This window comes from Vibrio sp. Isolate25, assembly GCF_022398025.1.
Classification (GTDB): Bacteria; Pseudomonadota; Gammaproteobacteria; order Enterobacterales; family Vibrionaceae; genus Vibrio; species Vibrio coralliilyticus_A.
In genome coordinates this window covers 172,546-230,216 of sequence record NZ_JAKEUT010000005.1, presented here as the reverse complement: position 1 = coordinate 230,216, position 57,671 = coordinate 172,546, and the positions used below count along the sequence as shown (strand labels likewise).

The 57,671-nt window shown below is 45.5% G+C and carries 54 protein-coding genes and 1 riboswitch (2 of these 55 only partly in view); of the genes, 33 read left to right on the top strand and 21 right to left on the bottom strand.

The features are described from left to right. The 4 genes from L1D15_RS13385 to L1D15_RS13370 all read left to right on the top strand — a co-directional run. On the top strand, positions 1-951 hold the 3' portion of the coding sequence (locus L1D15_RS13385) for a LacI family DNA-binding transcriptional regulator (RefSeq protein ID WP_239876092.1). 39 nt of this gene lie to the left of the window's left edge; only the last 951 of its 990 coding nucleotides appear in the window; its start codon lies off the left edge, out of view; the stop codon is at positions 949-951. A gap of 306 nt (positions 952-1,257) precedes the next feature. After that, positions 1,258-2,637, top strand: coding sequence for a carbohydrate porin (locus L1D15_RS13380; protein WP_239876105.1), 1,380 nt, complete (start codon positions 1,258-1,260; stop codon positions 2,635-2,637). Positions 2,638-2,864: 227 nt separating this feature from the next. Continuing rightward, positions 2,865-4,484: a glycoside hydrolase family 32 protein gene (locus tag L1D15_RS13375; RefSeq protein WP_239876091.1), complete on the top strand. Its 1,620-nt coding sequence runs from the start codon at positions 2,865-2,867 to the stop codon at positions 4,482-4,484. A 396-nt stretch (positions 4,485-4,880) separates the two neighbouring features. Then, on the top strand, positions 4,881-5,579 hold the full coding sequence (locus tag L1D15_RS13370) for a cytidine deaminase (RefSeq protein ID WP_239876090.1): 699 nt from the start codon (positions 4,881-4,883) through the stop codon (positions 5,577-5,579). A gap of 173 nt (positions 5,580-5,752) precedes the next feature. Here the strand turns inward: L1D15_RS13370 and L1D15_RS13365 are convergent, their stop codons facing one another. Next, on the bottom strand, positions 5,753-6,682 hold the full coding sequence (locus L1D15_RS13365) for an aminoimidazole riboside kinase (protein ID WP_239876089.1): 930 nt from the start codon (positions 6,680-6,682) through the stop codon (positions 5,753-5,755). A 194-nt stretch (positions 6,683-6,876) separates the two neighbouring features. Here L1D15_RS13365 and L1D15_RS13360 point away from each other — a divergent pair, with 194 nt between their 5' ends. Both L1D15_RS13360 and L1D15_RS13355 read left to right on the top strand, forming a co-directional pair. Next, positions 6,877-7,899 (top strand): LacI family DNA-binding transcriptional regulator, encoded by a 1,023-nt coding sequence (locus tag L1D15_RS13360; RefSeq protein WP_239876088.1) that lies wholly within the window; start codon positions 6,877-6,879, stop codon positions 7,897-7,899. A gap of 88 nt (positions 7,900-7,987) precedes the next feature. Beyond that, a complete protein-coding gene (locus tag L1D15_RS13355; RefSeq protein ID WP_239876087.1) occupies positions 7,988-8,809 on the top strand; it encodes a hypothetical protein in 822 nt (273 codons plus the stop codon). Here L1D15_RS13355 and L1D15_RS13350 read toward each other — a convergent pair. Then, entirely contained in the window at positions 8,801-9,271 is a 471-nt protein-coding gene (locus L1D15_RS13350) for a hypothetical protein (RefSeq protein WP_239876086.1), read from the bottom strand. The two genes, L1D15_RS13355 and L1D15_RS13350, sit on opposite strands and share 9 nt — an antisense overlap. Before the next feature lie 36 nt (positions 9,272-9,307). Continuing rightward, positions 9,308-10,648: an MATE family efflux transporter gene (locus L1D15_RS13345; RefSeq protein ID WP_239876085.1), complete on the bottom strand. Its 1,341-nt coding sequence runs from the start codon at positions 10,646-10,648 to the stop codon at positions 9,308-9,310. A gap of 104 nt (positions 10,649-10,752) precedes the next feature. Between L1D15_RS13345 and L1D15_RS13340 the strand changes: the two genes are divergently transcribed. Further along, the gene (locus L1D15_RS13340; RefSeq protein ID WP_239876084.1) at positions 10,753-11,709 is read left to right on the top strand and encodes a LysR family transcriptional regulator; all 957 of its coding nucleotides are present in this window, start codon (positions 10,753-10,755) and stop codon (positions 11,707-11,709) included. 88 nt (positions 11,710-11,797) lie between these two features. Here the strand turns inward: L1D15_RS13340 and dld are convergent, their stop codons facing one another. Both dld and L1D15_RS13330 read right to left on the bottom strand, forming a co-directional pair. Then, complete coding sequence (gene dld, locus L1D15_RS13335; protein ID WP_043008502.1) at positions 11,798-13,507, bottom strand: D-lactate dehydrogenase; 1,710 nt, start codon at positions 13,505-13,507, stop codon at positions 11,798-11,800. 368 nt (positions 13,508-13,875) lie between these two features. Further along, on the bottom strand, positions 13,876-14,076 hold the full coding sequence (locus tag L1D15_RS13330) for a hypothetical protein (RefSeq protein WP_239876083.1): 201 nt from the start codon (positions 14,074-14,076) through the stop codon (positions 13,876-13,878). Between the two features lie 113 nt (positions 14,077-14,189). Between L1D15_RS13330 and L1D15_RS13325 the strand changes: the two genes are divergently transcribed. Both L1D15_RS13325 and L1D15_RS13320 read left to right on the top strand, forming a co-directional pair. Continuing rightward, positions 14,190-14,729 carry a TetR/AcrR family transcriptional regulator gene (locus L1D15_RS13325; RefSeq protein ID WP_239876082.1) on the top strand — a complete coding sequence of 180 codons (540 nt, stop codon included), beginning with the start codon at positions 14,190-14,192 and terminating at the stop codon, positions 14,727-14,729. A 115-nt stretch (positions 14,730-14,844) separates the two neighbouring features. Beyond that, positions 14,845-15,387, top strand: a complete 543-nt coding sequence (locus tag L1D15_RS13320) for an outer membrane beta-barrel protein (protein WP_239865954.1) — start codon at positions 14,845-14,847, stop codon at positions 15,385-15,387. Positions 15,388-15,455: 68 nt separating this feature from the next. On the opposite strand, the gene L1D15_RS13315 is transcribed toward L1D15_RS13320, so the two are convergent. Further along, on the bottom strand, positions 15,456-17,816 hold the full coding sequence (locus L1D15_RS13315) for an ATP-binding protein (RefSeq protein WP_239876081.1): 2,361 nt from the start codon (positions 17,814-17,816) through the stop codon (positions 15,456-15,458). Then, on the bottom strand, positions 17,809-18,870 hold the full coding sequence (locus L1D15_RS13310; protein ID WP_239876080.1) for a cytochrome c peroxidase: 1,062 nt from the start codon (positions 18,868-18,870) through the stop codon (positions 17,809-17,811). Before L1D15_RS13310 ends, L1D15_RS13315 begins: the two co-directional genes overlap by 8 nt. A gap of 183 nt (positions 18,871-19,053) precedes the next feature. Between L1D15_RS13310 and L1D15_RS13305 the strand changes: the two genes are divergently transcribed. The 10 genes from L1D15_RS13305 (at position 19,054) to L1D15_RS13260 (ending at position 26,699) form a co-directional block, all read left to right on the top strand. Continuing rightward, a complete protein-coding gene (locus L1D15_RS13305) occupies positions 19,054-19,920 on the top strand; it encodes a TolC family protein (RefSeq protein ID WP_239876079.1) in 867 nt (288 codons plus the stop codon). Further along, positions 19,917-20,432: a DUF1629 domain-containing protein gene (locus tag L1D15_RS13300; RefSeq protein ID WP_239876078.1), complete on the top strand. Its 516-nt coding sequence runs from the start codon at positions 19,917-19,919 to the stop codon at positions 20,430-20,432. The genes L1D15_RS13305 and L1D15_RS13300 overlap by 4 nt, the downstream gene beginning before the upstream one ends. A gap of 154 nt (positions 20,433-20,586) precedes the next feature. Next, entirely contained in the window at positions 20,587-21,195 is a 609-nt protein-coding gene (locus L1D15_RS13295; protein ID WP_239876077.1) for a DUF1629 domain-containing protein, read from the top strand. Positions 21,196-21,354: 159 nt separating this feature from the next. After that, the gene (locus tag L1D15_RS22120; protein ID WP_345779263.1) at positions 21,355-21,933 is read left to right on the top strand and encodes a DUF1629 domain-containing protein; all 579 of its coding nucleotides are present in this window, start codon (positions 21,355-21,357) and stop codon (positions 21,931-21,933) included. Positions 21,934-22,052: 119 nt separating this feature from the next. Further along, a complete protein-coding gene (locus L1D15_RS13285) occupies positions 22,053-24,461 on the top strand; it encodes a hypothetical protein (protein WP_239876075.1) in 2,409 nt (802 codons plus the stop codon). A 15-nt stretch (positions 24,462-24,476) separates the two neighbouring features. Beyond that, a complete protein-coding gene (locus L1D15_RS13280) occupies positions 24,477-25,196 on the top strand; it encodes a hypothetical protein (RefSeq protein WP_239876074.1) in 720 nt (239 codons plus the stop codon). Then, positions 25,183-25,428, top strand: a complete 246-nt coding sequence (locus L1D15_RS13275; RefSeq protein ID WP_239876073.1) for a hypothetical protein — start codon at positions 25,183-25,185, stop codon at positions 25,426-25,428. The genes L1D15_RS13280 and L1D15_RS13275 overlap by 14 nt, the downstream gene beginning before the upstream one ends. A gap of 323 nt (positions 25,429-25,751) precedes the next feature. After that, positions 25,752-25,964, top strand: coding sequence for a cold-shock protein (locus L1D15_RS13270; protein ID WP_239837186.1), 213 nt, complete (start codon positions 25,752-25,754; stop codon positions 25,962-25,964). A 380-nt stretch (positions 25,965-26,344) separates the two neighbouring features. After that, positions 26,345-26,491 carry a hypothetical protein gene (locus L1D15_RS13265; protein ID WP_239837185.1) on the top strand — a complete coding sequence of 49 codons (147 nt, stop codon included), beginning with the start codon at positions 26,345-26,347 and terminating at the stop codon, positions 26,489-26,491. Positions 26,492-26,498: 7 nt separating this feature from the next. Then, positions 26,499-26,699 (top strand): hypothetical protein, encoded by a 201-nt coding sequence (locus L1D15_RS13260; protein WP_239837376.1) that lies wholly within the window; start codon positions 26,499-26,501, stop codon positions 26,697-26,699. Positions 26,700-26,828: 129 nt separating this feature from the next. Here the strand turns inward: L1D15_RS13260 and L1D15_RS13255 are convergent, their stop codons facing one another. From L1D15_RS13255 to L1D15_RS13215, 9 genes are all read right to left on the bottom strand, one after another. Then, positions 26,829-27,839, bottom strand: coding sequence for a LacI family DNA-binding transcriptional regulator (locus tag L1D15_RS13255; protein WP_239876072.1), 1,011 nt, complete (start codon positions 27,837-27,839; stop codon positions 26,829-26,831). Between the two features lie 139 nt (positions 27,840-27,978). Further along, the gene (locus L1D15_RS13250; protein WP_239876071.1) at positions 27,979-29,718 is read right to left on the bottom strand and encodes a sodium/solute symporter; all 1,740 of its coding nucleotides are present in this window, start codon (positions 29,716-29,718) and stop codon (positions 27,979-27,981) included. After that, the gene (locus L1D15_RS13245) at positions 29,711-30,706 is read right to left on the bottom strand and encodes an ester cyclase (protein ID WP_239876070.1); all 996 of its coding nucleotides are present in this window, start codon (positions 30,704-30,706) and stop codon (positions 29,711-29,713) included. Before L1D15_RS13245 ends, L1D15_RS13250 begins: the two co-directional genes overlap by 8 nt. A 39-nt stretch (positions 30,707-30,745) precedes the next feature. After that, on the bottom strand, positions 30,746-31,720 hold the full coding sequence (locus L1D15_RS13240; RefSeq protein ID WP_239876069.1) for an ester cyclase: 975 nt from the start codon (positions 31,718-31,720) through the stop codon (positions 30,746-30,748). 438 nt (positions 31,721-32,158) lie between these two features. After that, positions 32,159-33,439 carry a TRAP transporter large permease gene (locus L1D15_RS13235; RefSeq protein WP_239865989.1) on the bottom strand — a complete coding sequence of 427 codons (1,281 nt, stop codon included), beginning with the start codon at positions 33,437-33,439 and terminating at the stop codon, positions 32,159-32,161. After that, positions 33,436-33,999, bottom strand: coding sequence for a TRAP transporter small permease (locus L1D15_RS13230; RefSeq protein ID WP_239876068.1), 564 nt, complete (start codon positions 33,997-33,999; stop codon positions 33,436-33,438). The genes L1D15_RS13235 and L1D15_RS13230 overlap by 4 nt, the downstream gene beginning before the upstream one ends. Before the next feature lie 63 nt (positions 34,000-34,062). Next, on the bottom strand, positions 34,063-35,058 hold the full coding sequence (locus L1D15_RS13225) for a TRAP transporter substrate-binding protein (RefSeq protein WP_239876067.1): 996 nt from the start codon (positions 35,056-35,058) through the stop codon (positions 34,063-34,065). Positions 35,059-35,310: 252 nt separating this feature from the next. Continuing rightward, positions 35,311-36,270 carry a substrate-binding domain-containing protein gene (locus L1D15_RS13220; RefSeq protein ID WP_239876066.1) on the bottom strand — a complete coding sequence of 320 codons (960 nt, stop codon included), beginning with the start codon at positions 36,268-36,270 and terminating at the stop codon, positions 35,311-35,313. 149 nt (positions 36,271-36,419) lie between these two features. Beyond that, positions 36,420-37,169, bottom strand: a complete 750-nt coding sequence (locus L1D15_RS13215; protein WP_239876065.1) for an aldolase/citrate lyase family protein — start codon at positions 37,167-37,169, stop codon at positions 36,420-36,422. A gap of 289 nt (positions 37,170-37,458) precedes the next feature. On the opposite strand from L1D15_RS13215, the gene hisD reads away from it, so the two are divergent. Genes hisD through L1D15_RS13195 form a run of 4 tightly spaced genes read left to right on the top strand, consistent with a single transcriptional unit; the run spans position 37,459 to position 41,264 of the window. Further along, positions 37,459-38,751: a histidinol dehydrogenase gene (gene hisD, locus L1D15_RS13210; RefSeq protein WP_019277691.1), complete on the top strand. Its 1,293-nt coding sequence runs from the start codon at positions 37,459-37,461 to the stop codon at positions 38,749-38,751. A 2-nt stretch (positions 38,752-38,753) separates the two neighbouring features. Further along, positions 38,754-39,488: an SDR family oxidoreductase gene (locus L1D15_RS13205; RefSeq protein WP_239876064.1), complete on the top strand. Its 735-nt coding sequence runs from the start codon at positions 38,754-38,756 to the stop codon at positions 39,486-39,488. Between the two features lie 47 nt (positions 39,489-39,535). Beyond that, positions 39,536-40,531, top strand: coding sequence for a cupin domain-containing protein (locus L1D15_RS13200; RefSeq protein ID WP_239876063.1), 996 nt, complete (start codon positions 39,536-39,538; stop codon positions 40,529-40,531). 10 nt (positions 40,532-40,541) lie between these two features. Continuing rightward, positions 40,542-41,264, top strand: a complete 723-nt coding sequence (locus L1D15_RS13195) for an alpha/beta fold hydrolase (RefSeq protein WP_239876062.1) — start codon at positions 40,542-40,544, stop codon at positions 41,262-41,264. Between the two features lie 47 nt (positions 41,265-41,311). Here the strand turns inward: L1D15_RS13195 and L1D15_RS13190 are convergent, their stop codons facing one another. Next, complete coding sequence (locus L1D15_RS13190) at positions 41,312-42,208, bottom strand: LysR family transcriptional regulator (protein WP_239876061.1); 897 nt, start codon at positions 42,206-42,208, stop codon at positions 41,312-41,314. Between the two features lie 155 nt (positions 42,209-42,363). On the opposite strand from L1D15_RS13190, the gene L1D15_RS13185 reads away from it, so the two are divergent. The 7 genes from L1D15_RS13185 (at position 42,364) to L1D15_RS13155 (ending at position 50,407) form a co-directional block, all read left to right on the top strand. Then, a complete protein-coding gene (locus L1D15_RS13185; protein WP_239876060.1) occupies positions 42,364-42,753 on the top strand; it encodes a RidA family protein in 390 nt (129 codons plus the stop codon). Positions 42,754-42,826: 73 nt separating this feature from the next. After that, positions 42,827-44,287 (top strand): aldehyde dehydrogenase family protein, encoded by a 1,461-nt coding sequence (locus L1D15_RS13180; RefSeq protein WP_239876059.1) that lies wholly within the window; start codon positions 42,827-42,829, stop codon positions 44,285-44,287. A 66-nt stretch (positions 44,288-44,353) separates the two neighbouring features. After that, entirely contained in the window at positions 44,354-45,343 is a 990-nt protein-coding gene (locus L1D15_RS13175) for a membrane dipeptidase (RefSeq protein ID WP_239876058.1), read from the top strand. A 114-nt stretch (positions 45,344-45,457) separates the two neighbouring features. Further along, positions 45,458-47,059, top strand: coding sequence for a BCCT family transporter (locus tag L1D15_RS13170; protein ID WP_239876057.1), 1,602 nt, complete (start codon positions 45,458-45,460; stop codon positions 47,057-47,059). Positions 47,060-47,152: 93 nt separating this feature from the next. Beyond that, the gene (locus tag L1D15_RS13165) at positions 47,153-48,889 is read left to right on the top strand and encodes a hypothetical protein (RefSeq protein ID WP_239876056.1); all 1,737 of its coding nucleotides are present in this window, start codon (positions 47,153-47,155) and stop codon (positions 48,887-48,889) included. Beyond that, positions 48,886-49,617, top strand: coding sequence for a DUF3726 domain-containing protein (locus L1D15_RS13160; RefSeq protein ID WP_095572653.1), 732 nt, complete (start codon positions 48,886-48,888; stop codon positions 49,615-49,617). The genes L1D15_RS13165 and L1D15_RS13160 overlap by 4 nt, the downstream gene beginning before the upstream one ends. Before the next feature lie 199 nt (positions 49,618-49,816). Then, on the top strand, positions 49,817-50,407 hold the full coding sequence (locus L1D15_RS13155) for a thiamine phosphate synthase (protein ID WP_239876055.1): 591 nt from the start codon (positions 49,817-49,819) through the stop codon (positions 50,405-50,407). On the opposite strand, the gene L1D15_RS13150 is transcribed toward L1D15_RS13155, so the two are convergent. Further along, positions 50,404-51,888: a carboxypeptidase M32 gene (locus L1D15_RS13150; protein WP_239876054.1), complete on the bottom strand. Its 1,485-nt coding sequence runs from the start codon at positions 51,886-51,888 to the stop codon at positions 50,404-50,406. The genes L1D15_RS13155 and L1D15_RS13150 overlap by 4 nt on opposite strands. A 266-nt stretch (positions 51,889-52,154) precedes the next feature. Here L1D15_RS13150 and L1D15_RS13145 point away from each other — a divergent pair, with 266 nt between their 5' ends. Further along, positions 52,155-52,769 (top strand): LysE family translocator, encoded by a 615-nt coding sequence (locus L1D15_RS13145; protein ID WP_196769807.1) that lies wholly within the window; start codon positions 52,155-52,157, stop codon positions 52,767-52,769. Positions 52,770-52,805: 36 nt separating this feature from the next. On the opposite strand, the gene L1D15_RS13140 is transcribed toward L1D15_RS13145, so the two are convergent. Both L1D15_RS13140 and L1D15_RS13135 read right to left on the bottom strand, forming a co-directional pair. Next, positions 52,806-54,179 carry a sodium:alanine symporter family protein gene (locus L1D15_RS13140; RefSeq protein WP_239876053.1) on the bottom strand — a complete coding sequence of 458 codons (1,374 nt, stop codon included), beginning with the start codon at positions 54,177-54,179 and terminating at the stop codon, positions 52,806-52,808. Positions 54,180-54,288: 109 nt separating this feature from the next. Further along, positions 54,289-54,393, bottom strand: a riboswitch (glycine riboswitch). Between the two features lie 293 nt (positions 54,394-54,686). After that, entirely contained in the window at positions 54,687-56,237 is a 1,551-nt protein-coding gene (locus tag L1D15_RS13135; RefSeq protein ID WP_239876052.1) for a hypothetical protein, read from the bottom strand. 449 nt (positions 56,238-56,686) lie between these two features. Here L1D15_RS13135 and L1D15_RS13130 point away from each other — a divergent pair, with 449 nt between their 5' ends. Beyond that, positions 56,687-56,929: a hypothetical protein gene (locus L1D15_RS13130; protein WP_239837173.1), complete on the top strand. Its 243-nt coding sequence runs from the start codon at positions 56,687-56,689 to the stop codon at positions 56,927-56,929. A gap of 45 nt (positions 56,930-56,974) precedes the next feature. Here the strand turns inward: L1D15_RS13130 and L1D15_RS13125 are convergent, their stop codons facing one another. After that, positions 56,975-57,313 carry a 50S ribosome-binding protein YggL gene (locus L1D15_RS13125; RefSeq protein WP_239876051.1) on the bottom strand — a complete coding sequence of 113 codons (339 nt, stop codon included), beginning with the start codon at positions 57,311-57,313 and terminating at the stop codon, positions 56,975-56,977. A 282-nt stretch (positions 57,314-57,595) separates the two neighbouring features. On the opposite strand from L1D15_RS13125, the gene L1D15_RS13120 reads away from it, so the two are divergent. Next, positions 57,596-57,671, top strand: the beginning of a protein-coding gene (locus L1D15_RS13120) for a hypothetical protein (RefSeq protein WP_171360678.1). The gene runs 83 nt beyond the window's last position; the window shows 76 of its 159 coding nt (coding positions 1-76); it begins with the start codon at positions 57,596-57,598; the stop codon falls past the right edge of the window.

Here is a 57,671-nt window from a genome sequence, read left to right as displayed (position 1 = left end):
TCTAAATCCACAGTCTCTCGTGTGATCAACAACGAGTATGGTGTAAAAGAAGCGACCAAGTTGAAAGTCATGAAAGCTGTCGACGAAGTGGGCTATGTGGTCAATCAAGTGGCGAAAGATCTCAAATCACAGAAAACCAATTTGGTGGGTGTCATTGTGCCGCGAGTCTCATCTAATGCCACGTCTCAAGGTGTTGATGGCCTAAGCCGCATATTTGAAAAGGCAGGAAAGCATGTTTTGCTGGCTAGCACTCAGCAATCTGATTCGAAAGAGATCGAGTTCATTCGTTTATTCAATCAAAAGCGAGTGGAGGGTATTGTTCTGTATGCGACACACATTGGCACTCAGTTGGTTGAAGCCATTTCTCAGTCAAGAGCTCCGATTGTTCTAATTGGCCAGGATGGTTCATTGTTTAATATCCCGAGTATTGTCCATGATGATCTGCGTGTAGGGTACGAAGCAGGAAAGCGCTTGCTCAATGCTGGATGCGAAAATATCGGATTTATTGGAGTAGCGGATTCAGACCTCGCCGTAGATAAACAGCGTTCTGATGGATTGAAGCAAGCGCTTACGATGCACAGTGAACAAGAGTTATTGTTCCATTGTCACGGAGAGTTCAGCATTGAATCTGGTTACGCCAATATGCGGCGTCTCATTAAAGAATATCCTCAGGTTGATGGTGTTTTTTGTGCAACTGACCGAATTGCCATTGGTGCAATTAAAGCACTGCAGGAAGAAAACATAGTGGTTGGTGAGCAAGTTAAAATACTGGGAGTAGGTAATGATGAGCTTGGCTTTGTTGTGTCTCCAAGTTTATCGACGTTTAGTTATCCATTTGATAAAGCAGGAGAAAGTGGTGCGGATGTGCTGCTTGAATTGATTGAGGGTAAACCTCAGGTGATGAGTAAAGTTGTACTGACTTTTCAGAATATACAGCGCGAAACCTGCTAGCCTTTCCACGCCTGAACTTCGTTTCAGGCGTTTTTATTCCTACATATGAAAATCCTCTCATTATATAAGATCACACTTCTATAGATATTCGTGATGAGTATTCTGTTTTTATAATTATTTTCGGGAACGTTACCGAAAATGTATTTATAGTCCACTCACTATCACTGAGGTGAAGTAAATAAATCGAGAACGAGTATTGAGGTTTATAGACCTAAAATTCGACGGTTCGCATTGGTTGTGAATTAACTGGGAACGTTTGCTGCTGAATCCAAGTTATTTTCTCAATGGAGAATTAGAATGAACAATATGAAGTCTTTACTTGCGTGTGCTGTCACTCTGGCAATCACACCTAATGCCTTTTCTCAAGACGATATGGCTTCTCTTGAAGCAAGGATCTCGGAACTAGAAAGCCGCCTAGCTCAAACAGAGCAAGTAGCAAAAGAAGCTGAAAAATCTGCCGGAAGCTTTGAGTTCCACGGTTATGCGCGAGCAGGATTGTTGATTAATGATAGCCTGAATGGTGCGACAGGAAGTGGCCCATACATGACGGCGGCAGGAACCTTAGGTGCTCCGGTTGGACGTCTTGGCCTTGAAGATGATAACTATCTGGAAGCCAACCTTGTTCATAATCGCGTGGCTGAAGATGGTTCAAAAGCGTATTACAAAATCATGCTGGCAGACAGTGTCGAGACTAACAATGAATGGACGGCAAGCGATAGTCAGCTAAACGTTCGACAGGTGTACACAGAGTTCTCTGATTTAACCTGGTTTAGCGGTGCGTTTGAAGATGCGAAAATCTGGGCGGGTAAGAGATTTGATAGAGACAATTTCGATATCCATTTCTTTGATTCTGACATCGTATTTCTCTCTGGTACGGGCGCCGGTCTGTATGACGTGAAACTAGGTGAGGACTGGAAAGCAAACTTCTCTCTTTATGGCCGCGATTTTGGCGAAATCGATAGTTCAAGTACTGATGTGGAGAACTATGTTGCGACTATGAACAACTACTTTGGCTCATGGCAGCTAATGCTCAACGCGATGAAATCAAACGATAATGCAGACCGCTCGACCAGCTCATCATCACCCACAGAGCGAGCAGAAGACGGCCTACATGCAATGTTAGCCTACCATGGCAATGACTTTTTCGGTGTCAGCGATGGCTTCTCGAAGTCTGGTGTATTGATTGGCCAGGGCCTTGGTGCATCACTCAAAGGTATTGGCTCTGATGGTGATCTGAATGATGATGCTCAGGCAGTTCGAATCTTTAGCTATGGCGTCACTAAATTCTCCGATAACTGGCGCATCGCACCCGCATTTATGGCTGAGATGAGCAAAGATCGTGTTAAAGATAACGATGAATTCCTATGGGCATCTGTTAACGTTCGATTGGCTCAAGAGCTAAATTCGAACTTTGAGATGGTTTATGAAGGCTCCTACCAGTACATGGATCTAGATAACAGCGTGGAAAAAGCAGACGGTAGCTTCTACAAGTTAACGGTGGCTCCGACTGTGAAGCTGGCGACGTCAGCTGGATTCTTTGACCGCCCTGAAATTCGCTTTGCTGTAAGTTACGTTGACTGGAGTGAAGATCTGGACAACTACTCAGTAAGCTTGGATTCAGGTGCCAGCACAATGGGACAAGGTGGTGAAACCTTGTTTGCCCTACAAATGGAAACTTGGTTCTAGCCCTGAGTTTTCAAAGAATCATTGCTCGATAAAAAGGCTTCCGGTCAGGTGTTAGCTTAGTGCCGGAAGCCATTTTCAATTTCTGAATCTCACCGGATTCAGCGTATTTATTTTCGTTTCTATACACTCTGTCACCACCTGAATAGTGAAGGTGAGTATCTACTGATCTTGTTCAAATAGAACAAATAGTGTATTTTGCAAACGTTCCCAACTTTTAGGTTTTAAAGATGTCGGTTGAAAGCCTGATCACCCAGTGTGGTGGTGAGACAAACATAACAAGAGTTCTGATGCCGCAAGGTCGATTGATATTTGCAATCAGAGATTGTTCGCGAGTGGCGAGCACTGTGTCAGGTTCTCAAATCAAAATTGTACTAGATGAATATCAAGTAGAGTTCCCAATTCCAGACTCATTAAGTCCCGCAGATCTGCTGTCTATAGGAAAGCGTATCGGCGAAAAACAAAGGTTGGAGCTTGAACACGCGCTCGACGCGGTTAACTGTCCGTTTCGACCCGATTGGCACATTTCTCCGCCACAGGGGTTACTCAACGATCCTAATGGTTTTGTTTACCATGACGGGCAGTATCACTTGTTTTATCAATGGTATCCCCATGGCTGTACCCACAAAGACAAATACTGGGCACATTTAATCAGCAAAAACTTGATTGAATGGCAGTGGCAACCAGTTGCGCTCACACCGTCTGATTGGTTTGATAGCCATGGTGCCTTCTCCGGGCACGCACTCAGTCATGGCTCTGAGTTGATGCTGTTCTATACGGGTAATGTTCGTATTGGCGAGAATCGCGAACGTCACACAACTCAGTGTCTTGCCACATCCAAAGATGGTGTGAATTTCGATAAACATGGGCCGGTTATCAGTGAGTTACCCGATGGAGTTACCGCACACATTCGCGACCCTAAAATCGTCCGACATCAAAACCAATGGTTTATGTTGTTAGGTGCACAAAATACGGACCTAAAAGGACGCCTGGCTGTTTACACCTCAACAGATCTTAGGGCCTGGAAGTTTGATACGCTTTATGGTGAAGAGCTGGGGGACTTTGGCTACATGTGGGAGTGTCCTGACATGTTTGAACTCGATGGGCAGATGCTTGTCGTCATCGGGCCACAAGGGATTGAATCTTTCTCTAAGCACAACACCATTCCTCATCACAACGGGATTGCTAAAGCTTGTTTGGAAAATGGTTTATCTTTGTCGCAGTTTGAACATCTGGATTATGGTTTCGATTTTTACGCCCCTCAGACACTTGAAACACCGGATGGCCGGCGGGTGATGTGTGGCTGGATGGGGTTACCAGATGAAGTTGACCAACCAAGCAGCGAAAATGGTTGGGTGCATCAGCTCACTTGTATGCGTGAGCTCAGTTACCAAAACGGACGGCTGTACCAATGGCCTGTTAAGGAACTCGAAGAACTCGTTCATAGCCAACGCCACATTGAGTTAACCGATGAGCCGTATCGCTTGGAGCGTAACTCGTTCGATCTTGAAGTTGAGCTGGAGTGGGGGCAGAGCCTGAATTTGTTTGAAAGTAGCCAGCACAAAGTTGTCTTGTACGCAGATGAAGATCGCCAAACACTTATACTGGACCGCAGCCAGACACTGAATCGAGCGGTAGATGCTCAAAGAGAACTCAAGCTCGATACTGATAAGATTCAACTGCGCATTCTTGCCGATACTTCCTCAATAGAAGTTTTTGTAAACCATGGCCAGGCAGTGATGACATCACGAGTTTTCGTTGAGCAGGCAGCGACAGGTATTTCACTGTTGCATGGCTGTCAGACCGCCAGATTAAAAACACTCAAAGCAGCACGACCGCCATTTGCTTGATTAGGTAACTGACTGCGGCGGTGAGTTGGCGTAACCGGTGTTAAATTTTGAACGTCTGACGGCTTATGATGAGTATCGTAGTGAATCTTCCCAAGACGAAGCGTGTAGGAAGGCAATTAAGTTTGTCGAAGAGACAGAGTGTGCCTTCAGCTGCTAAAGGAGTTTCTCCCAACCTGTGTTTGAGTAAAATGTATTACTTTATTGTTTCTCACGACGCTCTGTAACCGCATTTGTTTGGAATGCGCAACTTCGCTTACACAATAACCTTTATCATTTTTTTGTATCTAATACACATCCCAAAATATCGATCTTGGTCACAATTGTGTGTTTTAACAATTGCTTCAATATGTCTTGGTTATTAGTTTGCGCTCTCTTAACAATCAAGAGAATAACTCAATGAGACTTGTAAAGCTGATCAGTTGTATGTTTGGTGTACTTTTTCTTTCTGGATGTGTATCTCAGAAAGCAATGGACATACCAGTAAACTTTTGGGAAACAGGGGGAGAGAAAAATATCGCAATCGCATTTGTTCAGCCTCCAGAAATGAATGCGCATCGTATGGGCGGGCAAGGTTTACTTGATATGGCAATCAATGAGATCGTCACTGGTGGTGTTCAATCGCATATTCATACTTTATCCCATGACAAATTTGAGCTAAGTAAGTCGGCTATAGCGCAACAAATCGAACGGCGAGGCGGTAGCAGTGAAGTACTTCCAGAATATTACAAAGCCTCCGATGCCACTAAACTCCCAAAGGCTCAGCAAAAAGATGGTTTTTTTGGGTATGACTTGACTGAGCTACAAGAGCAATACTCTGCAAGCCATTTGCTTGTCATTCAGGTTTTAGCATCCGGTACCATTCGTGACTATTATGGTTTCATACCGCTGAGTCAACCTAGAGGCTATGTCTATGCTCAGGTAAAGCTGGTGGACTTATCGGACAACAAGATTGTTATGGATCACCAAATTAATGAACAGGTTGCTTTACCTGAAAATGTTGACTGGGATGATCCTGATAATGGGTATCCTGAAATCACAAAAGTTGTACACCTTGCTTTAGAACAAGCCGGAAAAAGACTAACTGAATACCTATAGTAAAAGGAAGCTAAGTGAGCTCATTTACATAGATGCAGTTTTAGTTTTCTAGAAGCTAACAAAGCAGAACACTCTATTTTCAGACTAACTTACTTTGTCAATTTTAGTGGTTATGGCTGATAAACTAAAAAGGCAGAACTCTCTGCCTTTTTTTATCCAGAATTTCCTTCCAATCACCTCTGAATATATTCCTCTAGAGCCTGATAGGAAGGTAGAGCAGTCATAGCGCCTTTCTGCGTAGTAGCAAGTGCGCCACAGCCATTAGCCCATTTTACCGCAGAATGAATGACCTCAAGCTGCTGCCAGTCATTATATTGAGACAACTTAGCGAGCAAGCCTCCGACAAAAGCATCGCCTGCACCTGTAGTATCAACGGGTGATACTGCTTGGCTGGCAATAAGCTGTTGTGTTTTTCCAAACAGGACTAACGCACCTTTCGCTCCCTGAGTGATTAAGACTAGTGTATTTTTAAACGGTTTTAGTGCTTTCACACCTTGTTCAAGGGTATCGCTGCCTGTCAAAAACAGCAGCTCATCATCCGAAAACTTGACGACATCAGCCAGCGCAATTGCTTCACGTACGATAGGTTTGAGCTCTTCTGGATTTGCCCACACCTCTTCTCTTAAGTTAGGGTCAAAACTTACATATCCACCTGCGGCTTTAATCTGACGCATCGCTTCCAGTGTGCTGCTGCGACTTGGCTCGTTCGCTAGTGCAATTGAGCATACGTGCAGCCACTGACCCTGGGTGAAGGTCGGTAGGTCACTGGTTTCAAGGAATTGGTCTGCACTAGGCTTTACCATAAAGGTAAAGCTTCGCTCGCCAGAATCATCAAGGTCAACAATAACGGTTGACGTGCGCTGTGCTTCGTCGAGTATCATCATCTGCGTATCGACTTGCTCTTGCTTGAGTGTCTGTTGCATAAAACGGCCGAGGGGATCTTGCCCGACACGACCAATAAAAGCAGCATCACCGCCCAATCTGGCGATGGCGACTGCCACATTAGCAGGCGCGCCACCTGGGCATTTCAAATAGCTGGACTCGCTATCTGGAATCAGGTCTACAACTGCATCTCCTGTTACCCAAACTCTGTTCTTCATCATTGCATCTCTTACTTAACTAAATTAAGCTGATTGTATAGCTAAAACGGTTTAGCGATCTAGGTTTGCAGAGATCATTTATCACGATAAAGATCAAATTGTGATCATTGTCAGAGTCTAAACATGAGAGCGCAGTGGCGTTGATTGAGCTAGCAGCAAGGCAGGCTGATAAAGACACCGAGTAGGAAAAGAGAATAATGGCAGGTAAAAAACTAAAGTTGGCAGACATCGCTGCATTGGCGGGTGTTTCCAAGTCAACAGTGAGTTTTGTGCTCAATGGACACGCAAAAAAGCACCGTATTCATGAAGACACGGTGGAGAAAGTACAGGCTATTGCTGAACAGTATCATTATAAGCCGAGTATCTACGCCAGAGCGCTCAAGTCTAAGCAGACCTATACCGTAGGCTTAGTCATTCCGGATCTTGCGAACATGGGTTTTGCGAACATTGCTAAACGGTTGGAAATACTGTTTCGGAGTAATGGTTATCAGCTACTTATCGCCTCGTCCGACGATGATCATGAGCAGGAACAACAGGCAGTAAAGAGCTTGATTGAACGGCAGGTGGATGTCCTGCTAGTGGCAACTTGCATGATGGATGACACCTTTTATCAACCTATCAGCCCAAGCACTCCAGTAATTTTCTTTGACCGTATATTAGAAGATAGCGATTTCATCAATATCAAAACCAATGCTGAAAAAGCGACAAAGGAAGTGGTGGCTCAATTAGCCTTAAGTGGTGAAGAGTGCGTGTATATCGGTGGTCAGCTTAACTTGTCTACGAGCCGAGATCGTTTTAAGGGCTATCAGCTCGGGCTTAAGGATGCAGGTGTGCGTTTTGATGATCGCTACGTGTATACCAAGGATTACCAACCTGAGTCAGGCTACGAGCTCATGGCACTGGCTGTAGAAGATCTAGGGCGTCTACCTAAAGCCGTGTATACCGCCTCGTATTCATTGTTGGAAGGGGTGTTGCGTTTTTTGACCGAAAAGAACTTGCTGGGTGAAGATATTCGCTTGGCGACCTTCGATAACTACGACATTCTGGATTGCTTACCTGTGAAAATTGACTCGGTTGAGCAGGACTGTGAGCTGATTGCTCAGACACTATTTGATTACGGACAAGCCATTCTAAAGCAGCCGGAGATGAAAACAGGAATTACGGTATTGCCCGCCAGAATTCATTATCGTCGAAATATTAGGCATAATATTTATATATAATAAATGTTACTTATCACTGTTTTTTATCAAGAAATCAGACATGAGAATTTTATTATTTATTTTTATTTGTTAATTGACATTTATAAAAATGTTTTATAAAAACCTGATTCATTTTCAGTACATTCAACATTTACAAGTTGTTCAAATAATGATTAATACATATAAAAAATATACATTTTTAGGTTGTCTAGGCTTATCGCTGTTTGGCTGTGGTGGCTCCGGTGGAGGGGGGAGTTCGGATACAAACACTGCAATTGAAGAAGCCGAGTATACCAATGATTTTGATGTAACATCGGTGACAAGCTGGTTTGAGGTTCAGGTATATATGAATAACAGCTGGCTGGATAGTATTGGTAAATCAACTTTAATTGCTACCTTCGATATTAACAACAGTGGATCATATGATGATGGTGATATTCGATTTTTAATAGGAAATGGGTCTGGTATAGGCAGTTATGGATCTTGGACATCTAGTGCTGATTTTTTCGTCGAATATACCAAATCAGGTACTACATATCGTGTTCGAGAAGACGATGGAATAATTATCGGTGGTGGTGCGACTAACATTTTTTCAAACGATTTAGGTGGGGTTCGAACTTATACCTTGACTAAGGATAATGTTGTTACTGAAAGAACACTAGGTTTTAGGCTTAACAAAGATTTAAGTGTAGCAAGTAACAGTAGTGAGTGGGCTGAGATGAAGCAACAAATTCAAGCAATCACCCCATCAACTCCCGTAAATGTAACGATAGATGATGCTGAAACATCGCCAAGTGTAGATTATGCTCCTGGCAACGGCATATTTAGTCAACAAACAAGTGGGAGTCTAGCCGATTCAGTAGATGACTATTCTGGAACACAAAATTGGGTAGATATTACGCAAGTTCAATTTTCTCACGGCTCAAGCTAATCGCAATTTAGTGTGATGTTCAAAGCAGATATCTAGAGCTTCAAATCTTGTATTTAAGTCTTTCGTTTTACTGTCATACCAACAAGCTGGCATTGCTTTCTGCAAGCCAGCTTTTTTAAGCGCTATGAGCTCGTGTTGGGAGATAGTTGCATAGTGAAGCAAACTATCGAGGATGCGCTTCAGGGAATGGGGTGTTAGCTTGCCATCACGCCAGTAACGTTTGATTTCTCCGGTGATCACTTCGTGCGGAACCAGCGGCTCAAGCTCAGCGTGCTTAATAATAGTGAGAGAGCGGGAACGAGGGCACTGCTGGCGGGCGAGTTCCCAATCTGGCTTGCCTTTTTTGGTGAGGTAATTTTCCCGGAAGCAAAAGTAGCTGAAATAGAATCGTTCGATGCTGTGCCAGCGTTCGGCTTTTACTTCCAGAAAAATATGTTCAAATTCAATATCGAGGTCTGTCATCGCTTCTCTCACTCATGGTCGAAGCGATACTACCGACTAACCTATGGCTACGGCAAGAGAATCTGTATGGCGTTGTTTCTTAATCGCTAGCAGAAGCTGAACAAGTAACAGCACACCTGTGACACCTAGACCAATACCAATACCGCCCCAGATGCCGCCTAAACCAAAGTCTGGCAGTAGCAGCCATGCAGCAGGCAGACCAAACAGCCAGTAGCCGACAGCCGTCACTACAGTCGGGCCAACAACGATCTTCATGCCGCGAAGCAGGTTAATCGCCAGTAGTTGCCATGCATCAACAATGAAAGAGAGCGCGACTACCCATAGAACGGCGACGAGCAGTGTTGAAAGCTCAGCGTCCAGATTGAAAATGGAGCCGATCAGCTCAGGCCATAACGTGAACACACCTGCTAGTACTACGCTGATCACTGTCGTCAGGCCAAAGCTACGCAGGGCTGTGCGCTTAATACCATCATAGTCTTCCGCACCGTAGTCCTGACCGACCAAAATTGCTGCGGCTTGCGAGAAACCAAAGTTGATGTTCCAGGTGAAGCTCAGGCATTGCAGCAAAATTTGGTGCAATGCGAGCGCGGCGATACTGATGGTGCCTGCCATCAAAGTGCCACCGTAAATCAGGCCGTGTTCAAGCAGCGCAGCCAGTGCAATAGGCAAGCCCATCGCCAGTAAAGGTTTAAGCAATGAAAGCGAGTATTCTTCTGTATTTTTCCATGGTGCGAACGGCATGTATTCAGGGCGTTTAAACACCCAGTAGCCGTAGCCCAGCATCACAATGAATGCTGCTAAAGCGGTACCCGCCCCAAGTCCAGCTAGACCTAGTTCTAGCTGGAAAGCTAGCAAATAGCTGATAGGTACGTTGAGCGCAACGGTCAGTAATGACATCACCATGATCGAGCGAACATTACCAAGCGCACTGGTTAAGCCGCGTAGTACTAGTAACATCAGAGACGGTAGCATGGCCCATTTTAATGCGCCTAGGTATTCCATAGCTGGGCCAGCGAGCTCTTGAGGCTGCTTCGCCAGTGCCAGTAGTTGCGGTGCATATGCAAAACACAAGGTTAAGATCGCAGACAGGATCACCGTCAGTAGTACAGCCCCTTTTACTGCTAAGCGGATTTGCTGATTGCCGTATTCCGGCCTCGCAATACGTTGACCATAAGCAATCGCAATTAAATTCGCCACACAACCCACGGTGCTGCTCGCCACAATAAAGACGAAACTGTAGATGGACGCACCCAATCCTCCAGCTGCTAGCGCAGACACACTGAGTCGCGACATCATCCAGACATCAGTCAGAACCAGTGCCATTGCGATGAGCTGCGAAATTATCAGTGGAAATGCCAGAGAGAGAATTTTTTTCATTGTTTGCCTCGTGATCGTTATCACAATAAGGTACGAGTTTACTGGCTGGCCTTCAAATGACATTTATGCCACTCTTACATGAGTTCAGATCATGCGAGTGAATTATGTCCCCTTATAACCGTCTCCCTTATTCACACAACGGATTGAAAGTCTTTGAATCTGTGGCGCGCCTTATGAGCTTTACCAAAGCGGCTGATGAGCTTAATGTTACCCAAAGTGCAGTCAGCCGTCAGATAAAACAACTTGAAGATGAGCTAAAAGCATCTCTAGTGATCCGAAAACATCGAGCGATTGAGTTAACAACGCAAGGGAAAGATCTCTATGAAGTGCTGCGCAAAAACTACGTTGCGCTAGACAGCTTGATTGCTCAGTGGGCGGTGCCGAATAAGAAGCGTATTGTGATCAAAAGTGCGCTCAGTTACGCCACGCGTATTCTGATGCCTAAGGTTGCGATGCTCAACGAGCGATACCCTGAGCACGAGATTGTTATCATCCCATCGATTGAAGAAGATCCACCTCTCGATTCTGAAGACTGCGACCTGCTGATCGTGAACACGAGAAAGCGTGAGCGATACCAGAATCGCTCAGATGTGACCTTTCTTCGTGATGAGTTTATGGCGCCGGTTTACGCTGAATCCCTCTCTAAGCAGCATATTCAGTTAAGTGACGTTCTGATGTTGCCACATCTGCATGCCACCCTTGATCATCAGGATTGGAAAAACTGGTTAAGCAACGCTGATCTGAAAGGGGCGAAAAAGGGCAGGGATACTGTGTTCTTCAGCTTGGATTTAGCGCTAAGTGCCTGCCTATCCGGCCAGGGAGTGACAGTGACGGATCTGCTGTTGGTATTACCTGAACTCAAGCGTGAGTTTCTCAAATGCCCTGAACAGCTTTCACTTCAACATAGCGATTGGCAGTACTACTGTTATCAACGTAATCATTCTCCCATGATCAGTGAAATCCTGAACTGGTTGGTCGAACAGACTCAAAATGAGCTGAACCAACTTAAAGTGCTGTGCGACAAATTTGGTTGGAGCCAGAATAATGTAGCTTTGGGGTAATGTAGCAGAGTGAGCGTGAGAAGGCCTCTGAGCTCTTTGAGTTAAGAACTGAAAAAGCTCAGAGTGGGTCTGATTTTAAATAAGCCTGTTAACCGCCACAGCAGCTGCAGTTACGTTTGTACTTGCTCATTTTACCGATACCCGGGTTAAAGGTATTAGTAGGATCCAATGAGTGGTAGAACTCCTGAAGCTGCTTTTCGGCTTCATAGAGGTGGCCTACGTTATGCTCTGCTGGGTATTTGGCGCCTTTCTGAGTTAAAAGCTCAAGCATTTTCTGTTTGATCTTCTTCGTATCCGCGCCTTTTCTGAAGATGTAATCCTGATGGAAAACATGACACATAAAGTGACCGTAGTAGAGACCCATAACCAAGTCTTTGGTGATCTCTTCTGGTAGCTGTTCTACCCAGTCAATGTCGTTTCGGCGCAGAGCAATATCCAACGCCAGAATGTCTTCGACTTCATTGGAGTGAATGGTTTCATAGCGAATCGCAGCACCCGCAGCCGCAAAGCGATGAAGCAGAGCTTTCTTGCCTTCATCAGCATCACAAACAAAGTACTCACACCCGTCCTGCTTAGACCAGACGTTCTCCAGATACTCTTTCGCTTCATCGATACCACCATCACTCATTTTTAGGATCAGATGGTGCTCGTACTTATCTCTGAATTCCAGCATGCGCTTAGGAAGGTGCTGTGGGAACAGCTTGGTGAGCCAGTAAAGCGTAATATCGGGCAAATCTTTTGACACAAACGGAATGCGTTTCAGGATCGACTCAACTTTTGCTTTTAGCGCAAAGAACTTAGGCAATTTGTCAGTGCCTAGGTGATGAATCGACAGGAAGACATCTTTACCGTAAGTTTCCGCCAGATTGAAAATGTCACGATGCATGTATTCGCCCATTTCTGGCAAATGTTTAAAGCCACTGAGCATGTCACGGCGTAGCATCGTCATCTTTGCTGGATCGCTACAGCCGATATAGAAAAGCTGCTCTTTTTCAGCTACAGGGTTAGTATCGACACGGACTGCAAACACTGCCAGCTTACCTGCACAGCCGCTGGCTTCAAACAGGCGTCTGGAATCAGCATTAAAACGGGAAGGGGTTTCTGCATCGACGTCACGGACGCGAGCCTCGTACTCTTTGTCTGATGCCATCGCGTCACTGTGGATAATCTTAGAAGGGTCAAAGTTACCTTGTTCAACATTGGTCAGAATCTCTTCTGGTGTTTCACCAAGTCCTTCGATGCCTAAATGATTCACCAACTCCAGTTTGCCTTCTTTGGTGACCTGGCCAAACAGCGCTAATTCCGTATACGCAGGGCCGCGTTTGACTAAAGCACCACCGGAGTTGTTGGCAATACCACCAACAACTGTTGCGCCAATTGAAGAAGAACCAATCACGGAATGAGGCGCACGGTTAACGGACTTAAGCTTCTTCTCAAGTTGGTGAAGACTCACACCCGGTAAACTGATGATCTGTTTGCCGTTTTCAATCAAATGCAGCGAGTTAATACGCATGATGTTGATCACCACAACTTCACGGTCGTAATCGTCACCACTTGGTGCAGACCCTTCAGTCAGACCGGTTTTGGCGGCCTGCATGATCACAATGCAGTTCGCTTCTACCGCGGCCTGAAGCAGGCGCCACTGTTCAACTAATGAACCGGGAAACAAAACGGCCAGTGCTTTGCCTTTACCCGAGCGGAAGCCTGAGCGGTAATATTCGGTTTTTTTGTTATCGGTTAATACATGGTCTTGGCCGACAATGTCGATGAATGTCTGAATTAGCGCTTGATTACTCATGGCGTCCCTTTGCTTCCTTTGTGACGTGCTTGTTATTTTCTGGTTTTGCATATTTTAAATTCGAAACTCAATTCGAACCAGAAGCAGAAATTCACACTTGTGTGTTTTCTTGGTCAATAAAACACGCTTTGGAAGCTGAATCACCAAATATCAATCACTTAAGTTAGGGTTATTCTTCGATTCTTGGAAGAAGTATCATTGTCTTTTTCCAAAAATGACATAATAAGTGAGGAGCTAGAGGCGTTGAATTGTAAAAAATAAGTGATCAAACCCTCACTTGGCCCAATGATTTGACGTTGGTAGGTATAAAGAAGAAATAAGCGGCAGTGAACCATCAATGCCACTTTTTATAGCAAATCGAGGACCCACTAGGGTAAAGACGACAATAGCATTTTTTTCATTGTTTTTCTTACCTCTGAACCTCCAATGATAGCAAGAAACAAAAGGCCGCCTGGTATCAATATTGCCATCAGTATCGGCCTTAATATGTAAGAGAAACAAAATAAGCTTGGGATAAATACTGTCCATCTGCATAGCAGAGTCATGACTTCTTTGAGGGATTCTTTCATTACGATTTCCAAAAAATAATTGAGCACGCTCAATTATCAAGTGAGCGCGCTCAATTTGTCAACTCGTTTGGGTATAGGTATGATCTCACAGCGATATTTGGGATGAAAAAAGCATGGGTAAGAGAGAAAAAACAAAAGAGCGGATTCTTAGCGCTGCATGGGAATTGTTTGAAACGCAGGGGTATCAGGAAACATCTACTCGCCAGATAGCAAGGCAAGCAGGCGTTGCTGATGGTACAGTCTTTAGTCATTTTGAAAACAAGTTAGCGATCTTACGTGAAGGGATGCTCAATCAGCTTACTCTACTTGCTGAACAAGGGCAGTCCAGGCCAGTTAATGGCATGTTGGAAGCGGGGATGCAGTTTGCGGCAACCTATTATGGTTATTATTTTTCCAATATAAACCTAAGTCGAGCTCTGCTTAAAGAGGTGATTTGGGATATGGACTATTACCAGTCTTACAATGATGCAGTGTTCGCATACTCAAACTTATCTGCCAATCCAGCAGAGAAAATACCCCTATTTTTAGACTGCTATTTTATGACTTTGATTACTCACCTGAGTAAACCAGAGCCAAGTATAGAAGCTGCCTTGAAAGAGCTAGAGTGTAAATATCGCTCTATATTAAATAACACAGCGTCAGAGGACATGTAGGCTGCTGCGAACCGAAGACAATATAATGACAAAGTCATACAAAAAGAATATACAACATGTTGAGTTTTTGTGTTATTTTCCGCTCCTGTTTCGTGTCTATGATTAATAATCAGTTATGAAAAAAGCGCTTTTATTATTGCCATTATTACTGTCTTCAACGGCATTTGCAGGGAATCACCAAATTGGATTTGGGATTGGAGGAGGTGGTACGGACGGTCCTAACGATTGGAGTGACTCAGGTTTTGCGGGCAAGATTGATTACGCGTATCAATTCCACCCGAACTTTGCTGCGGAGTTTGGTTACGCTGCGGTTGAGGGAATGACCAGTAACATCGTTACTACCGTGTTGGGGACAACCAAGCAAGAAGTGACATACTCCACGGGGTTTGCAGGTTTGAAAGCGGGTGTGTCTCCTATCTCTTTCCTTAACCTCTATGCGGTTGGAGGCGTGAATTATTCCGATGTTGAGAAAACTTATACGCCTTCCGGCGGGACGGAAAGAACGGATTCTCACACCGGATTGCACCCATACTATGGAGTGGGTACTGAGCTGATATTTTTTAGTACCCTTGGTCTAAACCTAGAGTATAGGAAGTTTGTGTTGGCTGATGATTTTGAGTCCGATGTCGTCTTTGCTGGTATGAATATTAAGTTCTGATTTTAGTGCAAGTTTATAGAGATAATGAACGGCAGTAGCATGAAAATGCAACTCCCGTTTTTGGTCACCTAGCCAGTCTTGTTATGTGGACGTAACCTAGCAATCAATCGACTGGCTTCATGGCGGTTTACCATGAGTCGGTTGACGAGTTTTTGCAACAGTTCGAGCTCTGGTATTTCTCCTTGCCTCGCCATATCTTCTGCCTGTTTTGTCAGGACTAATACCTCACCCATAGAGAATTCAAGTGCGATACCTTTAATGGCATGAAGAATGGCATGAAGTTCTGTTGGTGTGGCATTGGAGTGAGTATCGATGAGTGAATCTGTTTTGGTATCCAGTTCAAATATCAAGGATTCAAGTAGCTCGATTTTTTCTATATCTTGCAGTTCAAGCTGGTTGAATAAAGGGCTTTGAGAGACTTCTTCTTCCGTAAGTGGCAGTTTGTCAACTGAGGTACGAACCAGCGTCGACACTTTATGGCTGGTATCTTGTGGAAGATGCTTCAGGGCGTCCGCCACTTCACGATGCGAGATAAAGTCTTGCAAAAATTGATGGATAGCGTTTTGCAAGCTGCTTTTTTGCAATGGTTTCGTCAGGACAAAGTTTGCCCCACGACGAATAAACTCGTCGTGGGCTTCCTTAAATACATCGGCGGTACAGGCAAAAATGACGGTGTTGAGTTTGAGTTTGGTGCGTATATGTTCAATCGCATCAAGGCCGTTCATATTTGGCATGTGGTTGTCCATGATGATCAAATCATAGTGGGAGTGTTTAAGGCGGCTAATCGCTTCTAACCCATCATTGGCATGATCGACGAGTAACCCCATAGATTCACAGAATTTTTTCGCTACCATTGCATTCACTCGGTTATCTTCAACCAGCAGGATGGTGAAGTTGTCTAACCGGATATCGTTACTGGGAGCGGGCGCTTCTTCCTCGTTGATTTCAAGCTCTTTGACCTCAAAAGGGATAACTAAGCTGAACTGAGTACCTACGTTGACTTGACTGGAGACCGAGACTTCTCCTCCCATCATTTCCACCAACCGCTTCACAATTGAAAGGCCTAAACCTGTGCCACCAAACTGGCGTGTTGTTGAAAGCTCAGCTTGCTCGAACGGAGTGAAAATGGCGTCGAGTTTATCATCTTCAATACCAATGCCGCTGTCTGTAACTCGAATACAAACATTGGCAGGCGTCTCGTTATCGAGTGAGAATTCGATTTCAACTTTACCAGTATGAGTGAACTTTATTGCGTTGCCGACCAAGTTAAAGAGTATTTGCCGAGTTCGAGAGAGGTCGCCGTGAAGTTCGATATTAGGTGGAATCTGATTACGAATGACAAACTGCAAACCTTTATTTATTGCTTGAGAACCTAAGGTTTTCTCAAGGCTAAGAATCAGCTCGCCAATAGAGAATGGATGGATTTCCAACTCAAGTTTGCCTTGCTCAACTTTTGAGAAGTCCAAAATATCATTAAGAATAGTCAGCAGGTGCTGCCCCGAGTCGATGAGTATTTGAGCCTGCTTCTTTGTCTCAAGTTCTTGAGATTCGTCTTTGATGATCTGAGCAATACCTAAAACCCCGTTCATTGGCGTACGCAATTCATGGCTCATCGTCGCAAGAAAAATCGATTTGGCTTCATTGGCTTTTTCGGCATTCTCGGTGGCCACTTGATAAGCGAGGTTATTACGGTTGAGTTCAGCAATACGTGCGATAAACCCAAGAGTAGCTAGTGCTGAAAACAGTAAGGCAATACCGATTAAAACTTGTGATATCGTGTTTCTAAGCTGCGTTGAAGTGGTTGTTAACCCAAACTCTGTCTGTTCAAGAAATTTGATACTGTCGTGTGACAAGAGTTTTGAGAGTAAGTTTTCTCTTTGGGTGTTGAGTTGGATAAAGGTTCGGGTAAAACGTGCGACCTCTTCATCGGCAGCGATGACGTTTTCATCCAATAAATAGGTGAGAAGCTGATCTAGTGGTTGGTTGTTGGTATCGAACTCACCTTCATTAGCTAACTTATTTTTTAACGAATGTAATACAAACTCCCTAGCCACAATTAAACCTATGGTTTGATCGAGCATTTTTATCAGGCTGGTGGCTGAAGTGTGGAAATCATTGAGAAGAGCTTCCGTCGGTAAGTGTTTAAACCAAGTAGAATGTAGAGCGGTGGCTTGGTGTTGTTGATGAAATTGCTGCAGTTCTCGTTCTAGGTTAACCAGTTGGTTTGTGACTTGGTAGGGCTCAGAGATACCTTGGATGGAGGCACTGATGATTTCATCTCTCAACTCGATGACTTCATGGCCCATAATTCGTACTCGTTTATCATATTGAGCCAGCTTATTGAGTTCGACATAGGCCAGATAAACATATGTGCACGACCCAATAAAGATAAGGGTTGCAAACGCAAAAAGGAGTTTGATTTTATTCATTTTCAAACTCCTGCAAAATACTTGGCCTGTCGCCAGTTAAGGCATGGAGAAAATCTTCTATGTGGTGAACAGTCTGGTCATCGAATGTTTTACCCAATTGACTTTTACCCATAATTTTTATCGCTTCTGATAAGTGCTGTGTTTTACCATCGTGAAAATAGGGTGGAGTCAGAGCGACATTTCTCAGGCTGGCCACACGGAAGAGATAGAGGTCATTTGAGTCTTTAGTGCTATTGAAACGCCCTTTGTCTGCAATACGGCCTTTGCCGATGGTGTCTTGTCCAAAATAGCCAAAGCGCATGACCATGCCGCCACCTACATTTTGCCCTTGGTGACAACGTATGCAACCTTCAGTTTGAAAGGCTTCCCAGCCGAGTTTCGCGTCTGCGCTTAGTGCACTCTCATTGCCTTTCAAGTACTGGTCAAAGGCGGAATTTGGTGTGTTCAAAGCTCGTATGAATTCAACCAGAACCGTCTTGATACTGTGTTCGTTGATTTCCAAATCCGCTTTTGTGAAATATTGTTGGTAAACCGGAGATTGTCTGACATATGCGATAATATCAGGCCAGTTTGAATCCATTTCAACGACATCATGTATAGGGCCATCAAGCTGATCATGCAAGCTGTTGACTCGTCCATCCCAGAAAAATCGATAGTTAAACCTGGAGTTGAATACAGTTAAAGAGTTGCGGGTACCTTGCCCGTTCACGCCTGTCGAAACTGCTGTCAGTTCTGCGCCATTGGTTCGCAAATTGTGACAGGACTCGCAGCTGACTTTCTTGTTGGAAGAGAGATTGGCATCGCGAAACAGCACCCAGCCAATTTTGGCTTTCTCCCGATTGAATTCGACATCTTGGGGGATTGGAGTAATCAAACCATAGTCTACCGCCTCTTCTTTAGGTTCATCAGCATCATGGCTGTCTGGCTGAGAAGAGTGAGTATGAGCTTCACCGAGATCAGAGTGAGTTGAGTAGGAACGCACATTTCCCAGCAGTAGTAAACCGATTGCTGCTGAGACAAATAAGCCTAACCATAGTAATGTCCGTTTTTTCATTTTATGTTCCGCTGTACTAGATCTAAGCTTCGTCCTGTAAGCCTTACTCAAAGTCTAGTTGCATACTATTTTTGAAGTAATATCAAGCCAGTAAAAAGTATAGATTACTACTTTAGTAGTGGTGGCCCTATCTTAACCCCTTCGTTTGTTACCTTGCTTGTAGATTTGCGGGAGATAACAACGATGACATTGCGATATTCTATTCTTGCACTGACGCTAGTAGGCGCTATGGGTTGTGTGTCGGGAACTAGTGCAGACTTTGTCAGACAGGCTGAGCTGAATAGAGCCCAGTCTGTAGAACAATTGCTGGGGCAGGTGGTAGCCGAGCGACAACTTTCACTGGAAGCTGACGAAATTAGCCCTCCGACTCAACTGACGGATTTGATCTCTATCCCTGAGCTTGATCAATACTTGCAAGCCGCGTTTGCTCATAGTCCCAGTCTGCAACAAAGCGTGATTGCACTGAAAATTGCTTATGCCCAGCAAGGAATCACGGTGGCAGACCAGCTACCTACGGCGAATGCCAGCTTTACAGGTCAATCCCAAGAAGATACCGACGACAGCTATACCGGTGAGGTGACCGTGAGCTGGGAGCTGGATCTATGGCAAAAACTGGCAGATAGCAGCGAGGCAGCACGAAAAGATGTTGCGGCCTCTCAGGCGAGCTTGCAATCAGCAAAAGATTTGTTGGCGGCCAATATCATGCGTAATTGGTTGGAAATCAGCGTCAATCAGCAACTACTTGATATTGAGCTGAGAAGACTGGATGTGTTGGAAAACAACGAGGTGTTGGTATTAGAGCGCTATCAAGTGGGACTAGGCAGTCTGGAAGACTTAGATAACGCGAAACACACCAACTTTAACCGCAAAAACAAGCCTTATGTTGGATGTGGCGAAGCTGAAAAGGTAGGTCAAGTTAACGCTCATGAAAAACACTGCCAAAGCAATGGTAACCATTCTGGCGAAGTTGATACTCGCCCAGGTAGAAGCAGTAATCTAGATGAACCAATTAACTTCAAGCAAAGCTGGGCTCTTGAGAGAAAAATATGAATAACTACAACGATGTTTATTACCTTTTAAAAGGCGTACCTTTTCAAGAAAAGTTCTTGGAGTTAAAGGCTTCTAAAAATACCGGAAGGCGTAATCATACATTTGAGAAACTTGATTATGGGGATGGCCCGGCATTTTTTGATAATGCCTACAAAGGCGAAGTTCCATTTCATCTATCTGACGCTCAGCTAGATGGAATCTATCCTGTTGTTTCAGAGAAAATTGCGTCAGTTATTAAGCACTTCAATATTGATGGTTTTCAACTATTTCCAGCAGTGATTGTAGATGACGACGGTGAATGGCATGAAGAGTTCTACTTTTTTAATTTCTATCGTTCTCTAGATTGTGTTGATTTTCAAAACAGTGTTGTAAGGAATTACTCACCAGCTAAAAGGAACAATACGGTTCTACAATACCAATTGGATGAAAATGTGCTAGACGCGATCCCTGAAGAAAATAGGCTAATGATAAAGCTAGCTGGTGTGACAGGGGGGGGCATTACTGTTCCATGAGAAGGTTGTCAAAGATCTAGCTAAGTTCGATATTGAAGCTTTTCAGTTCTTTAAGCTGAGCGATTACCGTAAAGGGATGGAGTTTGAATAGGTTGCACATGCAACGGAGTTATGCCGAGTACCCTAATATCTGTTGTAATAAAAGCAGGAGTTGATGAGTAATTACGAACAACAATACTACAAAGTGTTTGAAGTACCATTTCGAGAGACTTACCTTCATTTGAAGGCATCACAGGATACAGGTCGCCGTCGCTATAGCTTCACTAAATTAGATTTTGGCGATGGCCCCATATTCTTTACGAATGCAGATAAAGGCGAAATGCCATTCATAGTCAGTGATTTTTTGCTCCATGGTTTTTTCCCTGTAGTTTCTAAGAAAATTGCCGAAATGATAACGCCTTATGACATTAATGGTTTTCAGTTGTTTCCTGCAGTATTGATTGGTGATGATGAGAAGTGGCATGAAGATTTTTTCTTCTTTAATGCCTATGGCAACCTCGACTGTATAGACTTTGATAGCAGTGAAATACTCGATTATTCACCTGAAGACAGTAGGCATGAAGTCATCCGATATAAATTTAAAAATGAAGTGTTAGATGCGATTCCATTAGAAAATCGTTTGATTGTACGCCCAAGTAAAGTTGCTGGCGGTGGCTTACTCATTCACGAAAGCATTGTGACCAAGCTTAGTAAGTATGTCGACCCCAAAGCGTTTAAGTTCTTCAGACTGAGTGAATACAAATTAGGGGACAAATATAGTTAAAATTGCATTTTGGCAAGTTGGAGTCAGTTTGTTGAAACCATAGCTTTATAGGCGGCTTTTGAAGAAACCTAATCCGCTTGCTCAAATGTGATAATCACACTTCCAAAGTTAATAATTGTCTAAAAGGTTTTTATGAAACAGCACGAATAATAGTATTACATCTTAAAGCGTGTTGAGTTTCGAGAGATATTTTTATCTCTTAGAGCAACAGAGAACACTGGAGCACGCAATCATACTTATGAAAAACTTGACAACGGAGATGGGCCTGTTTTCTTTGAGAATGCGTATAAAGGTGAGATTCCTTTCCATCTCACTAATGCTCAAATGGATAGTATATATCCAGTAGTCTCAGAGGATGTTACTTCAGTAGTGAACCAATATGACACACATGGTCTTCAGTTGTTTCCGGCAGTCATTATAGGTGATGATGGAAAGTGGTATGAGGGGTTTTATTTCTTCAACTTTTATCGAGATATAGATTGTGTTGATTTTCAAAACAGTGTTGTAAGGAATTACTCACCAGCTAAAAGGAACAATACGGTTTTACAATACCAACTTGATGAAAATGTGCTAGACGCGATCCCTGAAGAAAATAGGCTAATGATAAAGCTAGCTGGTGTGACAGGGGGGGCATTACTGTTCCATGAGAAGGTTGTCAAAGCTCTAGCTAAGTTCGATATTGAAGCTTTTCAGTTCTTTAAGCTGAGCGATTACCGTAAAGGGATGGAGTTTGAATAACGTTCCTTTATAAACAAGGGATAGATTGCCTAACCTGTTAGAGAAAGTTACCGTTACCTGAACATATCACGTTCGCCGCATGAACGAACATAAACCGCTAATGTATGACGAGCTTTTCAATGAAAGATGTCACTATTACCTCCCCGATGCAACAGATACCAGAGGCGGTGAAAACCGTTCTGAAACAGTTTAACAGCTACGACGAACCATGTTTGGTGTTACTGTATTGCGATGCCGAACAAGAGGTGGTCAATGCCGCCTCTCAACAAGTGTTAGAACAAAACCGTTGTGAAGCTTCCAACTGGATTGGTCTTGAGAAGCGTCTTCGCTTTTGTCACCTGTTCTGCAATTACCAAAACGCCAATTTTTTTGCTTTTGATTTGACTGATATTCTGACTCAGCAAGGCTATCAAGCCAAAGTGTCGCTGTTTCGACATCATTGTCTCTGTGAGCCCGAAGACACTTACCGATGGAACGTTACTCAACTGCTGGCACTGTTGGAAACAGACGATCTCGTTGCGATTAATGATTTTTGCGATACTCGCCATTGGCAAGGTATCAGTCAGTACATCTACGCAGACCGAGAAGCTCGCCTAATTGGAGAAGAAGGGGAAGCTAAGGAGGGTGTTCTTTCTCCTGCTTCTCACGGTGAGTCAATAGTGGCTCCTTTGCAACAGCTATCACCTTTCATCCTTCACCTCCCTCAGGGAGAAGCGCTATGGCACTACGTGTTAACCGGAGAGTTTGATGCATCAATTCCATTAGAAGAGTGCCTACTTGAGCTGGATTCGGTCTTAGTGATCATACATGCTAAAAAACATAGTCCTAGCTTTTACCGCCACCTCCTACGCACCTGTGATTATGATAGTGTGCCACCACAGCATGAGATCTTGGGGTGTTTGACTGATATATTAAGACCGCTGTACCAAGTGTTGTTAGCTGCACCGCACGACCAGCATCATCAAGACTGCTTTTTACGTGTATTGGATATTTTCTTCCACCTATTCGACCAGCAAGACTTGCCAAATGCTTGGCGGCAGATCCTGACGAAAGACGAAGAAACGGCGTGTCTCAGTGTTTTAGAATTTGAGCGTAGATACACGCAACCAAGTGACGCTTTAGATAATGCGATCTGCCCGAGGACCAAAAGGAATATTGATCGCATCATTGATTCACTGGATCATTTCTATACGTGTGATCACGACGAATATCAAGAGATAGAGCGCGTATTTGGCTCAAATCGTCATGCATTTGACCACCAGCAGTGGCAGCGCGACGAGGAAGAACAGCAAACGAGATGTCGTTTAATCGGCGCGATTTTACTCAATTTGAATCACGATGTAGGGCTGGTTGATGGTGATACCGATGCGCTACTTAAATGGGTCAGTGATGGCCTGCATCAGGATGTTTATAGTGAGATTAAGCGTCATTGTGGTCGCCAACCGGAGCATTTGCAAGCGTGGCTAATCAACGAAAGCAATAATGGGTTTACTGCGCTTGTTGAGGAGCTGAGCTCAATACTTAAGCACGAGATGGACAGAGATGCTCAATCTGAACTCGGCGTTATCCAGCCGAAATATGATCTTTTCTCGTCAATCGGTCCATTCCGCCTAATGCTAGCGACCTGTTACTGGCTCTATAAGGCCAATCAGGATTCGTTTGCCAAACGCGTCATTCTACTGAGTATGGAGTTAGCGCCACAGGCGACTATCGAGAGCATGTCTCGCCTTTATCGAAACGGTTTCCAAGGGTTTGCCTTACCCGAACTACGGTGTACTTTCTTTACGACTTTACATGAGGTGGGGGTACCTGATGCTGACCTTAGTGCGTTTCACATCAGTATCGCCGTCCAATATGATGAAAGCGAGTTGGAGGCCTTGGCCCACCAGTATGTGGAATGCGACCACAGTGAAAGAAACAGATGGAACTTGGCGATCAATAAGCTTGGCTCTTATGAGCGTGATTACTTCTATCTTAACGTCCATCGCTTACACTCGGAGATTAGCACGCCATTACGTGATTTTCGCCCAACGGTTGTCCGTGAGCTTATGTCTGTTGTGGTCAAAGACGGACATGATGTTGATGTCCACACCCTTGCTGATGCCGCGCTTCGCTTCTTAGATGGTGAATTGAGCTTTCGTTGCTACCAGCGCCTCACTTATGAGTACGTGGATGTTGAACAGTTTGATCTTCCACCGTACTGCTACAGAAAAAACGCGCCTAAGATTTTGCCGCAGATCCTTGTAGACCCCGATCTCACCAGCCAGCTACGTTGGATACAATTGTTCTGCTGTCAGTCCACGGCCCTAAAATTCATTGGGTTGACCTTTTTCCGTCGTCACTCAACACACAACAACCCGTTGCAAACCCAACTGCTAGAACAGGTGTTCTTTGAGCAGCTTTTGCATGAAGATGCCTTATCATTTTCCGATCGCCAAACGATCGAACTTGACGATTTGACGCCAGAATGGCTCGAATATTGGCATCAATATCAGCGACAAATGGCCCGCAAAATCAAACACCTATAATCCGTACAGGAGGAAATGACCATGATAGATATGCAGGGCATTTTGAGTGAGTATCTGCCACTTCAACTGATCCATGTTGGTGATGTGTATGCCGACAAAGACGGTGACCCCCATGCGTGGTTAAATGAGTATGACTTCATCTGGCAGCCGATTAGCGACAACTGCTCACATCCACATCTCTTTCTTGGTGAAGAAGTGGTGTGTTTTGAGCCTGAAAGTGACCAAGATAAAGCTGAAAATCTAAACCGACGCACAGGTGGTCAGCCCCTTCGGATGCCCAAAATTTCAACCTGTTCTGGTCTATACACGTTATTGTTGGACAATGAACTCGCCGCCGAGCTCGAGTTTTCTGACAAACTAGGCATTACGTTTTCAGCAGCCGAGGTGCGTGATGCAGCGGGCCACTTGCACACTGATTTCACGGTGCTGTCATTCCATAAGGTATTGTTTCACCATCGTTTTGAAACTCGTTTTCGCCACATACCAAGCGCACAGCGCTTATTGGTGTGTATTGAGCTCAATCAATCGTCATCGACGTTTTTTATCCACCAATCCTTACTTGAGCGTTGGCAACAAAAAGGCGTCGAAGAAGTGAACTATGATATTGCTCCTGAACATCAAAGCCTGAAAAAGCTGATGGAGCAAGACCACTATTGGGGCTATTGCACGCGCTGGTTTGCCAATCTAGACGATTTCCAACAAAATCGTCATGGACATATTGATGGTCGAACTTAGGAGAAACCCCAATATAGAGAGGAGAAAAATTCAACAATACTGTTTGAGTGATGAAAAATTAGAAGCTATACCAGAAGAAGAACGCTTGGTTTTTATGCCTAAATTCAGCAGTACCCCTCATATTATGATGCATGAGAAAGTAGTGAAAGTGTTTAAGAAGCACAACGTCGATACGCTTAACTTTATAAAAGTATCGGATTGGATCATGGGAAAGCAGTTTGTAGAGTCTTAATAAGTGTGCATCTCGGCCGCCATGCAATAGTGGTCGAGATGCAGACCTGAGTCGATAGAAGTTATCATCATTTTAAGTAGATTGTGATTATTTTTAACTTGTTGATTTTTAAAGATATTAAAAATAATCAAATAAATAGGTATCTATTGTGCTCATACAGTGTATAGTGGCTACCAGCTCAAAACAGTGAGCTATTGATAACTTATTTAGTTCAAGATCTTCTCAGTTTTTTTCGATTTGACTCGTCATATCTATCCTGCGATACCTTTTTCTTCATTCCTTATTTAGTAGCTCTATTTTCAACTCAATCTATCGAGATATACATGTCAAATAAAACAACTGGCGCAGTAAAATGGTTTAACGAAACAAAAGGCTTCGGATTTATCACACCTGATAATGGAAGTGCTGATCTATTTGTTCACTTTAGATCTATTGCTAGTGATGGCTTTAAAACTTTAGCTGAAGGCCAAAAAGTATCTTTTAACGTAGAGCAGGGCGGCAAAGGCCCACAAGCAGCTAACGTTACAGTACTGTAAGAATTTTGGTGAGATCTTGCTAGCTTCCTAGTTATGGCGAGATCTCTCCCTTTAATCACTTATTAAGGAGTGAAATGAATAGAAGAAGTAATCGAAAAACATATTGGTATTACGTATTGCGTGAGCAGAGAATACCTAAAGAGAAAAGCTAATTGTACCAAATTAAATATTACCTTAATCACAATAAAGACTCTTGGTCATCGACCATAAACCAACTCAATAGCGACGTTTTAAGGCGTCATATCCTCCCGAGAGTACATACTCACTGCCTTGACTTGAATTTCACATTCTGTGAATTCGAAAATACTGGGGAAATAAAAAGTTCACAAGGTATGGTCTTGGGACACTTTTATCTTTCATCAGGCAAAGGAGATTAGGCTTTGAAAAAAGCAAGTGGTCGTAAATCGAAAACAGAAAATTTAGAAAGCGATGCCAATGGTGATCGTAAAGAAAATATTCACACAGTTAGAAAAAAGATTGAGAATATTTTATTAGAACGAGAACAAAAAAAGCTATGGGAACTGTGAGATGAAAATGAAAAAACCTTTAAAAAAATCAAGTAAGAAACTTCGCAAAAGTAACTTCGAAGAGCGATTTTCTCTCATGGTAGCCGAATATAATAAAGCGAAAGAAGTGCTTGATTCTATGGCCGAAGGCAGCCCTGAGCATATTAAACAGAAAAAAAAGTGTGAGACTTTGTTCGCAAGTGCTGAACGTTTCATCAACGCAAATTAGAAGCTTCTTAATCGCTTAATATCCCTCATATTGTAGGTATCTTATTTGGTAAAGGTACCACTTCAGTTACCCAACCTCAGCTTTACCCATTAGCATTCAGAATCATTCTAGAAAAGCATGAGCCGCGACTTACTCACGGCTGGTCGTGCGTCGTTCAATCCGTTTAACTGGCACCATCATTTTGACCATGCTGGTGTTTTGCTCGTTGATTTGATCTACCACAATTTTGACGCTTTCTCTGGCTAGGCGCTTGAAGTCCTGCCTGAATGTTGTGAGTTGGTAGCTCAGCCACTCGGTTTGAGGGATATTATCAAAACCGATCACCTGTAAATCTTCAGGAATACGTAAGCTAAATTCATAGCGAGCGACATCCATTAACGCCATCGCCAGATTGTCCGTCGCGCAGAACACTGCATCAGGGCGCTCTGTCCTTTTTAGCAGCTGACGAATATCGTCAAGCGCGGCGGTATAGTCGTAGTTTGCTTCAACAACTTGAGGGAGCGTACTTGTCAAATCTTCAAACTCACTACAGAAGCCTTTTTGGCGTTCATCATTGGTGAAAGTTGGTACTTCGCCTGTTAGATAGATGGGATGTTTCGCGCCGCACTCAACTAATAATTGTGCGGCTTGTTGGCCTGCTTCATAGTTATCGCTGATCACGTAACTACTTTTGGTTCCCTCGACGACACGCGCGTATTGAACAATGGGGATATTGAACTCTTCACACTCTTCATAGAGGCTTTTGTTGAACGTGGCCGAAGCGGCAATCACACCATCCACGCGGTACTGGAATATATTAGGAATAGAATGATTTTCTTTGTCATCAACCTGCCACGGAATCAAAACTGCTGAGTAACCCAGTTTTTGTAGTTCTGACGAAATAAGCTGAAGGGTTTTCATATGAATCGGATAATCGGCATCAGGAAAAACCAAACCGATAAGTTTGGACTCGTTGGTTGTTAGACTACGAGCAAACGCATTGGGACGGTAATTCAACGCTTTAGCAGCTTCATAAACTTTTTGTTTTGTTTTCTCTGACACTGAGCTGCCAGGAACGAAAACACGAGAAACGGTTGATTGAGAAACACCGGCGAGTTTTGCGACATCTTTTGACGTGACTGTCTGCTTAGTGGAGTTCATGGGCTATCGTTCATCTAGTGACAAAAACACAGCAAGCCTAACATAAATAGGTACGTAGTCATAAAGAGAAAAAAGCCTTACTTAAGTTAAAATAAGGCTTTTGGTTTATTAAACTACTTTGATTGGGTACAACCCAGATCTATTCAGCCGTTTCAACCTGCTCCGGTTTGGCCGCTTTAGAGCCTCGTAGTGAATAGACAGCGTAAGCGACAACACTGATTGCTACCACGATTGAACAGCCACGAACAAAGTTGATAAGCATTGGTGCGTTATCGGTGAAGGTGTTGATTCCCCACAGTAGAACTAGTGAGAAGACGAACATGATCAACAAGCCATAGCATGGCGCGTCTATTTTTCCAGGGATAACGTACCAGCCATCTTCTTTAACTGGTTTGTTCAGACGAGCGTATTCCGCCTGTTGCCCTTTGATGGTGTATAGGTGCATCTCTTGCTGCTTTCCTGTCAGAAGCAAGCTTGCAACATAAGCAACAACAGCGTTGACGACGACACCAATCACGCAGTACCAAGGCCACGCGATATCGGTCGCCACCGCGACATACCAGATGGCAATAAAGCTTGCGACGACGCCAATAAGCAAGCCCTTTTCAGTGATGTGTTTTGAGTAGAAACCCAATACAAACATACAAAAGCTCGCACCCACGAAGTAAGAGCCGGCTTTACTCAACACTTCTAGCACTGAGCCTGTGCTGGTTGCGAACATCAGAGCGGGAATGATGACCAGAATCGCCCATGCAACCGTGAAGACGCGAGATGCTTTCAGGTAGTGCTCTTCTGACTCGTTTTTCTTATAAAAGCGCTTGTAAAAATCGGCGACAGACACCGTTGCCATCGAGTTAAATGCCGAGTCAAGGCTCGACATGCTTGCTGCCAGAATCGCTGCTGCAATGATACCCATCAGTCCCGGCATTCCGTACTCAGTGGCGTAATGAAGAATGATAGTATTGCCATTCTCGAATTCTTTACCGTCGTAATACGCGTTAAACAAAACGCCAAGCAAAATGAACACGAAGTAGATAAAGAAGGCGACGTAACCCATCATTAGCATGGCTTTCTTCGCATCACCCATGCTTTTGGCTGCCATACAGCGCTGAACCATCATCTGGCTACCACCGTAGACTGTTGTGTGGAACATCGTCATAGCGATTACCCCAGCCCAGATAGTCGTCACTTGGCTCAAATCCATACTGGTTTGCAGAGCGTCTGTCATGCCTTTCGCTTTTAATCCAGCCATGACTTCGGTCATCGGCTGTGGCATGCCGTTCCAGACGGCTTCGATAATGATGAAGGCGCCGATGAACAGAATCACAGCTTGAATTACATCGGTCCAGATAACGGCGGCGATGCCACCCATGACGGTATAAATCAGCGCAATGGCAGTCACGATCATGATGCAGTACACCACGTCTATACCTGTGATGAACTCCAGTATCATCGCTGTTGCGTACAATACCGCAGCGGAGCTTAACGCCTGCTTAATCAGGAAAATAAACGATAAAGTCACACGTGATGCTTTGCCGAAACGTCTTTCCTGATACTCGTAGATAGAAGTCAGCCCGTTGTTGTAAAAAAATGGCATAAATACAGCAACGATAAAGAAGATCACCAATGGGTAGTTAAGGTGAATCGCGATAACCGACAAGCCTTCTTTGTATGACCATGCAGGACCACCCAAGAATGACATCGCACTGACATAGGTACAGACAACAGAAATACCTATTGCCCACCATGGGATATTTTTATCACCGAGCGCGAACTGATTCGCCGAAGTCACTTTCTTGCCGACCACAGCGCCCAGTACTAAGGTTAGGGCGATGTAACCGCCAAGAATGGTCCAGTTCAGTACACCAAACTCATGCATAATTAGGTCCTTCTAATTGTTCTTTCATTTGGCCGAAGACGTCATAACCAAGTTGAAGCAGAATATGGATGATATCAATCGCTACCCAGTTTTCTTTCAGCAAGTTACCTTCTCGTCGCCAGATATCCATGACGCGAAGTTCGATATTTTTTCCTGTTGGAGCAAGGCCTAACCAGCCACTGTGACCCGTATGAGTACCATGCATGTGAGGCCAGCCTCCAGTGGATACGTAGTCATTTTTGGCCAAAAAATTGAGCTCTATATCAACACTTCGATCGGGGAAGGCGAAGACAAAAGGAGCTTGGTGGTGGTTGCGGAAGCCTTTGATGCCGCGTGTGGTTCCGATACCTGCTGGGCCATACCACATAAAGTCTTTATGCCAGTAGTTTTCCAGATCCATAGAGTAGAGATCTTTGCCGTCAAAACGACCAAGACATGCCAGCATATCATTGACTAGTTGACCACTTTTGGCACTGGCCTCGTCACACACTTCGGAGCTTTGTATGCCGTCAGCAGTAGCGGGAGAAGGAATCAATCCATCGTGACCTAGACTTTTACGCAGAGGATTAACATTAGACTGGTTCATGACATCGATAAAATCTGGGATCATGTAAGATTCAGTGATCTGGTTATTTTCGATACACACCATTTCCGTATATCTGAGATACAGGGTTTTTCCTGTTGCCGGAATACCGAACAGTGGTTGTTCAAAAGTACCGACAAAGTAACCGGTTGAGTTGTACCAAGTACGACCTTCAAACTCACCGTTCATCACGATCATTGGGCGTCGCTCAACATCAGGCATTGCCGTGACCAAAGGTGATAGAAACGAAGTGTGTGCAGCATCTGGGCCGTTCAGGTCATTGACTGGGTGAGCGACACACCATTTTACATCAGGGTTCAGCGCTTGCTGAGCGACGATTGCTTGCTCGCTAGGGCTGGCTTTGAAGTATCGTTGATAAAAGTGTTCAATGATATTGAGTGACATTTTGCTTCCTTACTGAATGTGGGTTTATGACTGGGCGGCTTAGCCTTGCTGAATCAGAATCTGCTTCCAGATCGCGGTTTCGTCGATCAGCGTAAACTCACGACGCAGTCCCCATGGGCCAAATTCAGCATGGCTGATGCCCATGATGTAAACGTCTTTACCTGTTGGTTTACCAAATGCGCCATAACCTTCGTGCTTACCATGCAGAGACCAGCGAATGGCGGCGCGTGGAGACATCATTGGATCTTCTCGACCAATGCGATGGTGAACTTTGAACTCGGCATTTGGGAATGAAGAACGTAGTGAAATCCAGAAATGATCAATTTCGCTGTGTGATAGAGCGGTACGGCCGCCGCTGTACTCACCGATACAAGCTCGGTCGTATTCACGTGGGATGGCGGAAAACTCAGCATTCATGATGCTGTTAAGAATGGCTTCGTATTGCTGACCATATTGATTGTCATTGCCAACGCCAGTGTATGGGCCCTGCATATCGACATCTGGAGTAAAAGGGAAGGAGGCTTTTTCTACGCCACCTTCAAAATCAATTTGTTTTCGGGCGAACTCTTCTGACGTCATGCCGAGCTGTTTTGCGATGTCTGCTTGGTCGCGTACTAGCCACTCATCATTAATCTGATTGTTGATGGCATGGCAGTCAGCGATGATGCGAAAACGCAACTTGCTGTTCGTTGCTTTGCCATAGAAACCATCGCTGCTGTGTGTGGCAGTCGAAATGATACGGTGAGAGGACAACATGCCTTGCTCTGGCGAGCCAGACCAGATGACATCTTCTCCGTAAAGCGTACGGTCAGGGAACTCGGCCAGTGTGGCCATGGTCGCGCTAATAACATCATCGTTACCTTGCACAATAGACAAAGGTGTACGCACAACAATATCGGGTGAGTAATAGTGCTCAAGGGTATTTAGGCCGCGATCCTCCCAAATCTCTTTTGTAATCCCCAAAATATAATCGGGAAAATCACGCCATTTTTCATCAAAGCCAACCATGGCCATACCTCACCTCCTAAACTGGTTGTTTGTTTTGGTTACGTATCCAAAGTGAATGTTTGGGGCGTTGTTGTCAACGAGTTGTTAATGTAATGTTTCAATATCGTGCTAAAGATCGGGTTTTTAACATTTGTTCGAAGTTTGTTCAGGTTAATTACTCTAATACGCACCAATGTATCGAGTCGCGGTAGAGGTAATAACTGACTTTAAATGATATATAAGGATGATAATCAGAGAGTTACTGTTTATCATGTTGATGGCTAAGGAAACTAAAAATGGGTATTGGAGGATTTGTGTTCAGAAGAAAAAGTGGATGCTAGAGCTCCATAGGGTGGCAATAATCGTACATGTTTCTAACCTAACTCAACAAGATTTGCATTGCATACGAATTCTTTGTAGCACCACCTAGTGATTTGCACTAGGTGGTGAAATCTGTTCGGAGAGTTACGAGAGCATTTCCGGCAAGGACAGAGAAATAGCCGGTATGAAAGTGATCAGCATGAGTGCAACAATCATGGCACCTATCCAGCCTATGATGGCTTTAGATAGTGACTCAATTGGTACCTTGCCAACTTGACTTGCCATAAATAGATTGGCTCCAAGTGGTGGGGTAACAAAACCAATCGCTAGGTTCACAATCATTACAATACCAAAATGAACAGGGTCCATGCCCAACGCAGAGGTGATCGGCAGGAGAATAGGAGTCAGAATTACGATTGCAGCTAAGGTCTCCATGAACGTTCCAACAAGTAGTAACAAGATATTGATACACAGTAAGATCAACAGTTTGTTCTCAGTAATGGTTAGAATGAATTGAGCGATTTCAGTCGGTAGGCGTTCTAGGGTCAAAATTCGACCAAAGGTGACGGAAGCGCCGACAATAACCAAAACGGCACCGACCAAAAGTGAGGACTCTAAGATGATCTTGACAACTTGCTTGGCGTTCAGTTCTTTGTAGACAAACATGCCGAAGAACAAGCCATAGAGAACGCCAATGGCGGCTGATTCAGTTGGAGTAAAAATGCCTGAGTAGATCCCCCCTAAAATGATTACTGGCAGTAACATGGCCCAACTTGCGTCTTTGAGCGCAGACAGACGTTCGCCCCAACTGGCTTTGTGATCATTTCCAGCATAGCCACGAATTTTGGAAACTATCAAACAGTAGCCGATCAATACCAGACCAACCACCAGACCTGGGATGATTCCCGCCATGAACATCTTAGTGACAGAAACTTCCGCGGTAATCGCGTAAACAATCATGACTACAGAAGGAGGGATAATCACACCGATACCACCTGATGAAGCAATCAGAGCACCAGCGAAGCTGCGGTCATAGCCTTTTTTTACCATCGATGGGATCATCGTCAGGCCGATGGCGGCAACGGTAGCGGAACCGGTACCTGAAATCGATGCGAAGAACATACAGGCAACAATGGCAACAATACCCAGCCCGCCAGTGAAGTGACCGAAAAAGACTTCGGCGACATGAAGAAGACGTTTGGATATACCGCCCTGACTCATCAGGTTACCCGCCAGAGTGAACAGAACCACTGCCAGTAGGGGGAAAGAGTCTAGGCCAGTAACCAATCCTTGAACTAAGAACTCAACGTTCAGGAAAGGCAGGCTCATGATCGCAATCATACTGGCGGTTGCCAGTGCAATGCCGACCGGTACGCCGATTAAGAGTAGCAGTCCGAAGCTGCCGAATAAGAGTGCAGATGTCATGCGTTAAGCTCCTGCATTCGATTAGATGCTTTGTATTTCGCTTTTAACTGGCGATACCTATCACTGCAAAAGCGCGTTGGCTGAGAGGGTGCCGACAGCCCGCAGAGGCGCTGATAAATACTGACGATTAAACGCAGGATACTCAGAATCGCACACACCAGCACTGAGGCATACAAGCAGGCCACGGGGATCTCCATTGCTGGCGCAATCTGCCCGAGTTGAAGGCTGCGGTTAATGACCTTAAAACCAAACCAGGCCACGACACTGCTGAATACTAGATAGATGACGTCTGAAATGATCAGGCTGATTTTGGGCAAAACCCCGGGTAATTTATCGACGAATACGCGAATTCGGATATGTCGGTCATGTTTGATGCAGTAGCTGATGCTGAGGTACATCGCCCACACAAATAGGTATCGTGACAGCTCTTCAGCCCAAGCAATGGTGGCGTCAAACAGGCGCAAAGCGATTTGCAAGCAGAGAAGAGCCGTCATGGTCGTAATGGCAATGACAATCAGGCTAGGTTCAAAATATTTATCCAGTAAGCGAAACCACTTCATGTTCACCTCCCAAAGCAGTTCGTTTCCGAAGAGCCTCGGCTCCCCGGAAACACAGAGTGAGAATTACAGGCGGTCAATTTCAGCGATAACGCTGTCAAACAACTGTTCACCTGTCTTGCTGCGCAAGTCTTGGTAAACCGCTGCGTTCATTTTGTTCTTCATCTGCTCGCGCACGGTTTCCGGCACTTCATTCACTGTCATGCCTTTTGCTTTCAGGTCTTCAATCACATCCTGATTCTGCTGCGCCGCTAAAACACGTTGTTTAGCGATGGTTTCTTTGGTGATGTCATTGATAAGTGCTTGCTGGTCTGCAGGTAGTGAATCCCAGAAGGACTTATTCATAAACAACACATAGTTGCTGTAGATGTGGTTGGTTAGCGACAAGTAGTTTTGCGCTTCATAAAAACGCTCGGCATAAATGGAGTAAATAGAGCTTTCCTGAGCATTGATCAGACCCTGCTGTAGCGAGGTGAAAATCTCACCCCAAGACAGTGGCGTTGGCGCTGAACCGATGGATTTCCAAGCGTTGATTTGACTTGGATTAGGTGCTGAACGAATTTTCAGGCCCTGAAGATCGTCGAGTGTGTTGATTGGGGCTTTGTTGTTGGTGACATTACGGAAGCCTAGCTCCATAAAGCCTAAACCGTGAAAACCTTTTGACTCCATTGCTTTCAGCAGAGGCTGGCCGATTTTATCGCTGTCTAGCGCTCGGTGTGCCTGCTCTTCACTGTCAAACAGATAGAAGGTATCAAGAACGTTGAATTCTGGTACATAGGGCGCGAGGAGAACTGAGGCTCCAAACGTCATTTGCAGGTTACCTTGCTGAACCAATTCTGTTGTTTCGCGTACATCACCAAGTTGGCGCGCAGGGTAAATCTCTACTTCCAGTTCACCGTTTGAACGAGACTCCAACTCTTGTTCGAAGTAGAGCATTGCTTGGTGAACAGGTGATGTTTCCTGGCTGTCATGGCCGAGACGGATGACATTGCTTGCAAACGTATTCATGCTGCTAATGGTTAGGCCAAAAGCGGTTAATGATGTGATGATTGCTTTTTTCATTGTTCTTCCTTGTATCTGGTATGACCTTTGAGCATTCATTTTTGAGATCATACAGGCTTGTTTGTTTTATTAACGTGTTGAGCAATTCATATCCTTTTGCATACGAATCCAAAAATAAAACATGCAATTAACAAGTCAATAACAAGATGCGCAACTTGATACGGAATTCAGTAAAAAATGACGAAAATACAGTGGGGGTCACATAAAAAAGCCTCGTCATGGAGACAAGGCTTAGTGGAGTTGAATAGTGTGTTAACGAGTGGTGCTACCGCGCTCAATCAATGTGCCTTGTTCAAGCAGGTAGTCGCCAGACGCGTCGGTATTGTTGTTGATACGATCCATTAAATCTTCGACAGCGCGACTTACGATCTTGTCGACAGGCTGGGCGACGGTGGTTAAGTCGTAAGCTGGCCAGCCAGACATCGGGATATTATCGACGCCCATCACCGCATAATCTTCCGGTATCGATGCGCCTGCTTTTCTTAGTCCATCCATCAAGCCCAGGGCGATGATGTCGTTGGCGCAGAAAATCGCTTCCGGCTTCACCGCATGCGACTGAATCTCTGTTGCGGCTTCCATCCCCGCATCGAAGCAGTATTTAGCTTGAATAAATACAGGGGTCGGAACACCTAACTCTTTGAGCTTTGATGAGAAGCCAAGCCAGCGTTCTTCGCTGGTCATTGAACCTGAATCGCCACTGACATACGCCAGTTGTTTGTAGCCTTTTTTCACCAGATACTCGGCCGCTTCTTGGCCGGCCTGGCGGTTGTCGACACCGGCACAGTTAGCATTGATGCCATTGGTATAACGGTTGATAAGACTCAGGTGAACACCAAATTTTTCGCACTGGGCAAAAGCGCGTGAAGTCAGACGGCTGGTGGCGATGATCAGGCCATCAACCTGATACTCAATCGCACGGGAAATTGCCAGATCAAGATCGTCTTTGTCGATTGGACACAGAACCACCTGACCGCCACGTTTTTGGATTTCCATTGCTAACGCACGTGATTGCAGGTCATACATCGGGTTTGACTCACTGTCTAACGCGATGGCAACAAGACCAGAGCGATTTGAGATCAGGCTACGAGCAATAGCGTTGGGGGTGTAACCGAGCTTAGCGGCGGCATCCATCACCATCTTACGTTTCTTCTCGCTGATGCTAGCGGTCGGGCTGAACGCTCTTGATACGGTCGACTGAGAGACGCCGAGCATTTTCGCGACGTCTATAGAAGTTACTTTCGCTTTAATGGTGATACTCCTTTCCGTGGGTTTGCTGACCCTTTTATCTGCCAGAGTGTATGGGTTAGGGGATTTCTCTGTCTAGCGCTGTGCATTGATAGAGATTAAATATCGGATAAAACTCAGGAATTCATCACATTTCTTTCTTGCCTGAAGCCATCGATGATCATTTTGTGCTCTGACCCGACGCCAAAGAAATTAACACCAAGCTCGCTCCAGTCTTTTGCTTGCTGCGCTGTGGCAACGAACATACCGACGGGTTTGCCACAGGCTTTGGCGGCTTCAATAATCTTGATGCTTGCTTGTCGCACCTGATCGTCATTTACGCTTTTAGCGCCATACGCCACGGTGAGGTCGACCTGACCAATAAACAGGGCATCAATACCATCAACTTGAGCGATGGCTTCCACATTGTCGACACCTTCGGGATCTTCTATCTGAGCCACGACCACAGTATTCGCTTTACTGTCAGCTAGGTGTTGAGTCATAGGTTTGGTTGCGTAGCTTGCAGCGCGGCTGGAGCCCGCATACCCGCGTCCCCCTTCACCGTAGTGACATGTCTTAACGATTTTCTCTGCCTGTTCTGCATTACAGACATGTGGGATCTGAACACCTGTCGCACCACAATCCAAAGCATTAAGAATGGTGGCCGGCTGGCTGTCTTGAACCCGAACCAGACAGGGTAATTGATTGGCACGAGCAGCAAGGACACACAGGTCGAGAGACTGACGGTCAAACGGAGCGTGCTCGGCATCGAGAATGATGAAGGACAATTCAGACAGTGCTAGCACTTCGATAATGTGGGGGTGAGGGGTTTTAACAAATGTTCCCAGTAAGGAAGGCTGGGTTAGCGTAGATTTGAAATTAGTCATGAAAACACTCCATTGCAAAGGTATGCAAAAATTAGCACGAACAAATGTAAATGATCAGTGAATTTTATGTGATCCAAATACCGTTTTTGATTATTAAATCATCGATTGATTGTGTCTATGATGCTTTGTTCTGCCTTTAAGCCTTATTAAAACAAGCGATTAGAGAGTTTTTTGGGCTTGCGTACGATTATCTTGAAAATTGTTAAATTTATGTTTAATCTAATTTTGCATTCGTATCCAAAATCACAAAGAAGCAATTGTCAGTCTAAACCCTCAAGGAGAAAATCGCATGGCACGCATTTTAAAGAACGGAATCACTGAAGAAGCATCAGCATCAAATGACGCGAAAGTGCGTCAGATCGTAGAGAACATTCTTGCTGATATTGAATCGAAAGGTGACAGCGCCGTACGCGAGCTTTCAGAAAAATTTGATAACTGGTCACCAGAGCAGTTTCGTTTAACACCAGATCAGATTCAGGCATGTGTCGACGCGTTAGATGAGTCAACTCGCCACGATATTGAATTCGCTCAGGAGCAAGTACGTAACTTTGCTCAAATTCAGCGCGATTCAATGAAAGATGTTGAAGTTGAAACCATGCCGGGTGTGGTTCTGGGTCATAAGAATATTCCGGTTAACAGCGTAGGTTGTTATATCCCAGGCGGTAAGTACCCGCTAGTCGCGTCTGCTCACATGAGTGTACTCACTGCAAAAGTGGCAGGCGTAAAACGAGTGATTGCTTGTGCCCCGCCATTTAACGGCCAGCCAAATGTGGCCATCGTCGCGGCGATGGCGATGGCTGGCGCTGATGAAATTTACTGTTTTGGTGGCGTTCAGGCGGTAGGTGCAATGGCGTTGGGTACTGAAACCATTGCCCCTGTCGATATGATTGTTGGCCCAGGTAACGCGTTTGTTGCTGAAGCCAAGCGTCAGTTGTTTGGTCGCGTGGGTATCGATTTGTTTGCTGGTCCAACGGAAACGCTGGTTATTGCTGATGAAAAGGGCTGTGACCCAGAACTGGCAGCAGCAGACTTATTGGGTCAGGCTGAGCATGGCTACAACTCTCCGGCCGTTCTTCTAACAAACAGCGAGACGTTTGCCGAGGAAACGATCAAAGAGATTGAGCGCCAGCTGACAATCCTGCCGACGGCGGAAGTTGCGGGTAAAGCGTGGGCAGATTACGGTCAGGTGATCGTGTGTGACAGCTATGAAGAAATGGTTGAAGTTGCAGATGACATCGCCTCAGAACACGTTCAGGTGATGACGGAAGATCCAAAGTATTTCCTCGACAACATGTCTAACTATGGTGCGCTGTTCTTAGGTCGTGAGACCAACGTTTCTTACGGTGACAAATGTATTGGTACTAACCATACGCTTCCGACAAAGAAAGCAGCTCGCTACACCGGTGGTCTGTGGGTAGGTAAATTCATCAAAACTTGTACGTATCAACGTGTCACTGAAGCGGCATCTTTGAAGGTGGGCGAATACTGTTCTCGCTTGTGTGCACTGGAAGGTTTTGCTGGGCACAAAGAACAGGCGGATATTCGTGTACGCCGTTACAAAGGCAAAGTAGAAGAGGCCTAATTATGTCGAAACTTGCCTTAGTTACAGGCGGCAGTGGCGGTCTAGGGGCCGCCATATGTCACAAGCTGGCCGATTCCGGCTACCGAGTTGTCTTAACGTACAACAGCAATCAACAGTCGGCGCACAAAGTACTGTCTGAGTTGTCCGGTGATGGCCATTTAGCTTTTCAGCTCAATGTGTCGGATTCGCAAGCTATAGATGCGTTAGCCAGTCAGGTCAATGAAATTAACGGTCAACTGGATTTACTGGTCAATTGCGCCGGTATGACAAAGTTTGTTGCGCATTCAGATTTGAGTGGTTTGAACGACGAGCTGTTTGACCAAATTTTCCAAGTCAATGTTCGCGCACCGTTTGCCATGGTTCGCGCCTGTGAATCTTTGCTACGTGAGGCCAAAGGTTGCGTGGTGAACATTACTTCCATCGCCGCGCAAACCGCGATGGGTAGTAATATTGCTTACTGTGCGAGTAAATCCGCCGCAGAGAATATGACTCGCTCATTGGCAAGAGCGCTTTCACCGGATATTCGCGTCCTTGCAGTTGCTCCGGGGCTGGTGGACACCGAGTTTGTTAAAGGGCTCGATGACAGCTGGCGCAATCAGCAGGAGCAGTCGACACCACTGAAACGTCTTGCCAGTGATGAAGAGGTGGCGAGTGCAGTCTACGCCGCCGCGGAAGTACTGACGTTCTCAACGGGCAATACGATTGCTGTCGATGGTGGCAGACCTCTTGGTGCCTGATTGCGGTGATTTGATACCCAAGAAAAGAACAACTACTAGGATTATCTATGACTCTACAAAATCGAATTAACGACAATCTTGTTCGTTACATGGAGCTGATACCGGGAACCAGTGCGTTTATCGATGCACGTACTCCGGGCAGTGACCTGAAAGACAACTTCTGCATCATAGGTGCAGGCGTCGCTGAAAGCAGCCGTCAGCATGTCCACATCCGCGAAACGGCGGGCTTCAATATTGGTGCAGCGGGCCAGCCTCCGGGTATTAAGAATTCGCTTCATTCTCACCGAACCGCTGAGCTGTTCGTTGTATTCAAGGGACAATTCCGCTTCTATTGGGGAAATGAGGGTGAACATGAAGCGGTACTGTCTTATGGTGATGTGATTTCAATTCCGACCAATCTTTTCCGTGGTTTTGAAGTTGTCGGCCGTGATTATGGTTTCATGTATTCCGTACTGGGTGGTGATGATTCAGGCGGTGGTGTGGTTTGGCATCCTAATGTGATCAAAGACAGTCAGGGCTATGGCTTGTATTTAAAAGCGGATGGCACATTAGTTGATACTGTTGACGGTGACCCTGTCCCACAAGAATCAGAGCTGATGCCGTTGCTGACGAAAGAGGAAATGGCTTCCTTTGATAACTACACCGCAGAGCAGATGAAACCATTTGTGGCGCTAAAGAAAGACTACCGCCCGATTGAGAATGATTTTTCCGCGCCGAACGTCAAACAATACGCGCTAACTGGTCATCCGCTGGCTGATTACGATTTTCAGGTGAAAAGTGAAGATGAGGTTAGCATCATGGCGTATGAACTCACAGAGGGTGGTTCCATTCCTCAGCATAGCCGTGATGAAAAGCAAGTATTGATTAACTTTGATGGTGACACCGAAGTGGTTGTGAACCATCAAGGCGAACAAGCCAGCCTTATCCTTACTCGAGGTGATGTTTTTAGTGTACCGGAAGGTGCCTCATACTCACTGATGAACTTACGCGGTAACAGCTTCACATATTGTGTACTTGGCTCTGACAAGCCAGCTAAACTGTAAGGAGTGCAACATGACACAACCACTACCTTTGATCTGGTTACCTGGATTACTGTGTGATGGTGCACTGTTTGAAGATGTGAATCAGGCACTGCCTCAATGGGTAGCGCCTGAGTGCGTTTCACTGGGTGCCTTGCCTACCATGGAACAACTAGCGGCTGATGTGTTGGCTAAAGCCCCACAAGAGTTTGTGCTTGGTGGTTTATCTATGGGAGGTATTTTAGCCTTTGAGGTATATCGTCAGGCGCCGGAGCGAGTCAAAGGTTTGATTCTGATGGATACCAACTCGGCGGATGAAAAACCGGAAGTTTCAGAGAAACGCTATGCACTGGTTAATAGGGCGTTAAATGGTGAGTTCGACCAGATTACAACTGAAGTGTTGATGTCGGTGTTGATCCATCCAAGTCGTGTTAACGAGGTGGAGCTGACGACGAGAATCGAGCAAATGGCGCTCAATGTTGGCCTTGAAGCTTTCCGAGCTCATGCTGATGCTTTGGCGACAAGGCCTGACGCTCGGCCACTTCTAGCAGACATCTCGGTTCCAACCCTCGTCATTACCGGCAAAGATGATTTGCTGTGTCCTATCGACAATCATTTACTGATGGCTAAGCACGTCCCAGATGTGACGTTGCACGTATTACCAAGCTGCGGTCACCTCTCCAGCATGGAGCAGCCAGACGCCGTAGCACGGCGCATATCCGACTGGCTGACACTCAATCAGCCACAATGGCTTTAGCCATGACCCCGCTCATTTTGGCGGGGTTACTTTTATCGACCAAACAATCAATCCTGACAGTCATGATCCTGATAGCTTAAGTACTCCACACATAAATCGTGAAACGCTTGTGCCTGCGGAGAAATGGTTCGGTCGCTGAGCGTGAAGATACCGATTTGTCTTTCCAATGGCGGATCGATAAGTGGTATCCACACCAATCGGGTTTCATTGGTAGGGAAGGCCAATTTCGGCAGGGTTGTAACACCGATGCCCAATTCTAATACGGAAAACAGCGAGGTGATGTTCTCTACCGAGTAAAGGGCTTGCTGACTTAGAGCGCGAGCAGGCGTTGGATCAAGTAAAGTGCAGGTCCCGTTACGAATAAACGGCTGCTTGAGCAGTGTTTGCCACTCAATACCTTCTTGGCTAGTCGCAATCGGATTATCACTCAAACACACCACACCAATCGGGTCGGACAATAAAGGGGTGAACGTCATGTTGTTATCATCGAGGTGAGATGGGTTTCCCAGTGCTAAATCAACCTCGCCAGAGAGTAATCTTGCTTCGACCCCTGCGGCATTGTCATCAATCAAACTGACTTCTACGTTTGGGTGCTGCTCGCAGAATGCCCCTAAAACGCTCGGAATGAGTTTAGCGGCAACAGAAGGCACACTGGCGATTTTTACCCGCCCTTGCTGGCCGGCTGCGGCAGCACGCAAATCATTGTCTAGCGCCGTATAGATATTGAGAAACTGAATGATCTTTGGCAAACAGATTTCGCCAAATGGGGTTAATTTGGCTTTGTTACCTGCTTCGAATAATGCTTGTCCCAATATCTTTTCCAGCTCTTTTATTGATGTGGATAATGCGGCCTGAGAACGGTTGGCGCGATGTGATGCTGCGCGAAAACCGCCTTCTTCGACCACCATCACAAAATGCTTTAATTGTTGAAATTTGATGCTCAACTCGGACTCCTTACCATCCCTTTATTCACCATAGTCTCAGTAAGGTGATAAGTTTTTTTTATCGAATGTAAGAAATTTACCGTTCGATTTATCGTCTGTCAAAGTGCAAGATTTAACTATTGCGAAACAATTTTGTTACAAAAGGTTGAAGGCACGTGAATACTCAAACTCAAAAACACCCAGTCAAAACATCACTGTTCGCCTCTAAGGCTCCTCTGGAATGGGCGATTGTTAATAATGGCACTCTCTATACCGCGCAAATCCCGATTGATGCCACTGGTGCTGTCGTGGAAGGGGGTATTGAAGCGCAAACCCGTCAGACATTTAACAACTTGGTGCACACCTTAGAATGCGCAGGCGAGTCACTGGACTCTGTTCTACAAGTGCTGATTTACGTGACTGACCGCGAATATCTCAAAACGGTTAATCAAGTTTACGCCGAGTACTTCAACGCGCCGTACCCAAATCGCGCTGCCATGGTCGTTGCTGGTCTGGCAAGAGAAGAGATGTTGGTGGAGTTTGTCGTTTACGCTTCTGCGAACTAAGCCCAGTAACCCCTTATTACGAATAACAGCCTGATGGCGAGTTAGGCCGTCAGCAAGAACAAAGGAAGCAATCATGACATCATTAAACAAGGTTCAGGCCGAAAAATCGCTCTACATTGGCGGCGAATGGCAGTCAGGCATCAATACCGTTGCCAACATTAACCCATCCGACATCAGCGAGAATCTGGGTGATTTTGCTCAGGCAAGCGAAGCTCAGGTTCAACAAGCTATTCAGGCGGCCAAGCAGGCTCAACCTGAGTGGGAAAAAACACCCATCGAGCGCAAGCAGGCGGTACTGCAAGCGATTGGTGATGAACTGATTGCCCGTTGCGATGAGCTAGGAAAGCTACTATCGAGTGAAGAAGGCAAGCCGTTTGCTGAAGGTCGCGGTGAAATCTACCGTGCAGGCCAGTTCTTCCAATATTTCGCTGCTGAAGTGTTGCGCCAGATCGGCGATAACGCTGCCTCCGTCCGTCCAGGGGTCTCTGTTGAAGTGACTCGCGAAGCCGTAGGTGTTATCGCCATTATTTCTCCTTGGAACTTCCCGACTGCTACCGCCGCTTGGAAGATTGCGCCAGCACTGGCGTTTGGTAACAGCGTTGTTTGGAAACCTGCCAACTTGACGCCAGCCAGTGCCGTGGCACTGACTGAAATTATTCATCGCCAAGGGTTGCCAGCAGGCACATTTAACTTGGTATTGGGTAGCGGCTCTCAAGTCGGTAACACACTGATTCATTCCACAGACGTGAATGGCGTGAGCTTTACTGGCTCCGTCGATACAGGGCGCAAAGTGACGGCGGCAACAGCACCAAACTTTGTTCGCTGCCAGCTTGAAATGGGCAGCAAAAACGCCCTAGTTGTTGCCGATGATGCAGACATTCAAATTGCAGTTGAAGCAACCATCGCGGGTTCATTCTCCGGTGCGGGTCAGAAGTGTACAGCCTCTTCACGCTTAGTGGTGATGGACGGGATCCATGACGCTTACGTAGAAGCGCTGATCAAACGCATGAGCGAACTTAAGGTAGGCCATGCGTTGGAAGAAGGTATCTTTATGGGCCCCGTCGTCGATGGCAATCAGCTAGAGGCAAACTTCGAGTGGATTGAAAAAGCGCGTCAAAGTGGTGCTGAACTAGCGTTTGGTGGCGAGCGTTTAAACCTCGAACATGATGGTTACTACATGTCGCCAACGCTATTCCTCAACACGCAAAACAGCTGGGAAGTAAATCAGGAAGAAGTGTTTGCGCCAATGGCGAGCGTGATTCGAGTTGCTGACTTAGATGAAGCGATTGCTGTCACCAACGATACTCGTTTTGGTCTGACTGGCGGGATTGTGACGCAAAGCTTGCGCACGAGTGCCATCTTCAAACAGCAAGCACAGACCGGCTGTGTGATGGTCAACCTACCAACTGCAGGGACAGACTACCACGTTCCATTTGGTGGCCGTAAAGAGTCTAGCTTTGGTCCTCGTGAGCAGGGCCAATACGCCAAAGAGTTCTACACCGTAGTGAAAACGGCATATCAACGTCCGTACTAAGTCTGCATTGGGCAGCCGCTGCGCTGCCCGAAATAGAGCGGTTCTAAGAATTATTGAGGAATGGTTATGTACCAACAACGAATCATCATTGATGGACTTCAGTACTGCAACTGGGACAGAGAGTATTTCCAAACTCTCAAGGCCAGTGGAATCACCGCAGTACATGCGACCATTGTTTATCACGAAAATGCACGTGAAACCCTGAGCCGATTTGCTGAGTGGAATTTACGTTTTGAGCAAAACTCCGATCTCATCATGCCTATTTATTCAATGGCTGATGTGGAAACCGCTAAGCAACAAGGCAAGGTCGGCATCTTCTTTGGTGCGCAAAACTGCTCGCCAATTGACGATGAGATTGGTCTGATTGAGGTAATGCGCCGCCAAGGTTTGCTGATTATGCAGCTAACCTACAACAACCAAAGCTTGCTTGCGACCGGGTGTTATGAGGCAAACGATATGGGCATTACTCGCTTTGGTAAGCAAGCCATCGCAGAAATGAACCGAGTGGGGATGATCATTGATATGTCCCACAGCGCAGAACGTTCGACGCTGGAAGCGATTGACCTTTCTTCTCGCCCGATTTGCATTAGCCATGCGAATCCGACTTTTGCTCACGATGCGCTTCGTAACAAATCCAATACTGTGATTAAAGAGCTCACCGAACGTGGTGGCTTGATTGGATTCAGCCTCTACCCATTTCACCTACCAAACGGCAGCCAATGTTCACTAGAGGATTTCTGCCAGATGGTGGCGAAAACGGCCGAGCTATTCGGTGTTGAACACCTTGGTATTGGCAGCGATCTATGCCTCAACCAACCACAACAAGTGTTGGAGTGGATGCGCAATGGGCGCTGGTCTAAGGCGATGGATTATGGTGAAGGCTCTGCAAGCAATTCGGGCTGGCCGGATGCGCTGCCGTGGTTTAGCGGAAGTAAAGGGATGGAGAACATCTACAACGGATTAATTCGTCATGGATTCAGTGAGGCCGAGGCGGGACAAATACTGGGTGATAACTGGTTTAACTTTCTGAAAGAAGGACTTGAGCCTATTTCATAAACCTTAACCCAAACATGGAGCAGCCCACCACAACAACTAAAACAAGGTGGGTCGTTGAATACACTCGTGTAGCTGGCCTGATGGCCACTACCGAAAAACTTCTGGAGTCAGCATATGTCTGATTTAACCAATAGCATGAAAGCTGCCGTAATGAACATGGCATCTGACAAATCACAAGCTAAGCACAATACGTCTGCCAATGAAAATTCGCCTGACAAGCTTGGGCTGAGCAATCCCGCTTTCTGGTATAGCGGTGGGTTCATCGCTCTGTTTGTTGCTTTAGCGCTCTATGATGGCGAGCTGCTGTCTAATCTGGTCAATGCAGGATTTGGCTGGTCAGTGAAAGTGTTTGGTCCATACTGGCAGTTGCTACTGCTTCTCACCTTTCTTATTGGCCTTGGGCTCGCTGCAGGGCGAACAGGTAAGGTGATACTCGGTGGCACAACCAAACCCGAAATGGATACTTTCCGCTGGACTGCGATCATTTTCTGTACCTTACTCGCTGGTGGTGGTGTGTTCTGGGCTGCGGCAGAGCCAATCGCCCATTACGTTAGCCCACCGCCTCTCTATGGTCCACAAGATAACCCTCAACAGTTAGCCGTCAACTCACTGTCGCAATCCTTTATGCACTGGGGATTTCTTGCATGGGCCATTGTTGGCAGCCTGACAGCTATTGTGGTGATGCACCTTCATTACGATAAAGGTCTGCCGCTGAAACCTCGTATTCTTCTCTATCCGGTTCTTGGTGAACGTGCATTAAAAGGCCATACGGGTGCGAGCATTGATGCGTGTTGCATCATCGCGGTTGCTGCAGGGACGATAGGTCCAATTGGCTTCCTAGGTCTACAGGTGAGTTATGCGTTAAACGCATTGTTTGATATTCCCGACGGCTTTACCACTCAGCTGATCATTATTCTGTTTGCCATCGCACTTTATACTTTGTCCGCTCTGAGTGGTCTGAATCGCGGAATGCAGATGCTTAGCCGTTACAACGTAATTTTGGCTATCGCTCTGATGATTTATATTCTGCTATTTGGCCCAACGAACTTTATCTTCAACGGCTACATTCAGGGTGTGGGCAGCATGCTCGATAACTTCATCCCAATGGCGACCTATCGTGGGGATGAAGGTTGGCTTAGCTGGTGGACGGTCTTTTTCTGGGGATGGTTCCTTGGCTATGGACCTATGATGGCGATCTTTATTGCGCGTATTTCCCGCGGTCGCAGTATCCGCCAGTTAATCTCGACCATTAGCATTGTGGCACCACTGGCGACTTGTTTCTGGTTCACCATTGTTGGTGGTTCTGGTCTGGCATTTGAAATTGCCGAGCCGGGTAGTGTCAGTAAAGCCTTCGAAGGTTTCAATCTGCCGGGCGCACTTTTGGCGGTCACTCAACAACTACCGTTACCTATGGTTGTGTCAGTGTTGTTCCTTATTCTGACGACGATCTTCATCGTTACAACCGGTGACTCCATGACGTACACCATCAGCGTAGTGATCAGTGGAGATACTGAGCCTAATGCCATCGTGCGTACATTCTGGGGTGTCGCCATGGGTGTGACGGCGCTGATTCTGATTTCACTGGGTTCAGGCGGGATCTCCGCATTGCAGTCTTTTATCGTGATCACTGCGGTCCCGGTGTCATTGATACTGCTGCCATCACTTTGGAATGCGCCACAAATCGCAATCAAGATGGCGAAGGCGCAAGGGTACTAGTGACTACTTATTAACAACTAATAACGTGAACAGTGTGCGGAAATTGTCCGCACACTCCAACCATTCTTACAATAACAACAGGTGGTGAGCAAAATGGATGCACATCGTTCTACTTACACTGAAACATCGCTGCGCAATGCAGAGGTGGTCATGGCGCCAGAAAGGCTAGGAGCTATGCACCAGAATCGAATCAGTTTTGTACGCAGTCTGATTCGTAAAATGGCTAGACAACAATGGCAGGTGAGTCGTCATGATTGGCAACTTTGCCCGCAAGGGTTTGGCCATGTCATTTACCGACTTAACACCCCACACCATGTTTATCATCTCGTGGTGTTTTGTGATCAGATTGCAGACGAAGAGCGCAATGACAGAGTCATCGCGGAAAGGTGGGATGTCACGTTTGCCTTGGTTTACGGTGATGTTGATGTGAGTTTGCTTGAACAGTTGCGTGCCAATGTTCCGCTTCAGGAAGCTGGGCGCAACCCGAACAATGTGTTGGTGCTGGCAAGAGCAAACAAAAGTGTACGAGTGTTCGAACATATTGTCTCGGCGCTGGCTAAAGGCCTTCAACCACAAGGCGAAGAGCTGGCTCAGGTGGGCTACATTCTGAGAACAACAGCCGTGTATGGCAACGGTAAGTTTGGGATTGCGGACTTCAAGCTACTGGAGAACAATCCGGACTTCAGTCTGTCCTTCAGTGCGCAGATGTGTGCTGTGTACCTGCTACGTGAGTTCAGTCTCGATTGGGTGCATTATCTTGCACGTCAGCAAGGTGGCGATAATGCAGTCGAGCTAGACCGAGGGCTGCAACGCTATCTTGGCGTCGGCAATGCCACTGGGTTGGGTATGGCGCCTTATTTGATTAATCACCCATGTATCGTTGATCAATGGATGACGGCGCGTGAAAGTGCTTTAGCGCAGGTTCTAGCAAGCCCATGCGATTCGGATATGCTTGAACCTTTGAGTCAGCTATTGAATAAAGCCATCAAACATTTAGATCAGGTCGTGACCATCAATGCGCATCAGGATACGTTGAATCAACAGGCGCTTGCTGAGCTGACTCTTATTCATAAAGATCTGGCGAACATCACCTCACAGCAGCCCAACTGGCAGAGTGTGATGGAGGGTTTGACGACCTACAGTTTGGAAACTCAAGAGATTGTCACTACTTGTTTGATTGAGCTTTACCCAGAACTGGTTAACCGTTTTGAAGAGCAGATGAACACCGACGAAACGTTGTCTGTTGCTACCGGCAAAAGTGTTGGTGATTTGCTTAGTGTGTTAAACGATAAGTATCGCTGGGCGATTGACGCCGATTACTCGCTGGCAGAAAACAACTATTGGTTCTGGTATCGCTCTCAGGATAAAGAAGAACCGAGACTTGGGGTTCGCGGAGAGGAATCCGGTGAAGACCGAGAGCTGCCGCTTGATATCGGTCGTCAGGTCAACCGCCTGTTTAACGCAGTCTCTCAACAGCCGTGTGAGATGTCACTGGCTCAGTTTCTATTACAACATCCTCAATATCGCTCTGTGGCGCGTCGAGTCTGGACCTTGGGGCATCGCCAGATGGGCGATATTCAGATGAATGTGTTACGCCAAGATGCACTGCCTATGCACTTGCTGCGCTGTAAGCTGGCTTTCTTTGGTGCGACGAAATTTGATCCCCGCTCAGATCGCTGGGTACGGGTGACCTTTTTTCAAGGTGCGCCTTTGCTGGACGAAATCGGCTCAGAAGAGTACAACGACAATTGGATTTTCCCTTTGATGCCAACCGAAAGTGAGATCCAGAGTCGTCAGTCGAACAAGGTTCAAGGGGGAAACGCATTATGATCGTGTCACACAATGAGCTGGTTGCAGCAGTCAATAAAGCGTTCTTAGGCGCACGTCGTATGTGTGGTGAAGCGGATGTTATTGCCAATATGGTGGCCGATTTACAAATGGCGGGGCTGCATGGTGTTCGTCACTTTAATAATGCCAGTCGTTTTCTCGGTTTAGACTCTGACTGCGCGGTGTCGATTTCACAACGTTCTGATGAGAGCCTAGAGGTGGATTTGCACAATAGCAGTGTGGCTTGTCACTTACCTGCCGTGTTGGATTTTGCGCTGGAGAAAATGGTCCAATCTAAAACCATTACTATTGAGCTTAAGCAGTGCCATAACCGTTGGCTGGCGTATAGCGAGTTAGTGAAGCTGGCAGCTAAAGGTATCGCGTGTCGTGCCCGCTGGACCAATGGAACCAGCCCTAAAAATGTATTGTACGTGTTAAATCGAGGCCAAATTGCACCGGAACTGTATTTCTCAGAGGAGAGCCGTGGTTCGATAGAAAGTGAACACTCGATGACGATTGAATTAGCGGTAAGTGATTTTGATGTCAGTGCTAGTTCGCAAGGCTACAACGTGTATGTTGATGCTAAGGAGCTAGTCGATGCACAGCAGTCCTCATGGCGAGAGGGTATTTTCGTTGAAGACGAAGAATGGGAATTACTAAAGCAGACCGCGACTGTTTTTCTGGTCGAGAATAGCGAACGTTCAAGGCAGGGTGCCGGAGAGCTGGTCTAATACTGAAAAAGCCAAGGTCAAGACCTTGGCTTCCAAAGCAGTGAACTATAGGGCTAGTAAAATAGCGATACTGTGCGTCGCTATTTTTAAGTCTGTATTTTCTTGAACTGCTCAGATGACGATTGTAGTGAAAACCTAGCGCTCAAGTAGTAACATTTCGGCTGTTTCGCAAAATTTGTTGAAGAGAAAAGAGTCGCCAATGTTGTTACCTACAAAGTACGCCATTACCCGTAATGAGAAGAGTCTAGATGAGTTGGCGCAATTACTTGTTTTGCAAGGCGTTGACAGTTTGTGCCAGGTACGAGCCAAGTCGTACAGTCTATCGTCTCTAAAGCAAGCAATTGGTCCCTATGTGAAAGGGATTGTGTTGGTCAATTCTGCTTCCTATGACGGCTCGGATGTAGCTCCTTTTTATGGCGTGCACTTTACCTCAAAAGACCTCTCAGATAAGGCTTTGATTCAGTCAGTTCGTCACAGCGGCGCGCAATTTTTGGCGGCATCGTGTCACAATGAGCAGGAGATTGAGCTGGCGAATCAAGCGGGGTGTGACTTCATTACTATTTCGCCAGTGGAAGCGACGAACTCTCATCCTGATGCCACTCCGATTGGTTGGCAGCGCTTTGCGGAGCTATCCAAATTGGCGAACATGCCAACCTTTGCCCTCGGTGGGCAAAGTACCCATAACGTAGAACATGCACAAAGCTACGGTGCGCACGGCGTTGCTGGGATTTCAGACTTTTGGCAGGTTGAGAAGGAAAAGGCTGGTGAATTCACCAGCCTTAGCGTTTAGCCTAAATAGCGATTCTTGAGGTGATCTTTAAAGAATTGCGCGTTGAGAGTGTCGCCTGTTGCTTGCTTCACTAACTCATCTGTTGTGAGTAAGCTTCCCTTACTCCAGATATTGTCTGATAGCCAGCTAAAGATTGGCGTTAAATCGCCAGCTTGAATGGCCGCATCAACATCAACTGTTTGCTTCATTGCCGCCATAAACTGCGCGGCATACATTGCCCCTAATGTGTAAGATGGGAAGTAGCCGAATGCGCCGTCGGTCCAGTGGATGTCTTGCATACAACCGTTCTTAAAGTTGTCTTTGGTCGACAGTCCAAGGTAAGCCTGCATTTTTTCATTCCACAGTTCAGGAACGTCAGTGTGTTTGATCTTACCGTTGATCAAGTCACGTTCAATCTCGTAGCGCAGAATAACGTGAGCAGGATAGGTAAGCTCGTCGGCATCAACACGAATGAAGTCTTTTTTCACGCGAGTGTAGAGCTTGTGGAAATTTTCCTGCGAGAATAGCGCTGGGTTATGGCCATCGAAATACTTGGCGGCAAAACCTGCCAGATGAGCGATAAAGGCGTCGCTGCGCCCGATCTGCATTTCAAAAAATAGCGATTGTGACTCGTGAATACCCATAGAGCGAGCTTCACCAGAAGGTAATCCAGCAAGAGACTTTGGTAGCCCTTGTTCATAACGAGCGTGACCCGTTTCGTGCACAATACCCATCAGCGACTGAACGAACTCGTTTTCATCGTAGCGAGTCGTAATTCGTACATCCGATGGCACACCGCCACAGAATGGGTGCACACTCTCATCCAAACGACCATGTTCAAAGTCGAACTGCAGTAGCTTCATCACTTCGAGACCGAGTGCTTTCTGCTTGTCTGTCGCGAATTTACCTTCAGGTTGAATAAACTGCTCAGAAGACTGCTTTTCAAGCACTTCATCGATAAGTTCTGGCAACCAGCTTTTCACATTGCTGAACAAGGTATCTAGGGAAGCAGAGCTGGTGCCGGGCTCGTAGATATCCAACATGGCATCGTATGGAGTGAGGCCGTTTGCTTCTGCTCGGATTTGCGCTTCTTCCTGAGAAAGTTTCACTACCTCAGCCCAGTTCTTCTCGAACCCAACCCAGTCATTGTCACCACGCTGTGTACGCCATGCATGTTCGCACTTAGAACCTGCGAGAGATTTAGCTTGCACCAATTCTTCTGGGAGAAGACTGGCTTGCTGCCACTGGCGTTTCAACTCGCGAAGTGTCGCCTTGTCATCCGTATTGAGTGATTCACCTTCGGCTTCTGCAAACCAGTCTGCCAATTGAGGCTGAGTATGAAGGCCGTGAATATGAACCGAGAGTTCCGCCATGGCTTCAGAGCGAGCTTGGTTACCGCCGCTAGGCATAACCGCTGCTTGGTCCCAACCACAAATAGAAGCAAGGTGGCTGAAATGAGATATTTTTTTAGAATGTGCTTTGAGTTTTTCGAATGCGCTCATGGGTCGCCTTCCGTGACTATTTAGGAGAAGGAAAGTGTATCAACCTCGCGTAGTCAGACCAAGCACTATCCGGTTGCATCCTTTGGATGGGGTCTCAGTTAAATCACACTATTTCTAGCATTTAGTGATTTAAATGTTATTGGTATGGCGAAAAAGAATTCCGCCTCGTTGTTTATTCACTGACGTTTTGATGATAGAAGAGGGTTATCAAATGACCTCGATGAATTCGAGAAGAGGCATAGAAAGGAGTAGATGTGATTAACAATATGGAAGCGTTTCTGATCGCCATTACCATTTTAACGCTAACACCGGGTCTGGACACTGCGCTGGTGCTACGCAATTCTTCCCGAGGTGGAGTGAAAGATGGCGTAGCCACCAGTCTAGGTATTTGTTTAGGTCTGTTTGTCCACGCGACGTTTTCTGCAATTGGTATCTCCGCCATTTTGGCTCAGTCGGCAGAACTGTTTAATGCAGTAAAGATGGTTGGTGCCGCTTATCTTATATGGCTGGGGGCGACAACTTTAAGAGAGGTCTGGAAAGGTGATGTGGCTCTGTCGAATATGGAGTCTCATACGCATAATCTGGATATGAAACGCTCTCTCCGAGAAGGCTTTCTGTCAAATATTCTCAACCCGAAAACAGCAGTTTTCTATCTCGCGTTCTTGCCGCAGTTTATCAATCCTGAGGGCTCGGCATTTTTGCAATCCAGTATGATGGCGGCTATCCACTTTGTGATTGCCATGATTTGGCAATGTGGCTTGGCAGGTACTTTAAACTCAGCGAAGAACCTACTTAAAAGTCCTAAGTTTATGCGCCGGATGGAAGCAACAACGGGAGTGGTTCTCGTGGGTCTAGGCGTGAAACTAATGGTAGAAGAATAAAAAAACAGCGGCTTAAGCCGCTGTTTTTTTTATTGATTAGCTCTGCATCTGAGGTTGCTTTAAGTTATCGACAGCGGCTGAGAAATACGCTTTCGTTTCCTCAATCACGACATGACGGAGCAAGATCAAACCGATCAGGTTAGGTACCGCCATCAAGCCGTTAACGATATCGGCGATAATCCAAATCATATCGAGGTGTAGGAAAGCGCCTGATGCCACCAAAGCAAGGAAGATAACCTTGTACGGCAGAACGGCTTTGGTGCCGAACAAGAATACGACACAGCGCTCACCATAGTAGTTCCAGCCCAGAATGGTTGTGAAGGCGAAGAAGATCAAACCAACGGAAACCAGAATAGGGCCAATCGTTTCAGCATTCAGGCCAACAGCAAAAGCGTGAGTCGTCATCGCTGCACCGGCAAAGTCACTTTGCCAGGCTCCAGTCAGGATCAGTGCAAGGCCTGTCATCGTACAAATGATGATGGTATCGAAGAAGGTACCTGTCATCGAAATCAGACCTTGTCTCACGCACGAATCGGTTTTCGCAGCCGCTGCTGCCATGGGAGCACTACCAAGACCAGATTCGTTAGAGAAAACACCACGAGCAATACCCGATTGGATAGCTAACATGATGCTTGCACCAAGGAAGCCACCTGTTGCCGCCGTTTGTGTGAAAGCAGACACCAGAACCAGCTCGATAGCATTGAACAGTTGATCGCTGTTGATGACAATCACGCTCAAACAAGCCAACACGTAGAACAGCGCCATCGTTGGAACGACTTTTCCTGCGACTTTAGCAATCGACTGAATGCCACCCAGCGTGACAAACGCTACTAGTAGCGTCAGTATCACTGCGGATGCTTCTCGCGGCACGCCAAAAGAGATCTGGCTGGCGTCTAGAATTGCGTTTACCTGAGGGAAAGTACCAATACCGAAGCAGGCAACACCCAAAGCGAAGAAGGCGAATAGCGAAGCGAGTGTACGAGAACCCACCCCATATTGGAGGTAGTACATTGGCCCACCAACCATCTGGCCATTGTCATCTACCTTACGGTATTTAACAGCTAATAAGCATTCCGCGTATTTAGTCGCCATTCCGAACAGAGCAGCAAGCCACATCCAGAATAGTGCACCCGGGCCACCAAGTTTTATTGCGGTTGCGACACCAACAATGTTACCTGTACCGATGGTGGCAGAAAGCGCGGTACAAAGAGCGGCGAAGCTTGAAACATCACCTGGTTTTTTGGAATCATCTTTGCTGAAAACCATTTTCAGTGCAGTCGGTAGGTGTCGAAACTGAAGTAAGCCTAAGCGAAAAGTAAAGTAGACACCGGTCCCCACTAACAGGATAAGCAGTGGTGGGCCCCAGACAAAGCTGTCGATAGTTTTAAGTAAAGATTGAAGGTTATCCATGATTTCCCCTTAATTGATAAAGCATTACTAAGGAGAAGAGTGAAAGGGTAGAGACGACAAGTCTCAACAAACGCTACAGGCAGAAAAGCGATCATAGCTAGGTTGTTCTTTTCACTCCTCTGTCCTTTTGCCTGAGAGTTTCACTACACACATTGATAGTATGAAGCTTGCTCCTTCGGCGACCGATTTAACGGTTCTCTCCAGAGGTTCCTCCAACTACAGTCCTCGCTGTTTTCACAGCACCTGAAAGATTTACTTCTTCGGTAGGTTATTTTGTCCAAATGTTAAAACTTGGTAAATAACCACTCTCCTGCAGTCTTCATTGGAACGATTGCTCGTAAATTAAGCAAAAGTTGGTTGATAGTACTGGTTGCTGTCAACGTGTGAACTCTATCATTATTTTTGTGTAATTCAATAATTATTTTGCATGTTTTACAAGGTGAGGAAACGATTGGAAATGTGAGGTATGGAAGAGCCTCTAATAAATTTAGAGGCTCAGTTAAAGGATTATTCTTTGTGTCGTGCATTGACGCTATAGCTTACATTGTCATCCACGAAGTCATACTCAATTTGCGTAGGGGTAACGTCACAGATTTCAGAGATAGGGGTTAAGGTTCCGCTAGTACCATGGCGAAGATCAAATCGAATACGTCGACTAAAGACATTGTCTTGATCTCCTCTAGGAATTTCCTCTATGTACATTTCAGAATCACGGCAGTTTCCTGAGATGGCAATAGTGGTAGAAAACATAATCGGCTCTGAAATAGTAAAGTCTTCGAGTGTGACATCTTGATATGTGCGACTGAGATCAATGGTTTGGCTGGTGTAAACTGCTCCAGCAAACTTTTCCGCGTATAGGTTGCCACTCCAACCTCTTGGTACAGGTAAAGTGTACGCGCCATTAGCATCCGTTTTAGCGATGGAGAAGTAACCCCTTACGTCTGCGTTTTTAACAGGGATACCAGCCTGAGAATACACATATCCTTCAATGTTCACTTTTGATGTAGGGCGCGTAAATAGGTGTGCATTACGGATATCACCAATCAATAACGTGCCAGATACAAACCCAAAACTAGATCCATATCGACTGCTTCCGTCTCCAGTCTGAAAGATGTCAGCCAATTGCCAAGACAACTCTTTACCTTTTTGGATATCGAAACGATAAACTTTACCTAGCGCGTCATCACCGATCATGAAGGTGGTACGATCTAGCTCCACATCATGACCGAAATCGCCTGTTTCGGTATCGATATCCGCTTGCTTGATTGTTTGCTGTAGGCTCCAAGATTCGTAGGGGTGGCGTCTCATGAAGATATGCACGTACGACGTTGTGTAGCTACTTACGACTAAAAAGTGTTTATTCACGTCAAACGCGAAGCCAAACTGACTGGATTGAGTCGGGGTTTTATCTGGTGACTCAATGACATCACCTAAGTGCCAAGTATTAAGATCTCTACTTCTGAAAATAAAGATACGCTCAGCCGAAGATTCGCTGATGTACAACTCGTTCGCATGACGGCGAACAGTAAATCCTAAAGATCGAAAAGTAGGGTCGGGGAAGCTATTGACGTCTAGTTTATCGACCAGTTGCCATTCCCCAGAGTTTCTGAGGTATACGTAAACGCTTCTTTGTTTGGGATCGGAAATTGTGAGTAGCTGGTCATCGAGGTAAACAGACTCACCAAATAGAGAAAGTTGTGGATCAACGTCGTCTGGCAATTCGATTGTACTAGATAACGTCCAGTTCGGTTTGAATGCGTTCTCGCGCTCGTACAGCCAAACTTTGTGCTCAGAGTTGGAGCCGATAGCAACAAAGCGGTCTGTGTTGTAGACGTATTTATCGGTATATCCACTGCCGGTAACCGGAAGCCTTGGGCCAAACTTCCAAACGCCAAAATCTTTAAAAATAATTTGGTTTCCGATGACACCGACGTTACGTGAAAGTGATGTTGTTCCTGCTACTTTGTCGATTTTTTGATAATCGGATAAATCAGGAAAATTGGGTGATGCATTTGTACTTAATGAAAATAAGGCAGCGAATAAGGCTAAATATCGCATGGAGGTCTCTCCTCACTAATGAAGTAGGAATTCATGGCGGAATGAGACTTACAACAAGTTGACTGCGGACTAACTTAAGCTCTCGATGAATATCAGAGCATGAGAAAAGTTAGATCTCGTTGCTCTGAAGAAGCCATACTACATATAAATCAATTGGCATATCAATAGCATTTCGAGTATTTATACTAATTGATATATATAAAATTTTAACTAATTAAAATTATTGAGTTTTATTTGGTTGAAAAACTATTGGATGGAGTGTGTTGAGGGTTTTAAATTGAGTTTAAATAAAATGACTATTTAGTGTCTTTTTGACCTTGTTATTGTTGTGTCTTATTGACTCAGATTAACTTGATGGCATTTTTATTTTATTGATTATATAGAGATTTTCAAGTTGGCAGGAAGAATGCTATGTAGAGAGAAAAACAAAATAATCTAGTGAGGTCTCTATGTTTGCTCAACCAACTCGCACCGCATTTAAAACACTTTTGACTGTTTCAAATATTGGACTGGTTGTCACTTTTCTCGCACTGGTGGTCAGCGTGCTGATTTCTTATCCATACGCTAACTCCTTCAGCCTGAATACTCAAATTGCGGCGCATATCAGTACCATCGTAATAGCTGCGTTTTTGAAAGTGAGTTATGTCACCCGATGCTTGGCGCAATACAATCTAGGTTTGGAAGTGAAATAGATATGACATAGTAATAGCGCCCTGAGTAGGGCGCTACTGCAAAGCTTAGAAGTAGTTCGCGTCAACCAGCTTGCTCACCTGCACTGATTTCACATCAGCTCGCGCATCAAGCCATGCAGCAACTTTGGCTTGCTGCTCTTCTGTTACGCTTTGATATCTTTCTGAGTGACAAATAAAGCCTTCAAACAACTCTAGACCACCTCCACCAAAACTCAATCCAAGTGCATCGATGTAATCAATGAACTCGTCAACAAACGCGTCGTAGCTATCAAAGTCAGTGATCGTTGTTTCACAGCTGATTTCAAAGCCAAGCATCGCGAACTCACCCAAAAATAGCTTCTTCTGGATACGGCGTTTCTTATTTTCTAACTTATATGGTTTCACTATTTTGCCTCAAACTTTCGAGATAGTTCGTTATACCTTATATTTGATGCAGGCCCAAATTTAATTCTGTTAAAGCCTAGTCTTAGCCGTTTAGACTGAAAAGGTTGTGTTTTGTTACGATTAGCTTGATATCACATAACGAAACTGGAATGGGAATGTATATAATTGAATCAAATGGGTGTAAAACAAACTGAACTCTGACCCAACGCTCTTAAAAAATGGTATAAATGAATGAGTTAACAGGCTATTGAGGTTCTCGCAGAGTCTGGCTAAGGAGAGGGTATGACAAGATTGATTGCTATAGTTTTTTTGGTGGCGTTAGCGTTTGTGCTGATACGATATAGAACCAATGAAAAAC

Coding starts and splice junctions, on each gene's coding strand:
- L1D15_RS13275 (WP_239876073.1), top strand. CDS start 25,183: ATGGTCGAACTTAGGAGAAACCCCAATATAGAGAGGAGAAAAATTCAA.
- L1D15_RS13250 (WP_239876071.1), bottom strand. CDS start 29,718: ATGCATGAGTTTGGTGTACTGAACTGGACCATTCTTGGCGGTTACATC.
- L1D15_RS13365 (WP_239876089.1), bottom strand. CDS start 6,682: ATGATGAAGAACAGAGTTTGGGTAACAGGAGATGCAGTTGTAGACCTG.
- L1D15_RS13130 (WP_239837173.1), top strand. CDS start 56,687: ATGTTTGCTCAACCAACTCGCACCGCATTTAAAACACTTTTGACTGTT.
- L1D15_RS13280 (WP_239876074.1), top strand. CDS start 24,477: ATGACCATGATAGATATGCAGGGCATTTTGAGTGAGTATCTGCCACTT.
- L1D15_RS13315 (WP_239876081.1), bottom strand. CDS start 17,816: ATGAATAAAATCAAACTCCTTTTTGCGTTTGCAACCCTTATCTTTATT.
- L1D15_RS13175 (WP_239876058.1), top strand. CDS start 44,354: ATGTACCAACAACGAATCATCATTGATGGACTTCAGTACTGCAACTGG.
- L1D15_RS13330 (WP_239876083.1), bottom strand. CDS start 14,076: ATGAAAGAATCCCTCAAAGAAGTCATGACTCTGCTATGCAGATGGACA.
- L1D15_RS13220 (WP_239876066.1), bottom strand. CDS start 36,270: ATGCTCGGCGTCTCTCAGTCGACCGTATCAAGAGCGTTCAGCCCGACC.
- L1D15_RS13380 (WP_239876105.1), top strand. CDS start 1,258: ATGAAGTCTTTACTTGCGTGTGCTGTCACTCTGGCAATCACACCTAAT.
- L1D15_RS13375 (WP_239876091.1), top strand. CDS start 2,865: ATGTCGGTTGAAAGCCTGATCACCCAGTGTGGTGGTGAGACAAACATA.
- L1D15_RS13340 (WP_239876084.1), top strand. CDS start 10,753: ATGTCCCCTTATAACCGTCTCCCTTATTCACACAACGGATTGAAAGTC.
- L1D15_RS13195 (WP_239876062.1), top strand. CDS start 40,542: ATGACACAACCACTACCTTTGATCTGGTTACCTGGATTACTGTGTGAT.
- L1D15_RS13345 (WP_239876085.1), bottom strand. CDS start 10,648: ATGAAAAAAATTCTCTCTCTGGCATTTCCACTGATAATTTCGCAGCTC.
- L1D15_RS13215 (WP_239876065.1), bottom strand. CDS start 37,169: ATGACTAATTTCAAATCTACGCTAACCCAGCCTTCCTTACTGGGAACA.
- L1D15_RS13205 (WP_239876064.1), top strand. CDS start 38,754: ATGTCGAAACTTGCCTTAGTTACAGGCGGCAGTGGCGGTCTAGGGGCC.
- L1D15_RS13370 (WP_239876090.1), top strand. CDS start 4,881: ATGAGACTTGTAAAGCTGATCAGTTGTATGTTTGGTGTACTTTTTCTT.
- L1D15_RS13150 (WP_239876054.1), bottom strand. CDS start 51,888: ATGAGCGCATTCGAAAAACTCAAAGCACATTCTAAAAAAATATCTCAT.
- L1D15_RS13140 (WP_239876053.1), bottom strand. CDS start 54,179: ATGGATAACCTTCAATCTTTACTTAAAACTATCGACAGCTTTGTCTGG.
- L1D15_RS13295 (WP_239876077.1), top strand. CDS start 20,587: ATGAGTAATTACGAACAACAATACTACAAAGTGTTTGAAGTACCATTT.
- hisD (WP_019277691.1), top strand. CDS start 37,459: ATGGCACGCATTTTAAAGAACGGAATCACTGAAGAAGCATCAGCATCA.
- L1D15_RS13235 (WP_239865989.1), bottom strand. CDS start 33,439: ATGACATCTGCACTCTTATTCGGCAGCTTCGGACTGCTACTCTTAATC.
- L1D15_RS13360 (WP_239876088.1), top strand. CDS start 6,877: ATGGCAGGTAAAAAACTAAAGTTGGCAGACATCGCTGCATTGGCGGGT.
- L1D15_RS13300 (WP_239876078.1), top strand. CDS start 19,917: ATGAATAACTACAACGATGTTTATTACCTTTTAAAAGGCGTACCTTTT.
- L1D15_RS13355 (WP_239876087.1), top strand. CDS start 7,988: ATGTTTTATAAAAACCTGATTCATTTTCAGTACATTCAACATTTACAA.
- L1D15_RS13160 (WP_095572653.1), top strand. CDS start 48,886: ATGATCGTGTCACACAATGAGCTGGTTGCAGCAGTCAATAAAGCGTTC.
- L1D15_RS13270 (WP_239837186.1), top strand. CDS start 25,752: ATGTCAAATAAAACAACTGGCGCAGTAAAATGGTTTAACGAAACAAAA.
- L1D15_RS13245 (WP_239876070.1), bottom strand. CDS start 30,706: ATGTCACTCAATATCATTGAACACTTTTATCAACGATACTTCAAAGCC.
- L1D15_RS13305 (WP_239876079.1), top strand. CDS start 19,054: ATGACATTGCGATATTCTATTCTTGCACTGACGCTAGTAGGCGCTATG.
- L1D15_RS13200 (WP_239876063.1), top strand. CDS start 39,536: ATGACTCTACAAAATCGAATTAACGACAATCTTGTTCGTTACATGGAG.
- L1D15_RS13225 (WP_239876067.1), bottom strand. CDS start 35,058: ATGAAAAAAGCAATCATCACATCATTAACCGCTTTTGGCCTAACCATT.
- L1D15_RS13240 (WP_239876069.1), bottom strand. CDS start 31,720: ATGGCCATGGTTGGCTTTGATGAAAAATGGCGTGATTTTCCCGATTAT.
- L1D15_RS13230 (WP_239876068.1), bottom strand. CDS start 33,999: ATGAAGTGGTTTCGCTTACTGGATAAATATTTTGAACCTAGCCTGATT.
- L1D15_RS13165 (WP_239876056.1), top strand. CDS start 47,153: ATGGATGCACATCGTTCTACTTACACTGAAACATCGCTGCGCAATGCA.
- L1D15_RS13320 (WP_239865954.1), top strand. CDS start 14,845: ATGAAAAAAGCGCTTTTATTATTGCCATTATTACTGTCTTCAACGGCA.
- L1D15_RS13145 (WP_196769807.1), top strand. CDS start 52,155: ATGGAAGCGTTTCTGATCGCCATTACCATTTTAACGCTAACACCGGGT.
- L1D15_RS13255 (WP_239876072.1), bottom strand. CDS start 27,839: ATGAACTCCACTAAGCAGACAGTCACGTCAAAAGATGTCGCAAAACTC.
- L1D15_RS13260 (WP_239837376.1), top strand. CDS start 26,499: ATGAAAAAACCTTTAAAAAAATCAAGTAAGAAACTTCGCAAAAGTAAC.
- L1D15_RS13155 (WP_239876055.1), top strand. CDS start 49,817: ATGTTGTTACCTACAAAGTACGCCATTACCCGTAATGAGAAGAGTCTA.
- L1D15_RS13285 (WP_239876075.1), top strand. CDS start 22,053: ATGAAAGATGTCACTATTACCTCCCCGATGCAACAGATACCAGAGGCG.
- L1D15_RS13310 (WP_239876080.1), bottom strand. CDS start 18,870: ATGAAAAAACGGACATTACTATGGTTAGGCTTATTTGTCTCAGCAGCA.
- L1D15_RS13180 (WP_239876059.1), top strand. CDS start 42,827: ATGACATCATTAAACAAGGTTCAGGCCGAAAAATCGCTCTACATTGGC.
- L1D15_RS13350 (WP_239876086.1), bottom strand. CDS start 9,271: ATGACAGACCTCGATATTGAATTTGAACATATTTTTCTGGAAGTAAAA.
- L1D15_RS13170 (WP_239876057.1), top strand. CDS start 45,458: ATGTCTGATTTAACCAATAGCATGAAAGCTGCCGTAATGAACATGGCA.
- L1D15_RS13135 (WP_239876052.1), bottom strand. CDS start 56,237: ATGCGATATTTAGCCTTATTCGCTGCCTTATTTTCATTAAGTACAAAT.
- dld (WP_043008502.1), bottom strand. CDS start 13,507: ATGAGTAATCAAGCGCTAATTCAGACATTCATCGACATTGTCGGCCAA.
- L1D15_RS13325 (WP_239876082.1), top strand. CDS start 14,190: ATGGGTAAGAGAGAAAAAACAAAAGAGCGGATTCTTAGCGCTGCATGG.